We start from the raw sequence: 56040 nt of genomic DNA on the forward strand, positions 1-56040 counted from the left end.
GAATAGAAACGAGACCTGACAATCATCATGACTTGAATGAAAATCAAGTACAGGATTTCGCCTGTCGGCCATTCGAGTGAGTAATTTCCGGAACCAAGCATGTACTCCAGCATATGTGGCCTTACCCGCCTCCGAGGCAACCGCAGTCACAAATGGGTTCCAAACAATGAGTAAGTAGGGCAGTCCAATCCGGATCAACTCTTGTAATGATTCAGCTGCATTGAGGGACAGTTCAGCACGATCGACCTTAATAGGTGAGTCAATCGTCACCTCATCCACCCAGCCTCCATCCACCTTTCTTGAATCTGTCGCAATCTCGATCCACACATCGTCCGGTAAGTTGGGAAGTTTTAGGGGGGACGAAGCGGGTATGCCAACGTCTAAACCCAAATCAAAAAACCTCAAAACCTGGCCCCCAGCATAGAATCCAATTACTGCGGCGACAAATTTCCGGCCGTTGCCATTTTCGAATAGTGCGCCTTCCAGTAGTTGCCCTTTTGGACGACCGGGATCATGATTCTCAAGAAGAGTAAATGGATTACTGTTCACCTTGTCAACCAGCCTTTCTGGATCGACGTCCACCAGCAACTTACCATTTATATCGCATTCATCTGTCCAGATCACTGCGCGAACAATTTTCCCGAACTTCCCCCCTTGGTGTCGTTGCTCCACCTCTTCAACCCACTTAAGTGCAGCAGGTGTTTCTTGAATAAAATCAGACATATGCTTCGTCCCTTCTGATGCAATATGCAAAAAGCCAGATAAACCATATTATAATCGGCCACACCTTCGAGCCCTTCGCTTTGGGATCTGAGAGTTCCGCGCATCATGAGGCAATCACAGCAGACCAACGCAAAAGACAGATAACTGCCGCAAACCCACTCCAGATATAGGGTAACAGATGCTCAGTAGCGTACGAAGTTTTGATACAGAGTTTAATGAGCGAGAGCCATACACACAGACAAATCAGCCAATACGGACAATCACGATCAATCTGGTAAGTTCCAGTGGTTGCAACTCCACCGTCCTTCTCATTTGTTACCACACAGTAAGCATGGATTACCAACACATCTTTCATACCTCTGATGTACCTACGCTTCTCGGATGGATCAGTGAAGCGCTTGCATTCTGAGGTTTCAATTACGCACTTGCCTACCCCACACTTTAAAGCAGAAATGATAGCTCCCTTGCCACGTTCAAACACCTCTTTTTTAATCGACTGCCTATTAAGCCACAGCATAATATTGCGCAAATAACCGACATAATATCCCTTATACTCTTTCAAGCCCGAATATGACACATCCGGCTGCTGCTGATAAAACCTCAACAATAAATATGCGTTAATTGCAAAAGCGACAAACCAAATGTGCTCGGTATTCCTTCTGAACTCAATTTGGGTGCCTAACACTGACAAGGCTTTTAGGTCCGCCCCAAAAAACCATAGAGCAATGAGCAGGGACGAGAAAGCAAGTAACCAACCGCGAGCTTTTGGGAAAGAGCCTTCATCGAAATCAGAACTCACAGCAACACTCCAGACAGGTTATTAATTATCGCAGTTAGCTCGACGTCTGCCGGGAGCAATCTAGCCGAATACTGGAGAGCTTACAACTGGTCAAGGCGAATACAAAATGGCAACCAAGTTTTTACATTACCCAGCCGACTACACAGCCCGGACGCCAAGTTTAACCGGCGCTTGGATGATCTTATCTAGCCACGCCCATCCCTTATATCGATCACCTCGCCCCCGCAAATGGGTATAACGGCGTAGCGAGTTCCAATCGCGATGCCCGGATACGCTCGACACCCTCGGGATATCCCAATCCATTTCAAACAACCGGCTCACTCCTTCATGGCGAAGGTCATGAAAATGGAGCCCACCTATCGCTACCACCTTACAAGCTCTTGCCCAAGACATGCCGACTGAGTCGGTGTTAAACGGGAAAATCTCAGGACACTGGCGCGGCATGCTTTGCAAAATCTGCCATGCCTCATCCGGCAAATGACACCAGACATCAATTGCCGATCTTTTGGCCAGGGTTCTTCATATCCCGCACCTTTACCGCCTGCCGATGTTCGTCCAAATCCTCCCAGCGGATTCTGGTGATTTCATCCATCCTCCGTGTTGAGAAGATCGCGAACGCCATCACCTTGGGCATATGAATAGCAGTGGGCCTACGCTTCAGCATCTCGAAGAAATGCTCAAGAACCTTGTCGAGCTCATCCAGTGTCGGACGTCGATCCCGCTCGCGGCTGCGCATGTTATATCCGAATTGCTTGAGGACAAGACGAGCATCAGGCATAGCCCGCGCGTCAATCTCGTAACCCCACGCAGCCCTGGCCAGCGACAGAACCGACCCAAGGTGCGCCAAGTCATTACCTGCCGTCTGCGGTTTGACTCCACCACCCTCGGGACTCATTCGCCACAAAGCGTAGTCGACCAGCACCTGCTGGGTGATATTGGAGTCGACAACTTCCGCGAGGTAGGTTTTCTGGATGGCTCTGAGTGTCTGTCGCTTGGTCACACCTAGCGGCCGGGCTTTCTCCGCTTCTACCAGGTACCGGTCAATCATCGCGGTAATCGGACGCCCCACACGGTTCGCCCGCTCGATTGCGCCCGGCACCGACAATTCGGTCTCGCGTCGCTTCGCCCATGCCACAGCCGCCTGTTTGCGGGCGAACGTCTGGCTCTCTTGGTAGACTGTCACCTTGTCGCGGTTGATGCGGATCTGAGCTGTGTAGCTGATGGTGCCGTCGGCCTTCTTACGGGGTCTGATCGTTGCCATGAGAATTGGTACACGTCCTATTTCGCTTGGTACATTGCACCAAGCGCTCGGTAAAAACGCCTCCCCCCCCCGAAAATCGGTACGAAACACGTTGAAAGAAAACACAGCAAAACTAGGCTCCAACCCACAAACCACGCGCCCTGAACCCTCCCGCCGGTTCAGCGTTGCCCCCATGATGGACTGGACCGACCGCCACTGCCGGTACTTCCTGCGCCTGCTCTCCCAACGCGCCCTGCTCTACACCGAAATGGTCACCACCGGCGCCCTGCTCCACGGCGATGCGGCGCGTTTCCTGCGCCATGACGAGTCCGAGCACCCGCTGGCCCTGCAGTTGGGCGGCAGCAATCCGGCTGAGCTCGCCGCCTGCGCGCGTCTGGCGCAGGAAGCGGGCTACGATGAGGTCAACCTCAACGTCGGCTGCCCCAGCGACCGGGTGCAGAACAATATGATCGGCGCCTGCCTGATGGGCCACCCGGCGCTCGTGGCCGACTGCGTCAAGGCGATGCTCGACGCGGTCGAGATTCCGGTGACGGTCAAGCACCGCATCGGCATCAATGGCCGCGACAGCTATGCCGAGCTGTGCGACTTTGTCGGCCAGGTGCGCGACGCGGGTTGTCGCAGCTTCACCGTGCATGCACGGATCGCGATCCTTGAGGGCCTGTCGCCAAAGGAGAACCGCGAGGTGCCACCGCTGCGCTACGAAGTGGCGGCGCAGTTGAAACAGGACTTCCCGGACCTTGAGCTGGTGCTCAACGGCGGGATCAAGACCCTCGATGAATGCCGCACGCACCTGCAGACCTTCGACGGCGTGATGCTGGGGCGCGAGGCCTACCACAATCCGTACCTGCTGGCCGAGGTGGATCAACAACTGTTCGCCAGCGACGCGCCCGTCGTGACGCGCAGCGAGGCGATGGCGCGGCTGATGCCGTATCTGGTGGCGCATGTGGAGAGTGGCGGGGCCATTCATCACATCACCCGGCATATCCTCGGCCTGGGCCAGGGCTTCCCGGGGGCGCGGCGGTTCCGCCAGTTGCTGTCGGCAGACATTCACAAGGCGGCCGAGCCGCTGAAGGTGGTCGAGCAAGCGGCAGAGTTGCTGGCCGGACGCTAGGGGAACCCTGGGCGGGGGCTGGACTCGAAGGGGGAGTCGATGCCCCATCCAGGGGCTGCCATGTGGCCATCGCGGGGCCAGCCCGCGCCCCCCATGACGCAGGATAGCCTTAGCCGGTGTTTGGCCTTGAGTGGCCGCCAGGGCTCGGGTAATGTCAAGACACTCACAGGACAGAGCATCAGGACAGAGCACGCCCATGACCTCAAAGCTGGAACAACTCAAGCAGTTCACCACCGTGGTCGCCGACACTGGGGACCTGGATGCCATCACCCGCCTCAAGCCGGTCGATGCCACCACCAACCCGTCGCTGCTGCTCAAGGCCGCGGCCATCTCGGGTTACGCCGACCTGCTCAAACAGGTCAAGGCTGATGCCAAGGGCAACGTCGACCTGGCCTGCGACAAATTCGCGGTGGCCGTGGGCGCGGGCATTCTCAAGGTCATCCCCGGGCGCATCTCCACCGAAGTGGATGCACGCCTGTCGTTCGATGAGCCGGCGTTGCTGAACAAGGCACTCCAGCTGATCGCCCTATACGAAGCTGCCGGTATTTCCAAGGATCGCGTGCTGATCAAGCTGGCCTCCACCTGGGAAGGCATCCGCGCCGCCGAGAAGCTGGAAAAGGAAGGCATCCAGACCAACCTCACGCTGCTGTTCTCCTTCGCCCAGGCCCAGGCCTGTGCCGATGCCGGGGTGTTCCTGATCTCGCCGTTCGTGGGCCGCATCTACGACTGGTACAAGAAGACCACCGGCAAAGAGTACGTCGGCGCCGAGGATCCAGGCGTGCAGTCGGTGACACGCATCTACGATTACTACAAGACCAACGGCTACGACACCGTGGTCATGGGCGCGAGCTTCCGCAACGTCGGGCAGATCGAGCAACTGGCCGGGTGCGATCGCCTGACCATCAGCCCGGAGCTGCTGCAACAGTTGAGCGACGACCAAGGCGAGCTGCCGCGCATCCTCAAGCCGGGCAATACTGGCGAAGCCAAGCAAGTGCTGAACGAGAGCCAGTTCCGCTGGGCGATGAACGAGGATGCCATGGCCACCGAGAAGCTGGCCGAAGGCATTCGCCAGTTTGCACGCGACCAGGAGAAGCTCGAGGCGTTGATGGCCGACAAAGGCTGACACATATCCGAGTTGTGGAACGGGCGGGAAGTACTGAGTATTTCCCGCCCGTTTGCGTTTGTGTATTCGAAAAAGAAGCTGCCGGCCCATCGCGGTAAAAGCCCGCTCCCACAGAAGCATGTGCCCTGCCACGGAATAGGTGCTGCTGTAGGAGCGGGCTTGTCCCGCGATGGGGCCGGCAGCCTCCCAACAGATGGAAGCAATGACCACCACCCTCCCCCTCATCCTAGCCGGCCCCGTGCTGCGCCGCCTGGAACCGCAACGCCTGGCCATCTGGCTGGTCGCTTCACGACCACTGAACCCCAAGTTCGTGCTGGACTGCCCGCACGTCGGCAGCCAACTGGAGTGCCAAGTCGTCGCCATCGGCGAACATGCTCATGTACACCTGCTGAACCTGCACTTCGACCAGCCCTTGCCCGAAGATGTGCTGCTGGAGTACGACCTGCACCTGGACAATGATCAGAGCATCGCCGACTGGGCGCCGCACCTGCTGTACCCAGGTGCCAGTCGTCCGAGCTTCGTGTTGCGCAAGCGTATCGATCCATTGCTGCACGGCTCGTGCCGCAAACCCCATCACCCCGCCGCCGACGGCCTGCTCTGCGCCGACCGCCTGCTGCTCGACAACCCACCCCCTGAACAACGCCCGGCGCTGCTGATGATGACCGGCGACCAGGTGTATGCCGACGATGTGGCCGGCCCCACCCTCAAGGCCATCCACGGCTTGATCGAACGCCTGAAGCTGTTCGACGAGCCTCTCGACGGCGCGCTGGTCGACAGCGGCCAGGCGCTCTATCGTCATCCCGCCTGCTACTACCATCGCGCCGACCTGCTGCCAGCCCAGCAGGGCAATGAGCCGCTGCGCCGGCGTTTCTTCCGGGGCAAGCGCAAGCCGATCTTCTCGTCGAGCAATGCCGACAATCATCTGGTGACCTTCGCCGAGGTCATGGCCATGTACCTGCTGGTCTGGTCGCCCACACCCTGGACACTGGTGGGGCTGGAGGCGCCCGAAGGGCTCTCTGTCACGCGCCAGCAGCGCTACCAGGACGAACTGCCGCTGATCGAGGCGTTCCGCGACGGCCTGGGCCAAGTGGCGCGCGTCATGGCGCACCTACCCTGCCTGATGATCTTCGACGACCACGACATCACCGATGACTGGAACCTGTCGGCGCAATGGGAGCAGACCGCCTATGGCCACCCCTTCTCGCGCCGGATCATCGGCAACGCCCTGCTCGGCTACCTGCTGTGCCAAGGCTGGGGCAACGACCCCAAGGGCTGCACAACGCTGGTCGAGGGATTGCAGGCACTGACTGCAAATGCAGCGCAGGGCGCATTGGACGGTGAGGCCCTGGATACACTGATCGGTGATCTGCTGCGTTTCCAAGGTTGGCAGTACGACCTGCCCAGCGACCCACCACTACGCGTACTGGACACCCGCACCCGACGCTGGCGCAGCGAAAGCAAGCTGGGCAAGCCGTCCGGGCTGCTTGACTGGGAAGCGCTGTGCGAACTGCAGCAGGCCCTGCTCGATCATCCGTCGGCGATCATCGTGTCACCGGCGCCGATTTTCGGGGTCAAGCTGATCGAGACGGTGCAGCGGGTGTTCACTGCGCTGGGCTACCCGCTGCTGGTGGATGCCGAGAACTGGATGGCCCATCGCGGCGCCGCTCAGGTGATCCTGAATATCTTCCGCCATTCCCGCACGCCGGGACACTACGTGATCCTGTCCGGGGACGTGCATTATTCATTCGTCTACGAAGTGCTGATCCGCCACCGCCAACGCAGTCCACACCTGTGGCAGGTCACCAGCAGCGGGATCAAGAACACCTTTCCAGTGCGCCTGCTGGATGTGCTCGACCGTCTGAACCGCTGGCTGTACTCACCGCGCTCGCCGCTCAACTGGTTCACCCAGCGCCGATCGATGGAGGTGGTGCCGCGCGTGCCAAGCCGAAGCAAGGTCGGGGAGCGGCTGTGGAATGGTGCGGGCCTGGGGCAGGTATTCTTCGACGAGCAGGGGCGGCCGGCGCGGGTTGTCCAGCTGAGTGCCGAGGGCGATGAAGCGACGGAGTTCGTGCGGTGTGGTGAGAGGGACCGCTAGCGGATCCCGGGGCGCCATTGGTGCCGAATCAGGAACGCTCCAGCGCACTCACCAGATCACGAAACGCTTCGCGGTTGGAGTCGTTCAGGCCCATGAGGATCTTGTGCGCCTCCAGCACCTTGGAGCGCACCACTTCTTCGTTCTGATCCTGCGATGGCAAGTCGCTCAGGCAATCCGGGCATGGCAGCGGACGGTCGACGATGTTGAATACCTGGTCGAATCCCATCGACTGCAATAGCCGGGAAATGTCCGGGTTGGTGGTGACCACGGTCGGCAGCAGGCCGACCTTCTGCCGCGACAGGATCGACAGCTTGGCCAGCAGGCCCAAGGTGGTGCTGTCGATGCTTTCGGTTTCGGTCAGGTCGATGACGATGGCCGAGAAATTCAGTGCGGTGAAGATCTTCTCGATCGTCGCATCCAGCGCCGAACACAGGGTCAGGCGCACTTCACCGACGAATTTCAGCACGAAGGTACCGCTCTGCTCGGCGAACTGGATTCTACCGGTACTCATTGAAGGTTCCTGCTCAACACCAATAGGGCGATATCATCCGGCATCTCCCCAAGCGTAGCCAATCCGAATCGTTGGCGCAGCCCGTCCAGGCTGCCCCCCGCGGTCTTGACGATTTCCGGCAAGGCCGCTTCCTTATCTTTGAGTGTATCCCCAGGTAAAAGGTCCAGGATGCCATCGGACATGAGCGTGAGACTGAAGCGCGGCGGCAGCTCGAGCACATGGTCCTGGTAGGTGGCTTCATCGAACAGCCCCACCGGCAGGCCACGGCCTTCCAGATAGCGGGCCTGCCCCGGGGTGTAGAGCACAGGCAGCGGCAGGTGGCCGCCGACGCTGTAGGTCATCAGGCCGGTGTCTTCGTCGATCACCCCGCCGACCATGGTCACATGCTTGCCCAGCTTGCAGTTGATCAGGCCACGGTTGATGTGCGCCAACACCTGCGACGGCTTGAACTCGCGCATCTTGCCGTTGCGCTTGAATTCGAACAGCAGGCGGGTGGTCATGAACTTGAGCAGCACGGTGACGAAGGCCGAAGACGCGCCATGGCCGGACACGTCGGCCAGGTAGAAGGCGATGCGGCGCTCGTCGACGCGGAAATAATCGGTGAAATCGCCGGAGAGGTAGAGCGAGGGAATGATCTGGTGGTCGAACGACAGATCGCCCGCAGTCCACGGCTTTTCCGGCAGCATGTTCATCTGCACCTGGCGACCGGCGGTCTGGTCTTCCTGCAGCAGGTGCAGACTGGCTTCCAGCTCCCGGTTGGCAGCTTCGAGCTTGTCGCGGTAGCGCTGGTTCTCGAGCACCAGGCGCGAACGGTCGAGCGCACGGCGCACCGAGTGCTCGAGCACGGCAAGGTCTTCCAACGGCTTGATCAGGTAGTCGGCCGCGCCCAGGCGCAGGGCCTCGACCGCATCGCTCATGACGCCGGCACCGGATACCACGATCACGGGCAACTGCGGAGCGTGCTCGGTGATCCGGCGGATCAATTCGAGGCCGCCCATCTGCGGCATGCGCAGATCGCAGATCACGAGGTCGGGCTGGTGTTCTTCGAAGACCTGGAGCCCCTGCTGGCCATTACCGGCCTGGAGGACGCTGAAGCCACTGTCTTCCAGATAGGCGGCGAGGCTTGCACGGACCACGTCGTCGTCATCGATGATCAGCAGCGTTGCACTGGTTTTCTGCATGTGGGCGAACGGCGCCGATTGGTTGGCGTAGCGGACATCGGCAAGGGCGACGGACGGCTACTGGAATACTCTGTGACCACTTCTCTTTGAGGTGTAGGACAAGAAAACCTGTCCGGCAAATCGCAGTGGTGCCCTGTAAGGCGCAGACGGTACTCCCATCCGCGGGGCGTTTCAAGCATACGAGGGTCGAGTTCGCTGTGCTAATCACCAGCGGTTATTTGACAGGGCCGTTTGGCATACGGTTGGGTATAGAAAAGCCCTTGAGCGGCCAGACAATTACAGGATGTAAATGCCTGAGGCTACTCGCGGGCAGGTCTGGAAAAGATCAGGTTTCAGCGACGACCGATGTGCGACGACACACTCCACAGGTCGACGCCACCGTCTGTGGCATGACGGTCGATGGCGGCCAGCTCGTCAGGGGTGAACTGCAGATTGCCCACCGCATCGAGGGAGTCGTCGAGCTGCGCCAGCGTACGTGCGCCGATCAGCGTCGAGGACACCCGCGAATCACGCAGCACCCAGGCGATCGCCATCTGCGCCAGGGTCTGGCCGCGGGCCTGGGCGATGTCGTTGAGGCCGCGGATTCGCGCCAGGTTGTCATCGCCGAGCATGCGCGACGGCAGCGAACCACCCCGGGTGGCGCGCGATTCGCTTGGCACGCCCTGCAGATACTTGTCGGTGAGCATGCCCTGGGCCAACGGCGAGAAGGCAATGCAGCCGACTCCCAGATCGTCGAGCGTGCCGAGCAAGCCCTGCTCGATATCGCGGTTGAGCATCGAGTAGTTGGGCTGGTGGATCAGCAGCGGCACGCCTTCAGAAGCCAGGATTGCTGAAGCTTCGCGGGTCAACTCCGGCGAATAGGAGGAGATGCCCACGTACAGGGCCTTGCCCTGGCGGTGCAACTGCGCCAGGGCGCCCATGGTCTCTTCCAGCGGTGTGTCGGCATCGACCCGGTGCGAATAGAAAATGTCGACATAATCCAGGCCCATGCGTCGCAGGCTCTGCTCGCAACTGGCGATCAGGTGCTTGCGCGAGCCGGTCGGGCCGCCGTAAGGGCCCGGCCACATGTGCCAGCCGGCCTTGGTGGAGATCACCAGCTCATCGCGGTAAGCGGCAAAATCCTGGGCCATCCAGCGCCCGAAGTGTTCTTCGGCGGAGCCGGCAGGCGGGCCGTAGTTGTTGGCCAGGTCGAAGTGCGTGACACCACGGTCGAAGGCACGGCGCAGCAGGCTACGGCCGGTCTCGAACTGATCCACGCCGCCGAAGTTCTGCCACAGGCCCAGGGAAATGGCCGGCAGTACCAGGCCGCTGCGCCCAACACGACGATAGGGCATGGCGCCCTCATAGCGACCGGGATCGGCAAAGTAAGTCATCAAGTCCACCTCTTGGTCTGGTTACATGCGAGGCAGTACGCAGCCTGTCGGCGCGACCACCGCTGAATCCATTCAACCAGCAAACGTGCGAATTTCAGACAGAAAAGAACTCAGCGCCATGCTGAACCATTTTCATCAGTGGGCCTGACCTGGCTCATGAAAGGCCCTGATCGGCTCGAATCAACTCGATCAGCTGACGCAGGGCGGGTGGCGTCTGGCGGCGGCTGGGGTAGTACATCACCAGCGGCTCGTCGCTGGAGGCCCATTGCGGCATCACCACTTCCAGCGCACCGCTGCGCAGCTCTTCGCGTACGCGCATTTCCAGGCAGTACGCCAGGCCCAAACCCGCAACTGCGGTGCCAATGGCCATGTCGCTGGCGTTCAAGCGCAGCGGCCCTGGCCCTTCGATGCGCACCTGCCGTTCTCCGTCACCCAGCTCCCAGGGGTAGACCGAATCGTCGCCGATACGCATCTGGATGCAGCGATGCTGCATGAGCTCGGCGGGCGATGTGGGTCGGCCGTGCTTGTCCAGGTATGCCGGCGCGCCAACCACAACCCAGCGCAACACGCCGGTCAGCGGGATGGCGATCATGTCCTGGGGCACGGTTGCACCGAAGCGGATGCCGGCGTCGAAGCCTTCGGCAACGATGTCGAGCATGCGGTCGTCCATCACCAGGTCGAGGTGTACCTGGGGAAAGCGCGACAGGAACCGATCAAGCACCGGCAGGATCAGCAGGCGCCCCGCGTCATGGGGAATGTTCAGGCGCAGACGACCGACGGGCGCCTTGCGGTGGTCTTCGAGGGCATTGAGGCCGTGGCCGATGGCTTCGAAGCCCTGGGCCAGGGACTGCATGAGGTCGCTGCCGGCGGCCGTCAGCGCGACCGAGCGGTTGGTGCGATTGAGCAGGCGGACTTCGAGGCGATCTTCGAGCTTCTTCATCGTATGACTCAACGCCGAGGCGGTCAGCCCGAGCTCGTTGGCGGCATCGACGAAACTGCCGCGACGTGCAATGGTGAAAAATACGTTCAGGTCCGCCAGATCGGAGCGCTTGAATGCCGCCATGGGGCCAGCCACCCTTGAGAATGAGAACGACGGCCATTGTGCCGTCAATCAGGAAGAAGCTGAACGCACAGGTGCATCACTTTCACACTGCGCCAAAACGAAGAAGGCGACCCTTGCGGTCGCCTTCTTCTGCTTGCCTGACTCAGAAATCGTCTTCGACTTCCCCGTCCTTGACCTTGAACTCGCGGTTCTGCAGGTAGGCGTTGCGGATGAAGATGTACTTGTCGCCCTGCATCAGCTTCTCTGCCGACAGCAGGCTGGCGCGGGTGTCGATCACGTCCAGGGCGAAGATCGAGTTGCGGGTCGGTACATGATCGATATAGCGGTAGGGTTCGGTGAAGGAGTCCGGGTACTTGGACAGGCCGTCACGCACAGTGCTCGGCCCCAGCAGCGGAATGACCACGTATGGCCCGCTGGGCACGCCCCAGTAGCCGAGGGTCTGGCCGAAATCTTCGTCGTTGCGCTGCAGCCCCATGCGAGTGCCGACGTCGATGAAGCCACCCAGACCGAACGTGGTGTTGACGATCAGCCGCGCCGTGTCGATGCCTGCGGCGCGAGGCTTGAGCTGCAGGACATTGTTGGCCAGGTTGCCGACGTCGCCCAGATTCCGGAAGACATTGTGAATGCCGTCCTCGAGGAACTGCGGGGTGATCGCCTGATAGCCCTGGGCCAACGGCTTTAGGGCGTAGGTATCAATGGTGTCGTTGAACCTGAAGATCGGTCGATTGACCACTTCCCAGGGATCTTCCTCGGTCGCCGCCTGGGTGGCGGCCACAGGCGCCAGCAACAGACTGGCACAGACACAGGCCTGGGTGATTCGCTCGATCACACCGGCACCGATCCTCTGCATAGATGTTTCTCCATCGGATTTCACGGTGGCAGCCGCCTGAAGGCGCTGCTGGATAGTGCGCCAGTATAAAGGCAATCTGGCAGGCAGCCAGCATTACACACCTTTGTTCAACATTTTGTGAACAAAGATTTTCATCTTCCAACTGTCATCCGACCGTCATGAAGGGCGTTTAGCCTGCGGTGTATTTCAGGGATGTTGCCATGCACGAAGCGCCCGCCCCCACTGCTGTGCTGTTCGGTCTGCGCGGCTGCCTGGTCCAGGCCGCGAACGGCAGCCCCCTGCCCGCCCCAGGCGCCCTGGACACCCTCGAACAGCTGCGGCGCCAGCAAGTACCCTGCATCTGGCTGGACGACCTGAGCAACCATCAGGGCGAGCGCCTGGCCAGCGTGCTCCCCGACTGGCTACCCGGCCAGGTCGCCAACGGTTCGCCCTGGCCTTCACCGAACGCTTGCTGGCATGCCTTGATGTCATTGAACAGCGATCGCCTCGACGGCTGCGTGCTGGTCAGTGGCGAGCCGCGCCTGTTGCAGTCGGGCCTTAATGCCGGATTGTGGACGGTCGGCCTCGCCGCCTGCAGCCCATCGTGCGACCTGACATCGAGTCTGTGGCAAGCCATGAGCACGCAGGAGCAGGAGTTGGCCCGCGGCAAGGCTACCCTCGAGCTGTTCGGCCTGGGCGTGCACTCGGTGATCGACCACCTGGAATCACTGGAAACCTGCCTCGCGGACATCGCCCAGCGCCGACGCAAGGGTGAAAAACCCTGACACAGCGTCGTTGATGCCGGTCATGCAAAGCGTCAGCAAGTGGATTACGCTTGAAGTCAGGCCAGAACCTTTGCCGCTTCGCCGAGGTCCATGGCTTGCCAAGTCATTGATGGAGAACAGCCAATGCCCGCCCGCGAATTGCAAGAGCGCCTGAACAGCCTGCGCGAGCAACTGGATCGAAACGTACCGCTGACCGACGAGGAACTGGCCAGCCTGCGCGAGGAAGCCCGACAGATTGAAGCGCAGATGAAGCTTGAAGAGGCTTCCCCGGACAACAACCTGGTAGATGGCGTCAACCTTGCGGTCGAGCGTTTCGAGGTCGACCACCCGGAGCTGACTGCAACCTTGCGAGACATCATCACCCGGTTGCACAGCATGGGTATCTGATTCGACGATAAAGGGTCGCCCTGCGGCCCCATCTCGGCACGAGACCGCTCCCGCACGCATGCGGGAGCGGTCTCGTGCCGTTTTGACCGTCAGTTACTGGCGAACCAGGCGCGCGTTGCGCGGGCTGATCGCGCCTTTGCTGCGGTACGGATTGATATCCAGCCCACCCCGGCGCACATAACGCGCATACACCGTCAGATGCTCCGGCTGCAGCAGGCGCAGCAGGTCCAGGTAGATCCGCTCGACGCACTGCTCGTGGAAGTCGGCATGCTGGCGGAAGCTCACCAGATAGGTCAGCAGGCTGGCATGATCCAGCGCGCAGCCCTTGTACTCGACCACCACACTCCCCCAGTCAGGCTGGCCGGTAACCGGGCAATTGGACTTGAGCAGGTGGCTGTGCAGGGTCTCCTCGACGATACGTTGCGAGTCGCAGCGCAGCAGTTCGGGCTGCGGTTGCTCGTAGTTGCTGATGCTCACGTCCAGCCCATCGATGCACTGGCCCGGCAAGGCCACCACACCCTGCTGCTCGACCTCACCCAGCGTTCGAACCTGAACCTTCACAGGCTTGCCTGCAGCAGCGGACAAGTCCTTCTCCAGGCACGCCTGCAGCTCGCCGGTCGATGCGAACACCGTCTGGTTCAACGAGTTGAGGTAGAGCTTGAACGACTTGGACTCGATGATGTTAGGCGAGTCGGCCGGAATGGCGAACTCGCCGATGGCCACCACCGGCTTGCCGGAGGGCAGCAACCACGACAGCTCGAAGCAGTTCCAGTAGTCCACGCCCTGCCACGGCAGGGTCTGTGCGGTCACACCCAGCTCGGCCCATTTGGCCGTGCGTGGGATCGGAAACAGCAGCGACGGGGTGTAAGTGGCGATGTATTCGCTGGACTTGCCCAGCGGGGAGTGTTCGGCGGCGGGATGCATGTATCTGACCTGAAAGCGCGGGAATGGCGCCATTCTACCGGTTTTGCACCCCGCCTTGGGGATGATGTCACTCGATGGTCAACTGACCGACCATCCCCGCCTGATAGTGGCCCGGTACATTGCAGGCGAACTCGATGGGCGCCGACTTGCGGAAGGTCCAGGTCAGCTCGGCGCGCTGCCCGGGCTGGACCAGCACAGTGTTGCCCTGATCATGCCCGTTGCCGCCATGGCCCATCTGGCTGTGGTCCATCCCGGCCATGTTGCCATGGTCCATGCCTGCCATGGCCGCCATCTCCTTCTGGTGCTCGACGTGCATGGCTTTGTCACCCAGGTTGAACTCATGAGCCAGCTTGCCTTCGTTGATCACCACGAAGCGCACCGTCTCGCCGGCCTTGACCTGCAGGCTCTTGGGCTCGAAGGCGATATCCTTGAGCACCACATCGACGGTACGGGTGGCCTTGGAGGCCGGCGCCGGCTCGCCGAAGCCGAAGGTCTTGGCGCCATCGGCGAAGACCGGCAGGCTGGCCACGGCAAGGGTGGCGGCGAGGATCAGGTGTTTCATGGCAACTCCGGTTTGTGCGCTAGAGATGGAGCCACTCTAGGGTCATGGGACTGGCGGCTAGCTGACAGGCAGATTACAAGTTTGTCAGCTTGGGCGCGCTTGCCGATCGTCACGTATCATTTGAGCCAATGCTGCGGCACGACACTCCGGGCTGTTCTATGAAAACTGGAGTGCTTATGCGCTTACCTTTTTGACAATGGACAGTACATGAAACTGCTGATCGTCGAGGACCAGGCCAGGACCGGCCAATACCTCCGCCAAGGCCTGAGCGAGGCCGGTTTTGCCACGGAACTGGCCGGTGACGGTGAAACGGGGCAATTCCTCGCGCTCACCGGCGACCACGACCTGCTGATCCTGGATGTCATGCTGCCGGGCCGGGATGGCTGGCAGATCCTTCAGGCGGTGCGCCAGGCGGGGCTGGACACGCCGGTATTGTTCCTTACCGCGCGTGACGCTGTCGAAGACCGCGTTCATGGCCTGGAGCTGGGGGCCGACGATTATCTGGTCAAACCCTTTGCCTTCTCCGAGCTGCTGGCCCGGGTACGTAGCCTGCTGCGCCGCGGTGCCAGCCCTTCTCAGGACACCATCCTGGCCCTGGCCGACCTGCGCCTGGACCTGATCCGTCGCCGCGCCGAGCGCGCCGGCAGCCGCATCGACCTGACCGCCAAGGAATTCGCCCTGCTCGAGCTGCTGCTGCGGCGCCAGGGCGAGGTGCTGCCCAAATCGCTGATCGCTTCGCAGGTGTGGGACATGAATTTCGACAGCGACACCAATGTGATCGAGGTCGCGATCCGTCGCCTGCGCCTGAAGATCGACGACAACCACCCCAACAAGCTGATCCATACCGTGCGCGGCATGGGCTACGTGCTCGAGGAGCGCCACGACTGATGCCCCGACTCTCCCTCAGCGGGCGCCTGGCCCTGCTGTTCGCGGCCTGCACCGCCGCTGTGTCGCTGAGCGCCGGGTTGTTGTTCAGCCATGCCAGTGAACGTCACTTCGTCGAGCTCGACCAGCAGTTGCTCAGCGCCCGCCTCTCGCAATTGCGCACGCACCTGGCCGATGTCGACTCCCGCGCCGCGTTGGACGACCACCTGCCGACGCTGCGCAGCGAGCTCAGCCACCAGTCGGACCTGGCCCTGCGTATCCGCGGCAACGACGGTACGCTGTGGTTCGACAGCCGCGCAGGCTTGCCGCAGGAGCCCCGTCAGCCGGGCCTGGCCACCCTGCACAGTGACGGCATGGACTACCGCAGCCTGTGCCAGGCGTTGCCAAACGCTCAGGTCACCTTGTTTCTCGACATCACCCACCACCAGCACTTTCTGCAACGCATGCAGCAGTTGATCTGGCTGACCGTCGGGCTCTGCGCGCTGGCCACAGCCCTACTCGGCGCCTGGGCTGCGCGCCGCGGATTGCAACCGTTGCGCCAGATGGGCGCGGTGGCCGCCAGCGTCAATGCGCGCTCGCTGACCACGCGCCTGCCAGTGGCACAACTGCCTGAAGAACTCGCCGAGCTCGGCCACACCGTCAACGCCATGCTGCAACGCCTGGACGATGCTTTTCAGCGCCTCTCGGCCTTTTCCGCCGACATCGCCCATGAACTGCGCACGCCGCTGTCAAATCTGCTCACCCACACCCAGGTCACCCTCACCCGCCCCCGCAGCCTGGAGGAGTACCGCGAAGCCCTTCACGGCAACCTCGAGGAACTGCAACACATGGCGCAGATGGTCAACGACATGCTGTTCCTGGCCAAGGCCGACCATGGTCTGCTGATGCCCAGCCGACAGGCTTTGGACCTGGCGACCGAGACCGATGCTCTGCTGGAGTACTACGCGCCGCTGGCCGAAGATGCCGGCATCATCCTGCAACGCCGCGGTGAGGCGCAGACAGAGGGCGACCGGCACATGCTGCGCCGGGCCATGTCCAACCTGCTGGACAACGCACTGCGCTTCACTCCACCTGGCGGGACCATCGAAGTGACGCTGTCACCGGGGCTGCACATAGAGATCGCCAATACCGGCCCCGCGATTGCAGCGCAGGCCCTGCCACGCCTGTTCGACCGGTTCTATCGAGAGGATCCGACACGCCATGAAGGCAGCAGCGAACATGCGGGGCTGGGGCTTGCGATCACCCGGTCCATCGTGCAGGCCCATGGCGGGGGAATTCACGCCCACTGTGAAGGGGGATGGACGCGCTTTGTGATCGACCTACCCCAGACAGGCTGAGGCAGGCTGGCACGGGCTTTGCCCAAGCTCGCGCCCACGCAGGGATCGCGCCCACCTCCAGGCGCAGACCACGACGTCACTCGTAACGCAAGGCCATCGCAGGCTCGATCTGCGATGCGCGATACGCCGGGTACAACGTGGCCAGGAAACTCATCACCAGGCCGGCGATACAGATGATCGCGACATCACCCCACTGCAACTGCGATGGCAGGCTGCTGATGAAGTACATGTCGGAGGTGAAGATATGCTGGCCGCTGGTGCGTTCCAGCCAACCGACAATGGCGCTGACGTTGAGCGCACCGATCACGCCCAACACCCCGCCAATCAGGGTGCCGACGATACCGATCAGGCTGCCCTGGACCATGAAGGTCCCCATGATCTGCGCCGGCGTCGCACCGATGGTGCGTAGAATCGCGATGTCGGCACCCTTGTCGTTCACCACCATCACCAGGGTGGCGATGATGTTGAAGGCCGCCACGGCAATGATCATCAGCAACAGCAGACCGATCATGGTCTTTTCCATCTTCATCGCGCTGAACAAGCTGCCCTGGGTGTGCGACCAGTCATCGGCGCGGTAGGCATCGCCCAGGCCCGAAGCGATCGCCTTGGACACCTGCGGCGCAGCGTACAGGTCGTGCAGCTTCAGGCGTACGCCCTGCACCTGGCCCGGTGCCCAGCGTTGCATCTCGCCGGCATCGGACATGTGGATGTAGGCCTGCGAACCGTCCAGCTCGGCGCCGACCTTGAAGATGCCGACCACGGTCAGGCGCTGCATGCGTGGGGTAATACCACCGGGCGCACTGCTCACTTCCGGCACGATCAGGGTGACCTTGTCGCCGGTGTTCAGGCGAAAACGGCGCGCCGTCAGCTCCCCGAGCACCACGCCATACTCACCGGGCTGCAGCGCTTGCAGGGCACCCTGAACGATATGCTGGCCGACAATGGAGACCTTGCCCTCCTGCGCCGGATCGATACCGCTGACCTGTATCGGCTGCATCGCGCCCTTGTAGGAGAGCATGCCTTCCATTTCCGTCAGGGGCGCCGCGGCGATCACCGCCGGGTTCTTCAGCGCGGCCTCGGCAACGCTCTGCCAGTTATCCAGCGGCTGTACGCCAAGGATGCTGGCATGCGGCACCAACCCCAGCACGCGCGAGCTCATTTCACGCTGGAAACCGTTCATCACCGACAACACCACGATCATCGCCAGCACGCCCAAAGAGAGGCCGATCATCGAGGTCATGGAGATGAACGAGATGAAGTGATTGCGGCGCTTGGCACGGGTGTAACGGGCACCGATGAACAAGGGCAAGGGTCTGAACATGTACGCGAACACCCAGTTGAACAGTAGATTGGGGCCGCGCAGGCGGCCCCATGCAATCAGATCGAGATCAGACGACCGTCTTCCAGGCTCAGCACACGGTCCATCTTGCGTGCCAGGCTCAGGTCGTGGGTCACCACCAGGAACGCCGTGCGCGACGCCGTCGACAGTTCCTGCATCAGCTCCTGGATACCCAGGGCGGTATGGTGGTCAAGGTTGCCGGTGGGCTCGTCGAGCATCACCAGGCCCGGCTGGTTGACCAGCGCACGGGCAATCGCCACGCGCTGGCGCTCGCCGCCAGACAGTTCGGCAGGCTTGTGATTCAGGCGATGGCTGAGGCCTACACGCTTGAGCAGCGCCTCTGCGCGCTGGCGCGCCTCCGGGATGGGTGTACGACCGATCAGCAGCGGCATGCAGACGTTTTCCAGGGCCGTGAATTCTGCCAGCAGGTGGTGGAACTGGTAGACGAAGCCCAGGGCGCGGTTGCGCAGCAAGCCGCGATCACGTTCGCCGAGCGCCGAAAGCTCCTCCCCGGCCAGCCAGACGCTGCCCTGGGTTGGCGTGTCGAGGCCGCCAAGCAAGTTGAGCAGCGTGCTCTTGCCCGAGCCGGAGCTACCGACGATGGCCACCCGCTCACCCGGGTGCAGCTCCAGGCTCAGGCCAGACAGCACCTGCACCGACTCCGGCCCCTCGTCATAGGACTTGCCCAGGTTGCGGCAACTCAGTACGGCTTTATCACTCATGCGCGACTCACTCATAACGTAGCGCCTCTGCAGGCTGGGTGCGCGCGGCACGCCAGGCCGGATACAGGGTGGCGAGGAAACTCAGGACCAGTGCCGCACCGCAGACCATCCACACGTCCTGGGCGATGATCTGCGACGGCAGGTAATCGATGAAGTACACATCGGCATTGAGGAACTTGTGCCCGATCAAGGTCTCGACACCCGCGATCGCCGCACTGACGTTGAGCGCGGCGATGATCCCGACCACTGCGCCGATCAGCGTGCCAACCACGCCGATCACCGTGCCCTGGACCATGAAGATCGCCATGATCTGCCGGGGCGTGGCGCCAAGCGTACGCAGGATGGCGATGTCGCCGCGCTTGTCGTTGACCACCATCACCAGGGTGGAAATGATGTTGAACGCGGCCACCGCGACGATCAGCAGCAGGAGCAGGCCGATGATCGACTTCTCCATGCGGATCGCCTGGTACAGGTTGCCTTGGGTGCGGGTCCAGTCGCGGGCGTAGTACTGGTGCTCGCCCAACTGCTGGACGATGCTCCAGGCCTCGCGCGGCGCCTTGAACAGGTCGTCGAACTTCAGGCGCAGGCCTTGCACCTGGTCGGCCTTCCAGCGGTGCAGGCGCGAAAGGTCGGAGAGGTTGGTCAGCCCCAGGAAGCCATCGATCTCGCCAGCGCCGACGTGAAAGGTGCCGACCACGGTAAAGCGCTTCATGCGCGGGAACATCCCGGCCGGGGTGATGCTCACCTCGGGGGCGACGAACGTGACCTTGTCACCGACCTTGACGCCCAGCTTGGTGGCGGCCTTGTCACCGATGAGGATGCCCCACTCGCCGGGCGCCAGTTGGTCGAGGCTGCCCTGCTGCAGGAAGTTGTCGATGATCGACACCTCGCGCTCGCGGTCCGGCTGGATGCCGTTGAGCAGCATCTTCTGCACCTTGCCGTCATGGGTAAGCAGCCCCTGCATCTGCGTGAAGGGCGCGACCGCCTGCACGTGCGGATTCTGCTTTACTTGTTGAGCAAGGGCCTGCCAGTCGCCGATGGGCTGGTCGCCCTCGATGGTGGCGTGGGGGACCATGCCAAGGACGCGGGTGCGCATCTCGTGATCGAAGCCATTCATCACCGACAGCACCACGATCATCACCACCACGCCCAGGGCGAGGCCGATCATCGAGGTCAGGGAAATGAACGAGACGAAATGGTTGCGTCGCTTGGCACGGGTGTAACGCGTACCGATGAATACGAAGAGAGGTCTGAACATGTCGGGGCTTGTTCGGATGAAAGGGAACGTCCTGGTGGCGAGGCGCCTACGGCGGCTTTACACTCGGACCACCGCCGCAACCATGGGTTCGCCATGACGACATTAGACGAAGAAGATCGCCGGGAATACTACCGCATCGAAGACAGGATCGCACTGGAAATCAGCCCCCTGAGCGCGGCCGAAGCCCTTGAGCCAGAACTGTTGCAGGATGATTCACCACTGTTCAACCTGCTCAGCGAGCTGCACCTGTCGGACTTCGAATCCCAGCACCTGTTGCGCCAGCTCAGCGACAAGGACCGCACCCTGGCCGCCTTCCTGCGCGCCCAGAACAAACGCCTCGACCTGCTCAGCGCGGTGGTCGCACAAACGCTGATCGGCGAGATCGGCCAGCCGCAGCGGGTGATCATCTCCGAAGGCGGTGTCGAATTCGCCCAGACGCAGCAGATCGCGCCCGGCACCCGGGTCAAGGTGAAGATGGTACTGATGCCTCGCGCCCACGGCCTGTTGCTGCGTGGCCGCGTCACCCACTGCGACCCACGTCCCGAAGGCGACTTCGAAGTTGGCACCGAATTCATCGACATGACCGATGCCCAGCGCCAGCTCCTGGCCCGCTATATCCTGCAGCGTCAGCAACAACAGCGGCGCCAGCAACTCGAACACGACGACCCGGCATCCTGAGCCTTTTCCCTTTAGACCTGAAGGAACGAACGTGACCCTGATCTACGGCCATCGCGGCGCCAAGGGCGAAGCGCCCGAGAACACCCTGACCAGCTTCCGCCAGTGCCTGTCGCACGGCGTCGACCGTTGCGAGCTGGACCTGCACCTGTCGGCCGATAACGAGCTGATGGTGATCCATGACCCGACCCTCAAGCGCACCACCGGTCGACGCGGCAAGGTCGTCGAACACCCGGCAGCAGACCTGGTTACCTACGACGCGCGCAAGGGCGGCCCCGGACATGTGCAGCCCTGCCCTATCCCGCGCCTTGAAGAACTGTTCGAGAAATGCGCCTTTGCCCACTGGCAACTGGAGGTCAAGAGTGCTTCGCGCACCCGCGCAGCAAGCACGGTGCTGGCCATCCGCGAACTGGCCCAACAGTACGGCCTGCTCGACAAGGTGACCATCACCTCGAGCTCGCGGGAAGTGCTGGGGGCAGCACAGGAACTGGTGCCCGACATCACGCGTGGGCTGGTTGCCGAATACGCCTGGCTCGACCCACTGAAAGTGGCTCAGAACTACGGCTGCGAGATGCTCGCGCTGAACTGGACACTGTGCACCCCCGAACGCCTGCTCAAGGCGCAGAAGCAGGGTTTGCATGTGTCGGTGTGGACGGTCAACGAGCCGGCGCTGATGCGCCGACTCGCCGATTTTGGCGTGGACAGCCTGATTACAGACTTTCCCGGTTTGGCCAAGACCACCCTCGGGTAGGGCTGAAATCGGTCTCCCCGACCGGCTCAGGCCACCGGTCGGAGCCGCTCAAAAAAGCCGGTTCAGACCGTCGTAGGCAGCTACCCGATAGGCTTCGGCCATGGTCGGGTAGTTGAAGGTGGTGTTGACGAAGTACTTGAGATTGTTCAGCTCACCCGGCTGGTTCATGATCGCCTGGCCGATGTGGACAATCTCCGAAGCCTGGTAGCCGAAGCAGTGCACGCCAAGGATTTCCAGGGTTTCGCGGTGGAACAGGATCTTCAGCATGCCCTGAGGCTCGCCGGCGATCTGCGCACGGGCCATGCTCTTGAAGAACGCCTTGCCCACTTCGTACGGCACCTTGGCCTGGGTCAGCTCCTGCTCGTTCTTGCCGATCGAGCTGATCTCCGGAATGGTGTAGATGCCGGTCGGCACGTCGTTGACGAAGCGCCAGCTGCCGTTGTCGACGATGCTGCCAGCCGCAGAACGGCCCTGGTCGTGGGCGGCGCTGGCCAGGCTCGGCCAACCGATCACGTCACCGGCACCGTAGATGTTCGGCACACTGGTGCTGTAGTTCTCGTCGACCTCGATCTGGCCGCGGCTGTTGACCTTGATGCCGATGTTCTCAAGGCCCAGCTTGTCGGTGTTGCCGGTACGGCCGTTGCACCACAGCAAGGCGTCGGCCTTGATCTTCTTGCCGGACTTCAGGTGCAGGATCACCCCGTTGTCCAGACCCTCGACACGCTCGTACTCCTCGTTATGGCGTACGGTGATGTTGTTGTTGCTGAAGTGGTAGCTCAGCGCCTGGGAGATTTCCGAATCCAGGAAGCTCAGCAATTGGCCACGGTTGTCGACCAATTCGACCAGCACGCCCAGGCCACTGAAGATCGAGGCGTATTCGCAACCGATCACCCCGGCACCATAGACGATCAGCTTGCGCGGCGTGTGGCTCAGGCTGAGGATGGTGTCGCTGTCGTAGACGCGCGGGTGGTGGAAGTCGATGTCGGCCGGGCGATAAGGGCGCGAGCCGGTGGCGATGATGATGTGCTTGGCGTTGAGCTTCTCGACCACACCGTTGGGGCAGACCACTTCGACGGTCTGCTCGTCGGCGAAGCTGCCGGTGCCGACGAACACGTCGACGCGGTTGCGCGCGTAGTAGCCGGTGCGCGAGGCAACCTGCTTGGAAATCACCTTCTCGGCGCTCTTGAGCACGTCGGGGAAGGAGAACCAGCGCGGCTCACCAATGGCACGGAACATCGGGTTGGTGTTGAACTGCATGATCTGCCGCACCGAGTGACGCAGTGCCTTGGACGGGATGGTGCCCAAGTGGGTGCAGTTGCCGCCGACCTGGCGACGGCTGTCGACCATCGCGACCTTGCGCCCCGCTTTGGCGGCGTTCATTGCCGCGCCTTCTCCGGCCGGGCCGGAACCCAGCACCACTACGTCGTAGTTGTAGACAGCCATGCGTACTCCTTCAGAACTGGCCCGCCGGCCGGCTGGCCGCGGGGCTCATCATGTCGCCGGGGCGCCATGAAAAAATTCGGGTGCAGTCTAATCAAGCGTGAACGCCGCGCACATTAACCCTTGGTCGCGTCGTAGGCCATCTTTGCCTGCACTACATGTCATTTCGCCGCTTCCCTGGCCGCGATCATCCGTGCCCTGCCTTTCACCCGCCTTTCAACACCCGCTGGAAACCTGGTGTGGAACGGGAGACGAAACCACCCTCGACCCGGGTCACCAGTACGGCAGCGATGCCGTGGGCCACGGCAAAATCCCAGCCGCGCTCGGGCCCGAGAATCAGCAGCAACGTCGAGTAACCGTCAGCGATCAGTGCCGAGCGGTCAAGCACGGTGACCGCAGCCAGACCGTGGGCGACCGGACGCCCCAGACGGGCATCGAAGGTGTGCGAATAGCGCCGGCCATTGTCCTCGAAATAGTTGCGGTAGTCACCCGAGGTCGACACCGACAGGCCATCGATGGCAATCACCTGGCGGGCGATCTGGCGATCCTCGCGCGGCAGCTCCAGTGCAATGCGCCAGGGGCTGCCATCAGGCTTGCGGCCTGCGGCCTGCAATTCCCCGGTGGCTTCGGCGACAAAGCTGTCGATACCCATCGCCCGCAGGCGCTCGGCGATCAGGTCGACGGCGTGACCGGCAGCGATGCTGTTGAAGTCCAGCTCCAGCGCGACATCCTTGCACAGGCGCTCGCCATCGATGTGCAGGTGACGATAACCTACGCGCTGACGGGCCAAGGCCAGGGCCTGAGGATCGGGCACCTGCTCCTGACGCGCCTGCGGGCCGAAACCCCACAGGTTGAGCAGTGGCTCGACACTGAGGTCGAACGCCCCCTCGCTCACATCCGCCAGGTGCTGGCCGAAGGTGACCAGCTCGAGCATGTCCTGCGGGATGGCCAGGCATTGATTGGCCGGCAACTGGTTGAAGCGACTGACGACAGAGTCGTCACGGTAGGTGGAATACGACGCGTCAATTTCATGCAGGATGGTTTCGACAGCCTCGCGCACCTGGTCCGGCGCCGGGCCGCCGGGGTTGCGAACATACTGGATGCTGTAGCTGCTGCCCATGGTCGGACCGCCAAGGCGCTCCAGCGTGGGTTGCTGGTCACAGGCCGATAGTAGCATCAGGATAAGCAGTAAGGCTTTGCGCAAGATTCAGACTCTCGGTTGCCTGTGCCGCGTCTACCGTGGGACCAGCGTTTACCGTGGCAGTGCCGGCACAGACACGACATAAAAAAACGGGAACCCGAAGGTTCCCGTTTTTTCATGGCCTTACAAGCCTATCAGCGTGGAAACGCTGGCGGGTTCACACCGGCCATCTCTTCCATCACGCGAACGACCTGGCAGCTGTAACCGAATTCGTTGTCGTACCAGACGTACAGGACAACACGATTATCGTTGCAGATGGTCGCTTCGGCATCGACCACACCGGCGTGGCGCGAGCCGACGAAGTCGGTCGAAACCACTTCCTGGGAGCTGACGTAGTCGATCTGCTTGTGCAGTTCCGAGTGCATGGCGGTCTGGCGCAGGTACTCGTTGAGCTCCTCGCGGTTGGTCGCCTTTTCCAGGTTCAGGTTCAGGATGGCCATCGACACGTTCGGCGTCGGTACGCGAATGGCGTTGCCGGTCAGCTTGCCCTTGAGCACTGGCAGTGCCTTGGCAGCGGCAGTGGCGGCGCCGGTTTCGGTGATGACCATGTTCAGCGGCGCGGCACGACCGCGACGGCTGCCCTTGTGGAAGTTGTCGATCAGGTTCTGGTCGTTGGTGAACGAGTGAACGGTTTCGACGTGGCCGTTGACGATGCCGTACTGATCGTTGATGGCCTTGAGCACCGGCACGATGGCGTTGGTGGTGCAGGATGCCGCGGAGATGATCTTGTCATCGGCAGCGATATCGCCATGGTTGATGCCGTGCACGATGTTCTTCAGCGCGCCCTTGCCAGGTGCGGTGAGGATCACACGGGCAGCGCCCGGGCAGGCCAGGTGCTGGCCCAGGCCGTCGGCATCGCGCCAGACGCCGGTGTTGTCGACGATCAGTGCGTTGTCGATGCCGTACTGGGTGTAGTCGACTTCGCTCGGGCTCTTGGCGTAGATGACCTGGATCAGGTTGCCGTTGGCAGTGATGGTGTTGTTGGCTTCATCGATGGTGATGGTGCCATCGAACGGGCCGTGAACCGAGTCGCGGCGCAGCAGGCTGGCGCGCTTGACCAGGTCGTTTTCGGCGCCCTTGCGCACGACGATGGCGCGCAGGCGCAGGCCGTCGCCACCACCGGTCTTCTCGATCAGGATGCGCGCCAGCAGGCGGCCGATGCGGCCGAAGCCGTACAGGACGACGTCGGTGCCCTTGCGCGCCGAAGCGTTCTGCTGGCCAACCACCTCAGCCAGCTCTTCACGGACGAACTGCTCGGCAGTGCGACCGTTGCCTTCCTGCTTGAACTTGTTGGCCAGCTTGCCCAGGTCGACCGAAGCGGCGCCCAGTTTCAGCTCGCTCATGGCTTTGAGCAGGGGGAATGTCTCGTGTACGGACAGTTCGGTCTCGTCGGTCTGACGGTGACGTGCAAAGCGATGGGCTTTGAGGATCGAGATAACCGAACGGTTGATCAGGCTGCGGCCATAGATCGAGCTCACCACGTTGTTGTTGCGGTAGAGCTGACCGATAAGCGGGATCATCGCTTCAGCCAGGGCTTCACGATCGATCCACTCACCAAGACACTGGTCGGGCTTCTGAGTCACGGGAACCTTCCACATGTAGGGACAGAAAAAAGGGGCTACATTATGACGCCCCGATGCGTATCGGGCAATGAGCGCCTGTCGCTACCCGCAAAGCCAGCCGTCATGCCCTTTCGAGCCTGACAGCGAGCAGCGTCGCCGGTACACTTGACCTCTTTGCCGCAACGCTTGGAGTCGGATCTTCCGTGTCAGTTCTGCGCCTTCCGCAACTGTCGGCCACGGCCGGCAAACAAACCTGGGGCAACCTGCCAGGTGCCGCCCTCAGTCTCGCCATCGCCGAGGCCGCCAGCAGCGCCGGGCGCTTCACCCTGCTGCTGACTGCCGATAGCCAGGCCGCCGATCGCCTGGAACAGGAGCTGCGTTTCTTCGCCCCGCAGCTCCCGGTGCTGCCGTTCCCCGACTGGGAAACCCTGCCCTACGACCTGTTCTCGCCGCACCAGGACATCATCTCCCAGCGCATTGCCAGCCTCTACCGACTGCCAGAGCTGGACCACGGTATTCTCGTGGTGCCGATCACCACCGCCCTGCACCGCCTGGCCCCGACCCGCTTCCTGCTGGGCAGCAGCCTGGTGCTGGACGTGGGCCAGAAGATCGACGTCGAGCAGATGCGCACCCGCCTGGAAGCCAGCGGCTACCGCTGCGTCGACACGGTCTACGAGCATGGTGAATTCGCCGTGCGCGGCGCGCTGATCGATTTGTTCCCCATGGGCAGCAAGGCGCCGTATCGCATCGACCTGTTCGACGACGAGATCGAGACCCTGCGCACCTTCGACCCGGAGACCCAGCGCTCGATCGACAAGGTCGACTCGATCCGCCTGCTGCCGGCCCGCGAATTCCCCATGCACAAGGATGAGGTGACACGCTTCAAGGCCCGCTTCCGAGAGCGCTTCGACGTCGACTTCCGGCGCAGCGCGATCTTCCAGGACCTGACCAGCGGCATCATTCCGGCCGGCATCGAATACTACCTGCCGCTGTTCTTCGAAGAGACCGCGACACTCTTCGACTACCTGCCGGCAGACACCCAGGTATTCTCCCTGCCCGGCGTCGAGCAGGCCGCCGAACACTTCTGGAACGACGTACGCGGGCGCTACGAAGAGCGCCGCGGCGACCTCAGCCGCCCCTTGCTGCCACCGGCCGAGTTGTTCATGCCGGTCGAGGACTGCTTCGCCCGCCTCAAGCAATGGCCGCGCGTGGTGGTCAGCGCCGACGAAATCGAACAGGGCGCAGGCCGCGAGCGCTTCCCGGCCCGCGCCTTGCCCAACCTGGCCATCGAGGCCAAGGCCAACCAGCCGCTGGCAGAGCTGTCGAACTTCCTCGACCAGTTCCCCGGCCGGGTGCTGTTCACCGCCGAATCGGCAGGCCGCCGCGAAGTGCTGCTGGAGCTGCTCGAACGCCTGAAGCTGCGCCCGCACACCGTCGAAGGCTGGGCCGATTTCATCACGGGCAGCGAGCGCCTGGCGATCACCATCGCCCCGCTCGATGACGGCCTGCTGCTGGATGACCCGAGCCTGGCCCTTGTGGCCGAAAGCCCGCTGTTCGGCCAGCGCGTGATGCAGCGCCGACGTCGCGACAAGCGCGGCGAAGCGGCCAACGATGCAGTCATCAAGAACCTCACCGAGCTGCGCGAAGGCGCCCCTGTAGTGCACATCGATCACGGCGTGGGCCGCTACCTGGGCCTGGCCACCCTGGAAATCGACGGCCAGGCCGCCGAGTTCCTCACCCTTGAATACGCCGAGGGCGCCAAGCTCTATGTGCCGGTGGCCAACCTGCACCTGATCGCCCGCTACACCGGCAGCGACGACGCCCTGGCGCCGCTGCACCGACTCGGCTCCGAAGCCTGGCAGAAGGCCAAGCGCAAGGCCGCCGAACAGGTGCGCGACGTGGCCGCCGAGCTGCTCGACATCTATGCCCGCCGTGCTGCGCGCAAGGGCTACGCCTTCGCCGACCCGGCCGCTGACTACGCCACCTTCAGCGCCGGCTTCCCCTTCGAAGAGACGCCCGATCAGCAGGCTGCCATCGAGGCCGTGCGCCTCGACATGCTCGCCGCCAAGCCCATGGATCGGCTGGTGTGTGGCGATGTCGGCTTCGGCAAGACCGAAGTGGCCATGCGCGCAGCCTTCATCGCGGTGCACAGCGGCCGCCAGGTCGCGGTCCTGGTACCTACCACCCTGCTCGCCCAGCAGCACTACAACAGCTTCCGTGATCGCTTTGCCGACTGGCCCGTGACGGTCGAGGTGATGAGCCGCTTCAAGTCCGCCAAGGAAGTGGCCGCCGCCGCCGCAGACCTTGCCGAAGGCAAGATCGACATCCTCATCGGCACCCACAAGCTGCTGCAGGACGATGTGCGCTTCAAGGACCTGGGCCTGGCGATCATCGACGAAGAGCACCGTTTCGGCGTACGCCAGAAAGAACAGCTCAAGGCGCTACGCAGCGAGGTGGACATCCTCACCCTCACCGCCACGCCAATCCCGCGCACCCTGAACATGGCCGTGGCCGGCATGCGCGACCTGTCGATCATCGCCACCCCGCCGGCTCGACGCCTGTCGGTGCGCACCTTCGTCATGGAGCAGAACAAGAGCACGGTCAAGGAAGCACTGCTGCGCGAGCTGCTGCGTGGCGGCCAGGTCTATTACCTGCACAACGATGTGAAGACCATCGAGAAATGCGCCGCCGACCTCGCCGAGCTGGTGCCCGAAGCGCGCATCGGCATTGGCCACGGGCAGATGCGCGAGCGCGAGCTCGAACAGGTGATGAGCGACTTCTACCACAAGCGCTTCAACGTGCTGATTGCCTCGACCATCATCGAGACCGGCATCGACGTGCCCAGCGCCAACACCATCGTCATCGAACGTGCCGACAAGTTCGGCCTGGCCCAGTTGCACCAGTTGCGCGGCCGGGTCGGACGCAGCCACCACCAGGCCTACGCCTACCTGCTCACCCCGCCACGCCAACAGATCAGCGGCGATGCCGAGAAACGCCTGGAGGCGATCGCCAACACCCAGGACCTGGGCGCAGGCTTCGTGCTGGCCACCAACGACCTGGAGATCCGCGGCGCCGGCGAGCTGCTCGGCGAAGGCCAGAGCGGGCAGATCCAGGCAGTGGGTTTCACCCTCTACATGGAGATGCTCGAACGTGCGGTCAAGGCGATCCGCAAGGGCACCCAACCCAATCTCGAGCAACCACTGGGCGGCGGCCCGGAGATCAACCTGCGCCTGCCGGCGCTGATCCCCGAGGACTACCTGCCCGATGTGCACGCCCGCCTGATCCTGTACAAACGCATCGCTTCGGCGGCCGACGAAGAAGGCCTCAAGGACCTGCAGGTGGAGATGATCGACCGCTTCGGCCTGCTGCCCGAGCCGACCAAGAACCTCATGCGCCTGACGCTGCTCAAGCTGCAGGCCGAGAAGCTTGGCATCAAGAAGGTCGATGCCGGCCCCAATGGCGGCAAGCTCGAGTTCGAGGCCGAAACGCCGGTCGATCCACTGACCCTGATCAAGCTGATCCAGGGCCAGCCCAAGCGCTACAAGTTCGAAGGCGCGACCCAGTTCCGCTTCCTGGTGCCGATGGAACGCCCGGAAGAACGCTTCAACACTCTCGAGGCGCTGTTCGAGCGCCTGGCCCCACAGTCAAATTAAGGAAGCTCCATGCGTGCCATTCGTTGCCTGACCTTGTTGCTGTCGCTCATCGCGCCAGTGACGGCCTTCGCCGAAGGCCCTTATCAGGTGGAAATCCTCCTCCTGCGGCAGAATGCCGTGCCTGCCGTGACCAGCCCGTTCGCCCCCGAGAACTGGAGCGCCGGCGCCCCACGCCTGGCCAAGGACGCCGAACGCCCACTGGCACTGGTCGACGAAGCCACCCGCCTGCAAGCCACTGCCGACTTCACTGTGCTGCTGCACAAGGCTTGGCAGCAGCAGGTGGGCAGCGAGCCCAGCCGCATCGCCGTGGGCGCCGGTGACGAGCAGTTCGGGCACTTCCCCATCGAGGGCAACCTGAGCATCGCCGAGGGCCGCTTCACCCGCATCGAGGCCAACTTCTGGGTCAACGACCTGGACGGCAACGGCAGCGTGCTGCGCAGCGAGCAATTCAAGCAAAGCAACAGCAATGTGAAAAACGGCCAGCTGACCTTCCTCGACGGGGGCCACCTGGCGCTGCTGATCAGGGTCGCACCGGCTGGCATGCGCAAGCTGCCAACGATGGACCCGGAGATGATGGAGCAGTGACACGTGAGTGACGTGCAGAAGCAGGTTGCGGAAAACCCGAGCTGGAAGCGCGAATTCAACGCCGGCGCTCTGCAGCGCGGTGAGCGCTATGCCGAGCAAGGGAGGGTAGAGATTCTCTCCCACGGCGACGCACGTATCGAGGCAACCTGCAGCGGCAACGGCGACAACCGTTATCGTCAGCGGATTACCATCACCTTCAACTCCGCCGGACACTGTCATGTTCGCGGCCAGTGCACCTGCCCGGTCGGCGAGAACTGCAAGCACTGCGCCGCCGTGCTCTACACGCTCGCCCACCGCCATACGGCACAACCGGCGGCCAGCGATCACCTGCCGCACAACCTGCAACACTGGCTGCAGGGCCTTGAGCAACGCGCCTCCTCCCACAGGCCTGAAGAAGACAAGCGCGGACGCATGGTCTGCTACCAGCTCATGCTGCTGGGCGATCAAGGCTGCGCCCTGCGCGTGCGCAAGGGCACTCGCAACGATGGCGACATACGCTACAGCCGGGTGCAATCGCTGTATGAACTGCTCTACGAGCCGCCCAAGTTCGTCAAGGAAGAAGACCTGCGCATCCTGCGCCAGTTGTCCGCACAGAACGCCCCCTACGGCCAGGAGCGCGGCTACGTGCTAAAAGGCCAGGAAGGCGGCGAGCTACTGCAACGGGTGCTGGAAACCGGACGCCTGATGTTCATGGAAGAGTTGCCGCTGCTGCGCCGCGGCCAGGAGCGCCAGGCGGAATTTCGCTGGGTGCGCCTGGACAGCGGCGAATACCGCGGCATGTGGTACAACGCCGACAAACCGCTGCTTTGCGTCCTGCCGCTGGTGCCGTTGTTTTACTTCGACGTCATGACCAGTGAAGTCGGTACCGTCGCCCACAGTCTCGACCCTCACACCGCCATCCAGCTCTCGCTCGCACCCGATGTACCGGAACACCTGATCGTGCCACTCAGCCACAAGCTCAACGCCCTGAACCACCAACTGCCGACCCCGACAACCGTCAAGCAGGAACTGCTCGACAACATCGAGCCCACAGCACACCTCACTCTTGGCAGCCTGGAATTCAGCGCCTACACGCCCAAGACCGGACGCATGCAGCGTCAGTTGCAGCATCGCGCCGCGCTGTCGTTCGACTACGACGGGCTGCGCGCCAGCGGCCCCGACGACAAGCCGCTGAGCCGCCTGGTGGGCAGCACCAGCCAGCATATTCGCCGCCAGCCACAGCATGAAAAACGTCTGCGCGACACCCTGCACAAGCTCGGTTTCAAGCCTGCCACACGTCAGAGCAAGGCCCTGCCCGACAGCGCCGGCGAAATGTTCCAACTGCCCGACGACGAGACCTGGCTGCGCTTCGCCCGCGAAGACCTGCTGCGACTGCGCGAGGCAGGTTGGAAGGTGGACGTCCACCGTGACTTCGCCTTCAACCTCCACGACGTGGAAGACTGGTACGCCAACATTCAGGAAGCCCCCGGCCACGAATGGTTCGATCTGGAGCTGGGCATCGTGGTCGACGGCCAGCGCCACAGCCTGCTGCCGATCGTCCTGCAGTTGCTGCGCAGCAGCCCCGAACTGCTGCGCCCCAGCGAACTTGCGCGGCGCGGCGACGATGAACACCTGTTGATCGACCTCAACCGCGGTCGCCTGGACAGCCCGGCCATGCGGGTCGCCCTGCCCTACGGCCGGATCAAGGCAGTGATGGGCACCCTCGGCGAGCTGTATCTGCACGAGGATGCCAGCGGACCGACGCTGCGCATGGAGCGCGCCGATGCGGCACGCCTGAACGATATCGAGCACCTGCCCCTGCAATGGGAAGGTGGCGAACAACTGCGCGATCTCGGCCGGCGCCTGCGCGATGCGCGTGACCTGGAAGTCGAGCCACCCAAGGGGCTGGCCGCAACCTTGCGCCCCTACCAGCAGCAGGGCCTGAACTGGCTGCAAGCCCTGCGCGAGATGGGCACCGGTGGCATCCTCGGCGACGACATGGGTCTGGGCAAGACCCTGCAGACCCTTGCCCATCTGCTGCTGGAAAAAGAAGCCGGGCGCCTGAACCATCCAGCCCTGGCAGTGATGCCCACCAGCCTTGTGCCCAACTGGCTGGACGAAGCACAGCGCTTCGCACCCAATCTGCGTGTCCTGGCCCTGCACGGCCCCGGACGCACCCGGTTCTTTGGTGCACTGCACGAATACGACCTGATCCTGACCACATACGCCCTGCTGCCACGCGACCTCGAGCCATTGCAGGCCCAACCCTGGCACGTGCTGGTGCTGGACGAAGCACAGAACATCAAGAGCAGCACCAGCAAGGCCGCCCAGGCCGCCCGGGAGCTGCAGGCCAACCAGCGCCTTTGCCTGACCGGCACACCCATGGAGAACAACCTGGGTGAGCTATGGTCGATCTTCCACTTCCTGATGCCCGGCTGGCTGGGCGATCAGAAACGCTTCAACCAGGATTACCGCACCCCCATCGAACGTCATGGCGACCGCGAGCGGCTGGCCCACCTGGCCAGCCGAGTACGCCCTTTCCTGCTGCGCCGCAGCAAGGAGCAGGTTGCCCGAGAGCTGCCGGCCAAGAGCGAGATGGTTCACTGGGTGGACCTCAGCGACGCACAGCGCGACACCTACGAAACGGTGCGCGTGGCCATGGACAAGAAGGTGCGCGATGAAATCGCCCGCAATGGCGCCTCACGCAGCCAGATCGTCATCCTCGATGCCTTGCTCAAGCTGCGCCAGGTGTGCTGTGACCTGCGTCTGGTCAAGGGTGTGGAAGCCAAGGGCAATCAAGCCGACAAGGGCAAGCTGGGCAGCTTGATGGAAATGCTCGAGGAACTGCTCAGCGAAGGTCGCCGAGTGCTGCTGTTCTCCCAGTTCACTTCGATGCTCGCACTGATCGAGCAGGAACTGGAAAAGCGCAACATTCGCTACAGCCTGCTGACCGGCGAAACCCGCGATCGCCGCGCGCCGGTTCAACAGTTCCAGAACGGCGACAGCGAAGTATTCCTGATCAGCCTCAAGGCCGGTGGTACAGGCCTGAACCTGACCGCTGCCGATACGGTGATTCACTACGACCCCTGGTGGAACCCGGCCAGTGAGAACCAGGCCACCGACCGCGCGTACCGTATCGGTCAGGACAAGCCGGTGTTCGTCTACAAGCTGATCACCCGCGGCACGGTGGAAGAGAAGATCCAGCAGTTGCAGCAAGAGAAAGCCGCCTTGGCGGCCGGTCTGCTCGATGGCGGGCAGGCCGGTCAGTGGCGGCTGGGGGATGAAGAAATCGAGGCACTGTTCGCCCCGCTGCCGGGCAAGCGAGGGCGCTGAATCCGGGGCGTCCCCTTCGCGTCCCGACTTGTCCGCGAAGGGAACACCACGGTCAATCCACCAGCTGCGCGTCCTTCAACGCCCCCAGCGCCTCAAGCCAGCGCGGCTGCTGGCGATAGTCGGTGCGTGCGAAACCTTGCCCACGCATGCCGGCGATGCGCGGCGACGGCCGCACCTTCAAGCGCTGCGCCGCACTCAGCGCGAGTTCCGCCGCAGCTCGGTCATTGCACACCAGCCCCATGTCGCAACCGGCACTCAGCGCTGCCTCGATGCGACTGGCGGCATCGCCCACCACATGCGCGCCAGCCATGGACAAGTCGTCACTGAAGATCACCCCCTCAAAGCCCAGCTCGCCGCGCAGGATGTCCTGCAGCCAGCGCCGCGAAAAGCCCGCCGGCTGGTTGTCGACCTGCGGATAGATCACATGCGCCGGCATCACCGCTGCCAGTTGGCCGCTGAGACGAGTGAACGGTACCAGGTCAGCCTGGCGTAGCTGCTCCAGGCTGCGCTCATCGGTGGGGATCGCCACGTGCGAATCGGCTTCCGCCCAGCCATGTCCGGGGAAGTGCTTGCCGCAGGCCGCCATGCCAGCCGTGTTCATGCCACGAATGAAGGCACCGGCCAGTTGCGTGGCACGCTGCGGATCCCCTTCGAAGGCACGGCTGCCAACGACCGCGCTGCGCTGGTGATCAAGGTCCAGTACCGGTGCGAAACTCAGGTCAAGGCCGACCGCCAGAACTTCGGTGGCCATCAGCCAACCGCATTGTTCGGCCAGGTAATCGGCGTTGGCATTGTCGGCAATGGCACGCATGGCCGGCAAACGCACGAAGCCCTGACGCAGACGCTGGACCCGACCACCTTCCTGATCGACCGCCAGGATCAGGTCAGGACGAATAGCACGGATCGAGGCGCACAGCTCGCGCACCTGGCGTGGGCTGTCGATGTTACGGGCAAAGATGATCAGACCGGCCACTTCGGGCTGGCGCAGGAGGTGACGATCCTCGGCGGTCAACCATTGACCGGCGATATCCACCATCAGGGAGCCTTGCAGGCTGGCAGTCATAGGGTGTCCTTCATTGAATATCCAGAGAGGCCCATTGCGGGCAGGCAGCCTCGCTTATGCGCACCGGGCAATGGACCGGCACGTGCTCGAACAGGTCCAACAGCTCGCGGTTGCGCAGGCGCACGCAGCCATGGGACAACGGCACGCCCAGCGGTTCGCTGTCCGGCGTGCCGTGCAGATAAATGTAGCGACGAAAGGTATCGACCCGTCCCAGGCGGTTGATGCCTGGCTCACAGCCACTGAGCCAGAGGATGCGGGTGAGGATCCAGTCACGGCCTGGAGATTGCGCGTGCAAGGCGGGCGACCAGACTTCACCGGTCCAGCGTCGGCTGCTGAGCACAGCCCCTTGCGGCAATCCGGCGCCGATCTTCGCCCTGACCTGATGCAGGCCACGCGGCGTGCAGCCAGAACCATTGAGTTCACCCGCCCCCAGACGTGCAGTGGAAACGTCCAGGCGCACGCACAACATCCCCCGGGAAAATCCGTAAAGGCGTTGGTCAGCGAGGGAGATATGCAGGAAATCAAGGTCGGGCATGGGCGCTAGCTTAGCCGAAGCGCCCTGCCCCGCCCAGTGTTCAAGCCTTGGCTGGCGCGCCGGTGGCTGCGCTCTTGCTGCGTGGCCGCAGTTGCGCGGCCGCCATGGCCTCGTCGGTTACCCCGCTATCGGCACGCATGCCGGCGGCGAGGAACGGCACCATCAAGCGCATGACCTGCTCGATCGAAGTGTTGATGCCGAAATCGGTTTCAGCGATGGCGCGCAGCGCCTTGATACCGGACATGCTGAACGCGGCGGCACCCAGCATGAAATGCACGCGCCAGAACAGCTCGATGGGGGGAATACGCGGTGCCGCTTCGTTGACCAACAGCATGTAGCGCCGGAACACCTTGCCGTACATGTCTTCAAGATAGCGGCGCAGGTGGCCCTGACTCTGACTGAAGGCCAAGCCCAGCAGGCGCATGAAGATCGACAGGTCGTTGTTGCTGCGCGGCTGCACGGCCAAGGCCTGCTCCACCAGCATCTCCAGCAGTTCTTCGAGCGTCGGCTTCTGCTCAGGGCGCGCCTGACGGCGCTCGAGTTCACGCTCCAGGCTGGCACAGAACGGACCGAGGAAGCGCGAGAAGACCGCCTGGATAAGCGCCTTTTTGGAGCCGAAATGGTAGTTCACCGCCGCCAGGTTGACCCCGGCCTTGCTAGTGATCAAACGCAACGAAGTTTCCGCGAAACCTCTTTCCGCGAACAGCTGCTCGGCAGCATCGAGAATGCGTTCAACGGTTTCCGATTGGGCCATGACTTATCCGCCTGACAAACAGTTGTTTGAAACATACGTTTCAAGCACGCGCATGTCAAGGTTCGGTGACCCGACGGTCGCCCTTTTTAAAGCGCCGAAGCTCAAGCTGCAAGCCACAAATATCAAGGGCTGGGCACAACGCTTGGAAGACCGCGGCGATTTTCTTCAAGCGTGGTGCTTGCAGCAGGCCTTGTACTGTATATAATCCCAGTCACTGTATAAAAAGACAGAGCCACTCGCCATGCTGAAACTGACGCCACGCCAAGCCGAGATCCTGGCCTTCATCAAACGTTGCCTTGAAGACAACGGCTTCCCGCCTACCCGCGCAGAAATCGCACAAGAGCTAGGGTTCAAATCGCCCAATGCCGCCGAAGAGCACCTCAAGGCCTTGGCGCGCAAGGGCGCCATCGAGATGACGCCAGGCGCCTCCCGCGGCATTCGCATCCCGGGTCTCGAAGCCAAGCCTGACGACAGCGGCCTGCCGATCATCGGCCGTGTTGCAGCAGGTGCCCCGATCCTCGCCGAGCAGCACATCGAGGAATCCTGCAATATCAATCCAGCCTTCTTCCATCCTCGCGCCGACTACCTGTTGCGCGTTCACGGCATGAGCATGAAGGATATCGGCATCGTCGACGGCGACCTGCTCGCCGTGCACACCTGCCGCGAAGCCCGCAACGGCCAGATCGTGGTCGCCCGCATCGGTGACGAAGTGACCGTCAAGCGCTTCAAGCGCGAGGGCAGCAAAGTTTGGCTGATTGCCGAAAACCCCGAATTCGCCCCCATCGAAGTCGACCTGAAAGATCAGGAACTGGTGATCGAGGGCTTGAGCGTCGGCGTCATTCGCCGCTGATCCAGGAGGCGTCATGCAGCAGTCCGCCCATTTATCGCAGCCCGCACAATTGCCATTGTTCGAAGCCTTTCTCGCACAGCCGGTACTGCCAGGCCTGAAAAGTCGCGAGCAGTCGCGCAAGCCCGGCCAACCAGAACTGTTCAGTGAACTGTCCCTGCGCGGCGCGCCAGGGCACTGCCAAAGCCTGTTGGCCCCTATCCTGCGCGAGCTGAGCGAAGAAGATGACGCACGCTGGCTGACACTGATCGCACCGCCGGCGAGTCTCACACAAACCTGGCTGCGTGACGCCGGCCTGAATCGCGAACGCATCCTGCTGCTGCAACCCGGAAGCAACCAGAGCGCCCTGCAACTGGCCTGCGAAGCGCTACGTCTGGGTCATAGCCACACGGTGGTCAGCTGGTTCGGCAACGTCAATGCCAGCATCCGCCAACAGCTCGTTCGTGCCGCCACCTGCGGAAATGCACAAAGCCTGAACATCCGCCTCGGCTGATGTCCAGGCTTTGCCTGTGACGCACTGCAGTGATGGCCCAACTGGCGTGTTCAGTGCAGAACCCGCGGCCCTTCATCTCGCTCGAAGTCACCTTCGACCAGCTTACCTGCCATCTGCACACCAACGCTGAGCATGGCTTTGGCCACTTCTACATGCTGCCCCTGAAGAAATGCCTTGGCATCTTCGGAGAAATCCAGGGTAACCAGCGAACCCTCGTCCTCGGCACGGCGCAGTTCGATCCGGCCATCAGGCAATTCGACAATTTCTAGAAAGGACGTTGACATAAAGGGCCTGCTGTTCACGAAAGGCGAGTAGTGTACCAGCCGCGCCGACTGTCAGCACTCACTCAACGCTTCTCGGAAACGTCTTACAAGCCCTTTTAGGTCCTGCCGCCAGCGCTCCAACTCCGCCCGAGACAGCACGACATCCTCGACTTCATCGAGATTGACAGCCTGGATCAATGGCTGGGTGACATCTGTCTTGGCGACTTTCTTCGCGACCGGTGGTTGGAACAAATCGGCATAAGCCTTGATCAACTGCGCCAGCCAGGTCTGCGGTTGGCGTGCCAGCTCAAGCATCTCGGCCATTTCCGGAATGGCGACGGTCTTCAGCGTGTCATCGTTAAGCAACAGCTCTGCACGCGCGGCGTTCGCCTGGGGCAGACGATAGAAGCCGGCAATCTCATGGCACAGCCCGAGCAACGCCCCATACAAATGGAACACCGCCGCCTCGCGCTCAGCCTGGATCAGCCCCTGGGCATTCATGGCCTGGCTCTGCTCGGCCTTGGCCATGGACTCAAGAGCCAGGCCTGCAAAGAACAGTTTCTGGTTGGTGCGGGTGTAGAGTTCCTGGGCCATTTCGGATGACCTCCCATGGGCAGCAAGGCGAATAGCTGCATCATAAATGATTGGGGCCGCAAAGCGGCCCCAATTGCAACACCGACGAATCAGCGCTTGTCTTCGACCTTCCACGCCTTGCCGTCGTAGAACGCCTTCCAGCCTGTCGGCTTGCCATCGACCTCGGATTGCACGTACTGCTCCTTGGTCTTGCGGCTGTAGCGAATCACCGCCGGACGACCGTCCGGATCCTTCTGCGGTGCGTCGCAGAGGAAGTGATACTTCGGATCGATCTCATGCTTGTGCGGGATGATTTCCAGCACCAGCGGCGCACGGGTCTCGCGATTTTTCGGGAACTGGCTGGCCGCCAGGAACAACCCCGAAGCGCCGTCACGCAGCACGTAGGTGTCGTCGACCTTCTCGCACTTGAGCTCCGGCATGTCCACCTTGTCCATCTTCGGTGGCGCAGCCTCGCCGCTCTTGAGCAACTTGCGGGTGTTCTTGCACGCCGGGTTGGTGCAACCGAAGAACTTGCCGAAACGGCCAGTCTTGAGCTGCATCTCGCTGCCGCACTTGTCGCACTCCAGGCTCGGCCCTTCGTAGCCCTTGATGCGGTAGCTACCCTCTTCGATCTCGTAGCCAGGGCAATCCGGGTTGTTACCACAGATATGCAGCTTGTGCTTTTCGTCGAGCAGGTAGGCGTCCATCGCCGTCGAGCAGATCGGGCAGCGGTGCTTGCCACGCAGCACCAGCGACTCGGATTCACCCTCGTCGTCAGCTGCGATCTCGTCACCCGGCACCAGATTGACGGTGGCCTTGCAGCGCTCCTTCGGCGGCAGGCTGTAACCCGAGCAACCCAGGAACACCCCGGTCGAGGCGGTACGGATCATCATCGGCCGACCGCATTCCTTGCAGGCAATGTTGGTCAAGGTCGGCTGATTGGCTCGCATGCCGTTTTCGCTGGACTCTGCTGTCTGCAGCTTCTTGCTGAAATCACCGTAGAACTCGTCGAGCACGTTTTTCCAGTCACGCTCGCCCTGGGCCACGTCATCGAGATTCTCTTCCATGCCGGCGGTGAAGCCGTAGTCCATCAGGTTGGAGAAGCTTTCGGACAAGCGCTCGGTCACGATGTCGCCCATCTTCTCGGAATAGAAGCGGCGGTTGTGCAGGGTCACATAGCCGCGATCCTGGATGGTGGAAATGATCGCTGCATAGGTCGACGGACGACCGATACCACGTTTTTCCATTTCCTTGACCAGGCTCGCCTCGGTGAAACGCGCCGGCGGCTTGGTGAAGTGCTGGCTTGGGTCGAGCTGGATCAACTTGAGCGTCTCGCCCTGCCCCATTTCCGGCAGCACGTCGTCCTCGCCCGGCTTGGCCTGTTGCGGCAACACACGGGTGTAACCGTCGAACTTGAGAATACGGCCCTTGGCACGCAACTCGAAATCGCCAGCCGCCACGGTGACGCTCGTGGACAGGTACTGCGCCGGTGGCATCTGGCAGGCCAGGAACTGGCGCCAGATCAGCTCGTACAGGCGCTCGGCATCACGCTCCATGCCACTGAGCTTGCTCGGGTGGGTGTTGACGTCGGAGGGACGAATCGCTTCGTGCGCCTCCTGTGCGCCTTCCTTGCTGCCGTAGACGACCGGAGCGGCCGGCAAGTACTGCTTGCCGAACTCGCTTTCGATGTAGCTGCGCGCCATTTCAACGGCATCAGTCGACAGGTTGGTCGAGTCGGTACGCATGTAAGTGATGTAGCCAGCTTCATACAGACGCTGGGCCATCATCATGGTCTTCTTCACCCCGAAGCCCAGGCGGTTACTTGCCGCCTGCTGCAAGGTCGAGGTGATGAAGGGCGCCGATGGCTTGCTGCTGGTCGGGCGATCTTCACGCTTGATCACGCTGTAGCTGGAAGCCTTGAGCTTCTCCAGCGCCGCCATGGCCTGCGCTTCGTTCAACGGCTTGAAGGCTTCGCCGTTCTCGCGCGCCACTTCGAAGCGCACCTTGGCGTTCTTCGCCGTGCCCAGGTCAGCATGGACCTCCCAGTATTCTTCGGGATTGAACGCACGGATCTCGCGCTCACGCTCGACCACCAGCTTCACAGCCACCGATTGCACACGGCCGGCGGACAGGCCACGGGCGATCTTGGACCAAAGCAGCGGCGAAACCATGTAGCCCACCACGCGGTCGAGGAAGCGCCGCGCCTGCTGGGCATTGACCCGGGCGATATCCAGGTCACCAGGCTGCGAAAACGCCTCCTGAATGGCCTTCTTGGTGATTTCGTTGAACACCACGCGCTTGTAGCGGCTGTCGTCTCCCCCGATGGCTTCGCGCAGGTGCCAGGCAATGGCTTCCCCCTCGCGATCCAAGTCGGTTGCGAGATAGATGGTGTCGGCATCCTTGGCCAAACGACGCAACTCGTCGATCACCTTCTCCTTGCCGGGAAGGATCTCGTACTTGGCCTTCCAGCCGGCCTCTGGGTCGACACCCATGCGCGCCACCAGTTGGCGCCGGGCTTTCTCCTTCGGCGTCAGCGCCGGAGCCTCACTCACGGTCTTGCCGCGCTTGGCCGCCGGTTCCTTGGCCGTACTGGCCGAACCGCTGGTGGGGAGGTCTCGGATGTGGCCGATACTCGACTTCACCACGTACTGGCTGCCCAGGTACTTGTTGATGGTCTTGGCCTTGGCCGGGGATTCCACAATGACCAGCGATTTGCCCATGGATCGGAGTATTCCTGAATCTGAAGATGAAAAACGCGTCAGGTGCCGGACGCGGCACCGCTATATATAGTGGCAAAAGAGTGAGGTCAAGCGCGGTCGTTCACTCGCGAGGCTTCCCGGCCAGTGCCGCAAGCCCCTCTTCGGCCTTGACCAAAGCAAAGCGTGGCACCTGCTCGCCGTCAACCTCGACCGACTCCTGGAACATCGAAAGTGGCCGCACCCAAAACCCATAGTCACCATACAGGCATTGGTAGAACACCATCCACTCTTCGCTCTCCGAGTGCCGCGCAACGCTGAAGACACGGTACTCAGGCCCTTTGTAATGCCGGTATACGCCTGGTTGTATCTGCATGCTGCTCACCCTCTTGAACAAATCCTGTAAAAAACAAAAACCGGGGCACAAGGCCCCGGCTGCTGTCCTGCGAAGCGATCAGACGCGTTCGAAGACAGTGGTGATACCCTGACCCAGACCGACACACATGGTCGCAACACCCAGCGTACCGCCATTCTGCTTCATGACGTTGAGCAGAGTGCCGGAAATCCGCGCACCGGAGCAACCGAACGGGTGACCCAGGGCGATGGCGCCGCCGTGCAGGTTAACCTTCTCATCCATCTTGTCGAGCACTTTCAGATCCTTCAGCACTGGCAGGGCCTGTGCGGCGAAGGCTTCGTTGAGCTCGAAGAAATCGATGTCGGCGATGGTCAGACCCGCGCGCTTGAGGGCTTTCTGAGTCGAAGGCACCGGCCCATAACCCATGATCGCCGGATCCACACCGGCTACTGCCATCGAACGAATCACGGCCAATGGCTGGATGCCGAGGTCCATGGCACGCTGGCCGGACATGACGATCATGCACGAGGCACCGTCGGTAATCTGCGACGAGGTGCCAGCGGTGACAGTGCCACCCTTGGGGTTGAACGCCGGCTTGAGCGCAGCGAGGCCCTCGAGGGTGGTCTCGGGGCGAATGGTTTCGTCGTAGTCAAAGACCTTGAGGAAGCCGTTCTCGTCGTAGCCCTGCATCGGGATGATCTCATCCTTGAACTTGCCTTCGACCGTGGCCTTGTGGGCCAACTGGTGCGAACGCAGGCCGAACAGGTCCTGCTGCTCACGGGTGATGCCGTGCATCTTGCCGAGCATCTCCGCAGTCAGGCCCATCATCCCGGAAGCCTTGGCAGCGTGCAAGGACAGGTGCGGGTTCGGGTCGACGCCGTGCATCATGCTGACGTGCCCCATGTGCTCGACACCACCGATCACGAATACATCGCCGTTGCCGGTCATGATCGCCTGGGCAGCGGTGTGCAGCGCGCTCATCGACGAGCCGCACAGGCGGCTGACGGTCTGCGCAGCGGAAGTGTGCGGGATCGGGGTCATCAGCGACGCCATGCGCGCGATGTTCCACCCCTGCTCCAGGGTCTGGTTGACGCAGCCCCAGATCACATCCTCGACCTCTTTCGGATCGACCTTGTCGTTGCGCTCCAGCAGCTTGCTGATCAGGTGCGCCGACATGTCCTCGGCACGGGTGTTGCGGTGCATGCCACCCTTGGAACGGCCCATCGGCGTGCGACCGAAGTCGACAATCACCACGTCTCTTGGATTCAGGCTCATATCAATAATCTCGCTCTAGCTCGTGGCCGTTCAGTTGAAGAAGCGCTGGCCGTTTTTGGCCATTTCACGCAGCTTCGCAGTCGGGTGGTACAGCGGACCCAGATCGGCGTACTTGTCGGCCAGGGCAACGAACTCGGCGACACCGATCGAATCGATGTAGCGCAGCGCACCACCGCGGAAGGGAGGGAAACCGATGCCGTAGACCAGGCCCATGTCCGCCTCGGCTGCAGTTTCGACGATGCCATCTTCCAGGCAACGCACGGTCTCCAGGCACAGCGGCACCATCATCCAGTTGATGATGTCCTCGTCACTGACTTCACGCTGCTCGAAGATCACCGGCTTGAGCACGTCCAGCACGGACGCATCGGCGACTTTCTTCGGCTTGCCGCGCTTGTCGGTCTCGTAGGCATAGAAGCCCTTGCCGTTCTTCTGACCCAGGCGATTGGCTTCGTACAGGGCGTCGACGGCGGAGCGGCGGTCGTCCTTCATGCGGTCCGGGAAGCCTTCTGCCATCACGTCGCGACCATGGTGGCCGGTGTCGATGCCGACCACGTCCATCAAGTAGGCCGGGCCCATCGGCCAGCCGAACTTTTCCATGACCTTGTCGATACGCACGAAATCGACGCCTGCGCTGACCAGCTTGGCGAAGCCACCGAAGTACGGGAACAGTACGCGGTTGACCAGGAAGCCCGGGCAGTCGTTGACCACGATCGGATTCTTGCCCATTTTCTTGGCGTAGGCCACGGTGGTGGCGACAGCCACTTCACTGGACTTCTCGCCACGAATGACTTCGACCAGCGGCATCATGTGCACCGGGTTGAAGAAGTGCATGCCAACGAAGTTTTCCGGACGCTTGAGCGCCTTGGCCAGCAAGTTGATCGAAATGGTCGAGGTGTTCGACGCCAGAATCGCGTCTTCCTTGACCTGCCCTTCCACCTCGGCCAGCACCGCCTGCTTGACCTTCGGGTTCTCGACCACAGCCTCGACGACGATGTCGACGTTGGCGAAATCGCCATACGACAGGGTCGGGCGAATGGCGTTGAGAGCTTCGGCCATCTTCGCCGGGGTCAGGCGGCCTTTCTCGACGCGCTTGCCAAGCAGCTTGGACGCTTCGTTCAGGCCCAGCTGGATAGCTTCCTCGCGGATATCCTTCATCAGGATCGGCGTGCCCTTGACCGCCGACTGGTAGGCGATACCGCCGCCCATGATGCCGGCGCCGAGTACGGCGGCCTGTTTCACGTCACGAGCGATCTCGTCGTGGGCCTTGGCTTTGCGCTTGAGCTCCTGATCGTTCAGGAACAGGCCGATCAGGCTCTCGGCGACCGAGGTTTTGGCCAACTTGGCAAAACCGGCAGCTTCGACTTCCAATGCCTTGTCACGGCCAAAGTTGGCGGCCTTCTGGATGGTCTTGATGGCTTCGACCGGGGCCGGGTAGTTCGGGCCGGCTTGACCGGCGACAAAACCCTTGGCGGTTTCGAAGGCCATCATCTGCTCGATGGCATTGAGTTTGAGTTTCTCGAGCTTGGGCTGACGCTTGGACTTGTAGTCCAGCTCACCGGCGATGGCGCGCTTGATCAGGTCCAGAGCACCGGCCTGCAGCAGTTCAGGCGCGACCACGGCATCGACGGCACCCACTTTCAGGGCGTCTTCGGCGCGGTTTTCCTTGCCCGAGGCGATCCACTCGATGGCATTGTCCGAGCCGATCAGACGCGGCAGGCGAACGGTGCCGCCAAAGCCCGGGTAGATGCCCAGCTTGACTTCCGGCAGGCCGATCTTGGCGCTGCTGGACATGACGCGGTAATCCGCCGCCAGGCACATTTCCAGGCCGCCGCCCAGGGCGATGCCGTTGATGGCCACGACGGTCGGCACCGCGAGGTCTTCGAAGTCGCTGAAGATACGGTTGGCTTCCAGGTTGCCGGCCACCAGCTCGGCCTCGGGCAGCTTGAAATTGTCGACGAATTCGGTGATGTCGGCACCGACGATGAACACGTCCTTGCCGCTGCTGACGATCACACCCTTGATGGAAGCGTCGGCCTTGATGGTATCCACGGCCTGACGCAGCTCGTTCAGGGTAAGGCGGTTGAATTTGTTGACGGACTCACCCTTGAGGTCGAACTTCAGTTCGACGATGCCGCTTTCAAGAGCCTTAACCGTGATGGCTTTACCTTCGTAAATCATCAACTGATCTCCACGATATGGAAGCTGAACTGTACACGCCGATCACTGGCAGGAAGGCCATCTTCAAGCCCTCCCCCAGGCACACCCGTCAGCGCGCTAGTCGGGATTCTGTACGAGCGATGTGAACATACAAACGCTCAATTCATACGCCCGTTTGATTTGGGTACGCACACATTCTCCGAAAAGGTCCGCGTTGTCAAATGCTCGAAAGCACCCGGAAAACGCGACTTTCCAGTCATTTTGTAACACCAGGGGATAAAACATGATGACAGTGATTGTCGATCATTCATGTCGACAATCGACTAACGGGTTGGGGGGCTACTTGAGCTGTCAGCCTGCTGATTTTTCATGCGCACATTCGAGACAAGGGTCTACACTGCCCTCGAATCGAATGTTTTCCCGGCCTGCCTGGCCAGCTTCACCACTGTGGGATCAGGGTTGCCCTGCTCCCACTTTTTTTGCGCATGCCTCAGGCGAGGGTTTCGAGGGTGTGGGCAATATCCTGCAATACTGATTTTTCGCCGCGCTCGCTCCAGTACAAGGCGATCATGCGGGTATCGGCCTCCACCTTGTAGACATTGGCCGGCAACCGCGCAAAACACTCCGCCAGACGCGGCTCCTCGCAGGGTTCACGCCATTTGTTCCACCACACCCCCGGGCTGACCTGCCAATAGCACCAGCTATCCTCACGCCCCTTGCGCCGCCCTCGGTGATACTGCGGACATGGGCTTGGGGGCTCGCTTTCCAGCCAGTGCGGCCACTGCTGGGGCGCCAGTTGCATGGCCAGACCCATGCGTCGCCCCTCCAGGCGCAGGCTCATCTGTTCGCTCTGCTTGCGCGACGGTCGCAACCAGGCCAAAGGGCTGAGAATCAGCGCAAGGATTGACACCACCAGCCATACCGTCATATCTGTAGTTCCCATAAAGCGTTGCAAATGAGCGGGTTAGTCTTTTTCACGCAAGACCTGCCAGAAAGCGACCATACTTTCACTATTGCGATTGTCAGGAGTGCCGCTCATGTCCTACGAACATCTTCTGGTTGCCGTCGACCTGACCGAGGAATGCGACCCGGTGATCAAGCGTGCCATGAAGCTCGCCGAACCCACCGGAGCCAAGGTTTCCCTGGTGCATATCGTCGAGCCGATGGCCATGGCATTTGGTGGCGACGTGCCGATGGACCTGTCGCAACTGCAGCAACAGCAGTTCGACCAGGCCAAGGAACGCATGGATCGCCTGTTCAACAAATATCCAGACATCCAGCGCGGCGATTCGCACCTGACCTACGGCCAGCCGCGCCAGGAAATCCACCAACTGGCCAAGGACCAGAAGTGCGACCTGATCGTGGTCGGCAGCCATGGCCGCCATGGTCTGGCGCTGCTACTGGGTTCTACGGCCAATGACGTGCTGCATGGGGCACCGTGCGATGTACTGGCGGTGCGCTTGCAGAAGAAAGAATGATATAGCCCGAGCCGGCCCTATCGCTGGGACTTGTCCCGCGATAGGGCCGGCTCGATCGACTCAACCTTCCAGCTCGGCCCAGCGCTCGACCAGCACATCCAACTCAGCCTGCAACTTCTCGAGCTTGGCCAGCACGTCCGACGTTTCGCCAATCGGCCGCTGATAGAAGCCAGGCGCGTTCACCTCTTCCTGCAGCACCGCCATCTTCTGCTCCAGCGCATCGATCTGCCCAGGCAGCATCTCCAGCTCACGCTGCAGTTTGTAGCTCAGCTTTTTCTTGCTGCTGTCGGCCACCACAGGCGCCACGGGCTCCGGGGCGACCTCGACCGCAACCTTCTCGACCACGGCACTGTTGAGCTCGGACTTGCCGCCCTTGCTCTCGGTCACGCCCAACAGCTTCGGCGAGCCCCCCTGGCGGATCCAGTCTTCATAGCCACCCACGTACTCACGCACCTTGCCCTCACCCTCGAACACCAGGGTGCTGGTGACCACGTTGTCGAGGAAGGCCCGGTCGTGGCTGACCATCAGTACCGTGCCCTTGAAGTTGGACAGCACTTCCTCGAGCAGCTCGAGCGTCTCGACGTCCAGGTCGTTGGTCGGCTCGTCCAGCACCAGCAAGTTGGCCGGTTTGCTGAACAGCTTGGCCAGCAACAGACGCGCACGCTCACCACCAGACAGCGCCTTGACCGGCGTGCGTGCACGCTGGGGGCTGAACAGGAAGTCACCGAGGTAGCTCAGCACGTGGCGATTCTGACCATCGATCTCGATGAAGTCGCGACCTTCGGCGAGGTTGTCGATCACCGTCTTCTCGAGGTCGAGCTGGTGACGCATCTGGTCGAAGTAGGCCACCTCCAGCTTGGTGCCGCGATCGACCTTGCCGGCGGTCGGCTCCAGGTCACCCAGCATGAGCTTGAGCAAGGTGGTCTTGCCGGTGCCGTTGGCGCCGAGCAGGCCGATGCGGTCCTGGCGCTGCAGGACCATGGAGAAATCCTTGACCAGCTTCGGCCCCTGAGGGTGCGCGAAGCTTACGTTTTCCAGCACCATCACCTGCTTGCCGGACTTGTCGGCGACCTCGATCTGGATGTTCGCCCTGCCCTGGCGCTCGCGACGCTCGCTGCGCTCCACGCGCAGGGCCTTGAGGGCACGCACACGGCCTTCGTTACGGGTACGCCGGGCCTTGATGCCCTGGCGGATCCAGACCTCTTCCTGGGCCAGGCGCTTGTCGAACAGCGCATTGGCGGTTTCCTCGGCGGCCAGCGCAGCCTCCTTGTGCACCAGGAAGCTGGCGTAGTCGCCGTTCCAGTCAATCAGCCCGCCGCGGTCCAGCTCGAGGATTCGCGTGGCCAGGTTCTGCAGGAACGAGCGGTCGTGAGTGATGAACAACACGGCGCCGTTGAAGCCGCTCAGGGCCTCTTCGAGCCAGGCGATGGCACCGATGTCCAGGTGGTTGGTCGGTTCGTCGAGCAGCAGCAGGTCAGGCTCGGACACCAGCGCCTGGGCCAGCAGCACGCGACGGCGCCAGCCGCCGGACAGCTCGGCGAGGGTCTTGTCGGCCGGCAGCTGCAGGCGGCTCAGGGTGCTCTCCACGACCTGCTGCAGACGCCAGCCGTCGCGGGCCTCCAGCTCATGCTGGACATGCATCAGCTTGTCCAGGTCAGCATCATTCTGGATGTTCTGGCTCAGGTGGTGATATTCGGCGAGCAGCGCACCGACGCCGTCGAGGCCCTCGGCGACCACATCGAACACGCTGCGATCGTCGGCCACCGGCAATTCCTGCGGAAGCTCACCGATCTTCAGTGCCGGCGCACGCCAGATTTCCCCTTCGTCGGGTTTCTGCTCACCCTTGACCAGGCGCAACATGCTCGACTTGCCGGTGCCGTTACGGCCGATAATGCACACCCGCTCGCCACGGGCGATCTGCCAGGACACTTTGTCCAGCAGCGGCATGGCGCCGAACGCGAGGGACACATCGCTGAATTTGAGCAGGGTCATGATCATCTCCAAAAACCGGGCGCGCATTCTACCTGACTTTCGCGGCTACTTCGCCCCTGCGTGACATTCCGGGTGCGATGGCAGCGAGCGCTTGGCGACGCGTTGTCGGTGTTAACGATTCGATACAAGCACAGTGCTTTCATCCATCGCCGGCAAACGGCTAAGCTAAGGAAACTAGATTTCAACAGTGCTGGCTTCGCCGTCACTTTTCATGGTTCAACTGCCCGGACGTATCATGCGCAGCCGCCTGTTCCAATTCGTTTCCTGCCTGGTGCTCACCGCTACGACCGCGAGTGCTGCACAGGCCATCGACATCACCCAGCAGCGCCAGTACTACGACGAGGCCAAGCGTGCCCTCGCCAAAGGTGACAAGGGTCCCTACCTGCGCTATGCCCAAGCGCTCAGCGACTATCCGCTCACACCCTACCTGGCCTACGACGAACTCACCGCGCGGCTGAAGACTGCCAGCAACGAGGAAGTCGAAGGCTTCCTCGCCAAACACGGTGACCTGCCCCAGGCCAACTGGATGAAACTGCGCTGGTTGCGCTGGCAGGCCGAACGCGGCGACTGGAAGACCTTCGCCAAATACTACGACCCGAAGCTGAACTTCACCGAACTGGATTGCCTCAACGGCCAGTACCAGTTGACCAACGGCCTGCGCGCCGAAGGTTTCGCGACTGCCGAAAAACTGTGGAACGTCGGCAAGTCGCAACCTGCGGCCTGCGACACCTTGTTCGGCCTGTGGGCCGCAGAAGGCCAGCTCACCGAGGCCCGCCGCTGGCAGCGTGCGAAACTGGCGGCCGAGGCGCGCAACTACAGCCTGGCCAACAACCTGGTGCAAACGCTCACCACACTCGGCCCGCAAGGCAAGCTGCTGGTCGATGTGGCGCAGAAACCCGAGCTGCTCAAGCAGCCTTCGCGCTTCATGCCGGTCAACGAAGCGATGTCCGATGTGGTCAGCCTCGGCCTGCGCCGCCTGGCTCGGCAAGATCCCGAGCAAGCCATGGCACTGCTCGACGACTACGCCCAGCGCATGCATTTTTCCCGCGACGAGAAGGTCGCCATCGCCCGCGAAATCGGCCTCACGCTGGCACGGCGCTACGATCCGCGTGCCCTCGACCTGATGACCCGCTACGACCCTGAACTGCGCGACAACACCGTCAGCGAATGGCGCATGCGCCTACTGCTGCGTCTCGGGCGCTGGGAAGAAGCCTACGAACTGAGCCGCCGCCTGCCCCAGGATCTGGCCGACAGCAGCCGCTGGCGCTACTGGCAGGCACGCAGCCTGGAGCTGGCACAACCCAACAATCCGCAGATTCCGCTGCTCTACAAGAACGTCTCGCGTGAGCGCGACTTCTATGGTTTTCTTGCTGCCGATCGCGCACAAACACCGTACCAGCTCAACAACAAGCCCCTGGTACTGAGCCAGCAGTTGATCAACAAGGTGCGTAACACCCCCGGCGTGCGCCGCGCTCTGGAGTTCCACGCCCGCGGCCAGATCGTCGAGGGGCGCCGCGAGTGGTACCACGTCAGCCGCCACTTCAACCGTGACGAAATGGTCGCCCAGGCCCGCCTGGCCTACGACCTGCGCTGGTACTTCCCGGCTATCCGCACCATCAGCCAGGCCAAGTACTGGGACGACCTGGACATCCGCTTCCCGATGGCCCACCGCGACACCCTGGTGCGCGAAGCCAAAGTCCGCGGCCTGCACTCGAGCTGGGTATTCGCCATCACCCGTCAGGAAAGTGCCTTCATGGACGATGCCCGCTCGCCAGTAGGCGCCAGCGGCCTGATGCAACTGATGCCAGGAACCGCCAAGGAGACCGCGCGCAAGTTCAGCATTCCGCTGGCCTCGCCTGCGCAGGTGCTCGATCCGGACAAGAACATCCAGCTCGGCGCCGCCTACCTGAGCCAGGTGCACGGCCAGTTCAACGGCAACCGCGTGCTGGCGTCGGCCGCCTACAACGCAGGCCCCGGTCGCGTACGTCAGTGGCTCAAGGGCGCCAAGCACCTGAGCTTCGATGTCTGGGTCGAGTCGATCCCGTTCGATGAGACACGTCAGTATGTGCAGAACGTGCTGTCGTACTCGGTGATCTATGGCCAGAAACTGAACGCACCCCAACCGTTGGTGGACTGGCACGAACGCTACTTCGACGACATGTGATCCGGCCCAGGCCCTGTCGGAGCAACCGACAGGGCCTCATGTCGGACCGGGTTAACTTTCGGTTAATCAGTCTGCTCCAGCATGGTGCACTCAATGCACTGCCAAGGCGTCGACATGCGTGTTCTCCTGCTCTTCCTGACATTCCTGCTCGCCGGCCCGCTCCAGGCCAATCCCTTCGCTCCCAAGTCGGATTTCCTGCCGGTGAATCAGGCTTTCGTCCTGAGCCAGGACCGCTTGCCTTCCGGGCAGATGCGCCTGTATTTCCAGATCAAGGATGGCTACTACCTCTACCAGAAGCGCCTGAAGTTCGACGGCATTCCCGTCGATCAGCAACCGCAACTGCCTGCGGCTCTCAACCATCATGACGAGTTCTTCGGCGACAGCGCCGTCTATCGCACCGAACTCGAGTTGCTGCTGCCCGCCAACGCCACTGGCGAACTGCGACTGGGCTGGCAGGGCTGCGCCGATGCCGGGCTATGCTATCCACCGCAAACCACCGTGATCGACCTGGGCGGCCAGCCGGCTTCTGCTGCGCCAGCGGCACCGGATGGCGGACAAGCCAGCGACCAGGCCCTGGCCAGCGGCCTTCAGCACAGCAGCCTGGCCTGGAGCCTGCTGGCGTTCTTCGGCCTGGGTCTGCTGCTGGCCTTCACCCCCTGCTCGCTACCGATGCTGCCCATCCTCGCCGGGTTGGTCATGGGCAATGGTGCCAGTGCACGACGTGGCTGGATTCTGGCCGGCGTCTACGTTCTGAGCATGGCCTTGGTGTACGCCGCACTGGGTGTGGTCGCCGCGCTGCTCGGCGCCAGCCTGCAGGCCTGGCTACAGCAACCTTGGCTGCTGGGCAGCCTGGCCGGCCTGTTCGTGATCCTCGCCCTGCCGATGTTCGGGGCCTTCGAACTGCAACTGCCCGCCGCCGTGCGTGACCGCCTCGATCGTGCAGGCCAGGGAGCGCGTGGCGGCAACCTGTATGGCGCAGCGTTGCTTGGCGCGCTCTCGGGCCTGCTGATGGGGCCGTGCATGACCGCGCCACTGGCCGGTGCGCTGCTCTATATCGCGCAGAGCGGCGATGTGGTTCAGGGTGCGCTGGTGCTGTTCAGCCTGGGGCTGGGCATGGGCGTACCACTGCTGTTGCTGGTCACCCTGGGCAACCGCTACCTGCCACGCCCTGGAGCCTGGATGAACCTGGTCAAGGGCGTGTTCGGCTTCGTCTTCCTGGCAATGGCGCTGTACACCCTGCGCAGCCTGCTGCCAGAACCACTGCTGCTGGCACTGGTCGGCGCCTGGCTGATTGCCCTGGCCTGGGCTGCATGGCCTGCCCTGCAGCGTCTGCCGGCACTACGAGCCCTGCCGTTGCTGGGTGCGCTCTGGGGTGGCCTGTTGCTGGTCGGCGCTGCCGCGGGTGGCAGCGATCTGTGGCAACCGCTGCAGCCATTCACCGGTGGTGGCGCCGCGCCGATGAGCAGCGCCCATGACCAGCGGGTCATCACCATCGACAACCCGCAGGACCTGCAGCGCGAACTGGATGCCGCCAAGGCGCGCAACCAATGGGTGTTAGTCGACTACTACGCCGACTGGTGCGTATCGTGCAAAGTGATGGAGAAACAGGTATTTGCCCGCAGCGACGTGCAGGCCAGCCTCGACGGCGTGCAATTGCTGCGCCTGGATGTCACTGCCGACACCCCCGCCAGCCGCGCATTGCTGCAGCGCTACCAGGTTCCAGGCCCGCCCAGCCTGATCTGGATCGGCCCGGAAGGTGACGAGCGCCGTGCCCGGCGCATCACCGGCGAAATCGACGCGGCAGCGTTCCTGCAACACTGGGCCCAGACCAGGAGTCAAGGTTGATGCTGACGGTAACCCTGGGGCCATTGACCATGGCCCTGAACCACCTGCTGCTGCTCAGTGCATTGGGCATCGCTTGCCTGGTCGGCTGGTGGGTGGCCCGCCGTGGCGGCGAAAGCCCCGAGTCGGCACTGTTCAATCTGTTTCTGGTCGGAGTCCTCAGCGCCCGTGCAGGCTTCGTCCTGGAGTACTGGGCGATGTACCACGACGAGCCACTGCAGATCATCGACATTCGCGATGGCGGCTTCCAACTCTGGAGCGGCCTGGCGGGCATCGTCGCTGCTGCCTTGTGGCAAGGTCGACGCCGTCCGGGCCTGCGCCGGCCACTGGGCTGGGCACTGTTCAGCGGCGCCCTGTTCTGGGGGCTGGCAAGCCTGGGCAGCCACCTGTACAGCAAAGGCACCGAACTGCCCGATCTGAGCCTGCGCAACGCCAGCGGCGAGTCAGTGGCCCTGCACAGCTACCGCGGCACACCCCTGGTCATCAACATCTGGGCCACCTGGTGCCCACCGTGCCGACGGGAGATGCCCGTGCTGCAGCAGGCCCAGAGCGACTACCCCGACGTGACCTTCCTGTTCGTCAACCAAGGCGAAACACCCGAAAGCGTCAGTACCTTCCTCGCCACGACCGGCCTGAGCCTGAACCACGTGCTGTTCGACGGCAGTGGGCAACTGGCGCAACGGGTCGGCTCCATGGCCCTGCCCACCACTTTGTTCTACAACGCCGAGGGCCGCCTGGTCGGCAGCCATCTCGGCGAGCTGTCCCGCGCCAGCCTGCACAACGCCCTGGAACCTTTGAAGCGGGCCGTGGCGCCCGCCCCCGCCGTACAAGGAAAATGACATGCGACTGACTGCTCTCCTGCCCCTCTCCCTGGCCCTGCTCGTCGCGCCCCTGGCCCAAGCAGAGCCCTGGCCCAAGCCGATCCAGCAGATGGAGGCCAAGGGCGCGGTGATCAAGGGCACGTTCGACGCGCCCAATGGCCTGCGCGGCTATGCCGCCGAGTACCATAGCAACGGCATCGCCCTGTATTTGACCCCCGACGGCAAGCACGTACTGGTTGGCAGCCTGTTCGATGAACAAGGCCAGGACCTGAGCGCCGAGCCATTGGACAAGCTGGTCTACACACCGATGAGCAAGGAAATCTGGGCGAAGATGGAAAAGACCGCCTGGATCCAGGACGGCAAGGCCGATGCGCCACGCATCGTCTACCTGTTCAGCGACCCCAACTGCCCGTACTGCAACATGTTCTGGCAACAGGCGCGGCCTTGGGTCGACTCGGGCAAGGTGCAATTGCGGCATATCATGGTCGGCATCATCCGTCCGGACAGCCCGGGCAAGTCCGCCGCGCTGTTGTCGGCGAAAGACCCTGCCAAGGCACTGCAAGACCACGAAAGCGCTGGCAAGGCCAGCACGCTCAAGGCACTGGACACCATTCCCGAACCCACACAGAAGCAACTCGCAGCCAACCAGGCGTTGATGGAAGAAATGGGGCTGGGCGCAACGCCTGCGATCTTCTACCAGGATGAACAGGGACAACTGCAAAGCCAACAAGGCGCGCCACGCCCGGAAATGCTCGGCAAGATTCTGGGCAAGCGCTGACCTGATAAATCTGTCAGGTGCGAGACCGACGCAGTCTCCCTAGACTCCTCTTATCGCACCCTCGCGGCCACGCGATCGGTGCGCAGGATGCGATGAGAAGAGGGATCGCCGATGCCTGCCACCAAGGCTGCACGCTACCATGCCGAAACACCGGACGTGACGGTGCTGTCCGGTGCAGCAGGCGCTATGGTGACGCTGCGCCTGCTGCGCTCCCCGCAGGATGGAGCAGACATACCCGCAGCAAAACTGCTGCGTAACCGCATCCATGCAGATGCACTGACCCGCACCGTCCGCCAGTTCGGTGCCCGAGCATTGCAGGTATCGGCAGGCACAACGACGCTGGCCGATGCCACGACGGTCGCCAGCCTCGGCGGCCGGCAGTTGAAGCTGCACACCACCGACGGCGATACCTCACTGTCGCTTGATGATGCCACTGGTCGACCGCTGTGGACCTGCAACGCCCAGGGTACCCACCACACGCACACCTATGAAACCCCAGATCAAGGCGGGCGCAAAAGCGCGGTTTTCGAGCAACCGGCCGCCGGCATCGCACGTATGCGCGAGCGCCTGGTGTATGCACCAGCCACTGCTGCCGACCGCCAGCGCAACCTGGCAGGTGCCACGCTCAAGCATTTCGACAACGCAGGCCTGACCCACACAGCCTTGCTATCGCTGACCAGCAAACCTCTCGAAACCCGGCAACAGCTGTTGCAGCCTCACGCCGAACAACCCGATTGGGCTGGCAGCAGTGAGGGTGATCTGGAAGAGAACATACTGATCACCGTTAACCGATACAACGCAGTGGGCGATGTGCTGGTACGCACCAACGCAGCCGGGGTCACGAGCTCTAAGACACTGGACGTCAGTGGCGCAGTACGCCAGATACATTTGCGCCAGGGTGCCAAGGAGGCCATGGCGCTCGCGGCAGTCACGCGCAGGGCCGATGGCATGGTCACGGCGCAGACGTCTGGCAATGGCGTGGTCGACCTCTATGGCTACTCGCCCACCAGTCAGCGCCTGATTCAACATCGTACGCAGCGCCCAATTGATCATGCGCTGGGCTATCTGCTGATCAGCGACCTGCACTATGGCTACGATCCCGCAGGCAACATCCTCGCCCTCGATGACCAAGGTGCCGACCCTCAGTGGCATGACAACCAACAGTCCGACGGCCTGCGCGAATACGCCTACGACACCCTCTACCGCCTGGTCGAGGCCAGCGGGCGCGAGCGCAGCCCGGTCGGTGCCTACTGGTCGTCCTCCTTCGGAACGTCCGACCGCAAGGGCGGCATGGTCTGGACACCTTACAGCGAACGCTACGAATACGACGACGGTGACAACCTGATCACCTTGAGTCACAACGGTGGTGCCGGCAAGCGCACACAGCACCTGTGTGTGTCGACCCAGAGCAACCGCGCAATGCCCGAGGGCCAGGGGCTGACACCAGACAACGGCTTCCTGCCTGGCGGCCTGCAGAAACAACTGGTCGATGGCCGGGCACTGGCTTGGTTGGCCGATCACCAGCTGGCTCAGGTGTCGCTGATCAAACGCGCCAACGGAGCGGCGGATGATATCGAGCAGTACCGCTACGCCAATGGCGGCACCCGCCGTCGCAAAATCAGTACGGTGCGCATGGCCAACGCAATCCAGACCACCCTGACGACCTATATCGATGACTGCGAGGTACGCCTGCGCACGCTCGAAGGCCAGCCCCAGGCGCTCAAGCAGGTGGTGATCAGCGAAGTCGAGCAGGTGCGTTGGATTGAAAATCGCCTGAGTACCGAGGTTCACCTGCGCTATGGATTTAGCGATCATCTGGGCAGCAGTGCGGGAGAAACGGACGAGGCGGGAAACATCGTCTCGCGTGAGGAATACAGCCCCTATGGCGAAACAGTTGGCCTGGATGAGCAGGCAGCGGAAGTCGACGGATTAACCCAACGTACGTCGCGCCAGGCCGGCAAGGAGCTCGATGCCAGCGGTCTTTACTACTACGGCTGGCGATACTATCAGACGGGGTTGGGCCGATGGCTGAGTGCCGATCCCGGTGGGCTTGTTGATGGCCCGAATCTGTATCGGATGAATAGAAATAATCCTCTGCGCTTTCGTGACGCTATGGGGATGTCTCCAGAAGACGATCCGAGCAACCCGAATATAACAATAGACGTCATAAAAATTATCGCAGCCGCACTTACTCTTTTTCTTTCGTACACGCCACTTGGTTATCAGGTAGCCGCTAACTGGGTGAAAGGCATACCCGTGGTAGCCACCTTATTGCAGCACCTTCGATCATTCGACGGCTTAACACTCGCAGGCGTCAATATTAGCAGGGTAGCCACCATCGCTCTTGTCTCAGAGCTACTTTACTACGACTATCACGGCATCGATGATAGCCGCACGACATGGTTACGCGAGACGACTAACATTTCATCTACCGTATCCGTTCTTGCTCCACTTGTTCGAACGCATATCAAGGATCACCTGAAGGGGATAAATGATCTAAGAGAGGG

At 62.3% G+C, this 56040-nt stretch carries 46 protein-coding genes and 1 pseudogene; 20 read left to right on the top strand and 27 right to left on the bottom strand.

The features are described 5' to 3' along the window. The 3 genes and pseudogenes from APH44_RS29830 to APH44_RS21405 all read right to left on the bottom strand — a co-directional run. Positions 1-723, bottom strand: a 723-nt coding sequence (locus APH44_RS29830; RefSeq protein ID WP_156343777.1) for a hypothetical protein, incomplete at its 3' end; no start/stop codon positions are given. A 103-nt stretch (positions 724-826) separates the two neighbouring features. Continuing rightward, a complete protein-coding gene (locus tag APH44_RS29835) occupies positions 827-1522 on the bottom strand; it encodes a hypothetical protein (RefSeq protein WP_156343778.1) in 696 nt (231 codons plus the stop codon). Between the two features lie 138 nt (positions 1523-1660). Further along, positions 1661-2783: pseudogene (locus tag APH44_RS21405) on the bottom strand (tyrosine-type recombinase/integrase). A 91-nt stretch (positions 2784-2874) separates the two neighbouring features. On the opposite strand from APH44_RS21405, the gene dusA reads away from it, so the two are divergent. From dusA to APH44_RS21420, 3 genes are all read left to right on the top strand, one after another. Beyond that, positions 2875-3894 carry a tRNA dihydrouridine(20/20a) synthase DusA gene (gene dusA, locus APH44_RS21410; RefSeq protein WP_054894419.1) on the top strand — a complete coding sequence of 340 codons (1020 nt, stop codon included), beginning with the start codon at positions 2875-2877 and terminating at the stop codon, positions 3892-3894. Between the two features lie 196 nt (positions 3895-4090). Continuing rightward, on the top strand, positions 4091-5017 hold the full coding sequence (tal, locus tag APH44_RS21415) for a transaldolase (RefSeq protein ID WP_054894420.1): 927 nt from the start codon (positions 4091-4093) through the stop codon (positions 5015-5017). A gap of 202 nt (positions 5018-5219) precedes the next feature. Beyond that, positions 5220-7112, top strand: a complete 1893-nt coding sequence (locus APH44_RS21420) for an alkaline phosphatase D family protein (RefSeq protein WP_054894421.1) — start codon at positions 5220-5222, stop codon at positions 7110-7112. A gap of 28 nt (positions 7113-7140) precedes the next feature. Here APH44_RS21420 and rssC read toward each other — a convergent pair whose 3' ends face one another. The 5 genes from rssC to APH44_RS21445 all read right to left on the bottom strand — a co-directional run bounded on the left by rssC (position 7141) and on the right by APH44_RS21445 (position 12090). Next, the gene (gene rssC / locus APH44_RS21425; RefSeq protein ID WP_054894422.1) at positions 7141-7623 is read right to left on the bottom strand and encodes an anti-sigma factor antagonist RssC; all 483 of its coding nucleotides are present in this window, start codon (positions 7621-7623) and stop codon (positions 7141-7143) included. Beyond that, the gene (gene rssB / locus APH44_RS21430; protein ID WP_054894423.1) at positions 7620-8804 is read right to left on the bottom strand and encodes a two-component system response regulator RssB; all 1185 of its coding nucleotides are present in this window, start codon (positions 8802-8804) and stop codon (positions 7620-7622) included. Before rssB ends, rssC begins: the two co-directional genes overlap by 4 nt. Positions 8805-9136: 332 nt before the next feature. Further along, positions 9137-10177, bottom strand: a complete 1041-nt coding sequence (mgrA, locus tag APH44_RS21435; RefSeq protein ID WP_054894424.1) for an L-glyceraldehyde 3-phosphate reductase — start codon at positions 10175-10177, stop codon at positions 9137-9139. A gap of 154 nt (positions 10178-10331) precedes the next feature. Beyond that, positions 10332-11240 (bottom strand): LysR family transcriptional regulator, encoded by a 909-nt coding sequence (locus APH44_RS21440; protein ID WP_054894425.1) that lies wholly within the window; start codon positions 11238-11240, stop codon positions 10332-10334. Between the two features lie 142 nt (positions 11241-11382). Then, entirely contained in the window at positions 11383-12090 is a 708-nt protein-coding gene (locus APH44_RS21445) for a VacJ family lipoprotein (protein WP_054894426.1), read from the bottom strand. A gap of 200 nt (positions 12091-12290) precedes the next feature. Here APH44_RS21445 and APH44_RS21450 point away from each other — a divergent pair, with 200 nt between their 5' ends. Continuing rightward, the gene (locus APH44_RS21450; protein ID WP_054894427.1) at positions 12291-12854 is read left to right on the top strand and encodes a phosphonoacetaldehyde phosphohydrolase-related protein; all 564 of its coding nucleotides are present in this window, start codon (positions 12291-12293) and stop codon (positions 12852-12854) included. 123 nt (positions 12855-12977) lie between these two features. Further along, the gene (locus APH44_RS21455) at positions 12978-13241 is read left to right on the top strand and encodes a DUF4404 family protein (RefSeq protein ID WP_054894428.1); all 264 of its coding nucleotides are present in this window, start codon (positions 12978-12980) and stop codon (positions 13239-13241) included. A gap of 93 nt (positions 13242-13334) precedes the next feature. Here the strand turns inward: APH44_RS21455 and queF are convergent, their stop codons facing one another. Together queF and APH44_RS21465 are read right to left on the bottom strand one after the other, a co-directional pair. Further along, positions 13335-14165 (bottom strand): NADPH-dependent 7-cyano-7-deazaguanine reductase QueF, encoded by an 831-nt coding sequence (queF, locus tag APH44_RS21460; protein ID WP_054894429.1) that lies wholly within the window; start codon positions 14163-14165, stop codon positions 13335-13337. 67 nt (positions 14166-14232) lie between these two features. After that, positions 14233-14727 carry a plastocyanin/azurin family copper-binding protein gene (locus tag APH44_RS21465; RefSeq protein ID WP_054894430.1) on the bottom strand — a complete coding sequence of 165 codons (495 nt, stop codon included), beginning with the start codon at positions 14725-14727 and terminating at the stop codon, positions 14233-14235. A gap of 207 nt (positions 14728-14934) precedes the next feature. Here APH44_RS21465 and cinR point away from each other — a divergent pair, with 207 nt between their 5' ends. After that, positions 14935-15615, top strand: a complete 681-nt coding sequence (gene cinR / locus APH44_RS21470; RefSeq protein ID WP_054894431.1) for a two-component system response regulator CinR — start codon at positions 14935-14937, stop codon at positions 15613-15615. Continuing rightward, entirely contained in the window at positions 15612-16949 is a 1338-nt protein-coding gene (locus APH44_RS21475; protein WP_054894459.1) for a heavy metal sensor histidine kinase, read from the top strand. The genes cinR and APH44_RS21475 overlap by 4 nt, the downstream gene beginning before the upstream one ends. A gap of 76 nt (positions 16950-17025) precedes the next feature. Here APH44_RS21475 and APH44_RS21480 read toward each other — a convergent pair whose 3' ends face one another. Genes APH44_RS21480 through APH44_RS21490 form a run of 3 tightly spaced genes read right to left on the bottom strand, consistent with a single transcriptional unit; the run spans position 17026 to position 20268 of the window. Next, positions 17026-18270, bottom strand: a complete 1245-nt coding sequence (locus APH44_RS21480) for a lipoprotein-releasing ABC transporter permease subunit (protein WP_054894432.1) — start codon at positions 18268-18270, stop codon at positions 17026-17028. Between the two features lie 56 nt (positions 18271-18326). Further along, positions 18327-19010 carry a lipoprotein-releasing ABC transporter ATP-binding protein LolD gene (lolD, locus tag APH44_RS21485; RefSeq protein WP_172964760.1) on the bottom strand — a complete coding sequence of 228 codons (684 nt, stop codon included), beginning with the start codon at positions 19008-19010 and terminating at the stop codon, positions 18327-18329. A 7-nt stretch (positions 19011-19017) separates the two neighbouring features. Then, positions 19018-20268, bottom strand: coding sequence for a lipoprotein-releasing ABC transporter permease subunit (locus APH44_RS21490; protein WP_054894434.1), 1251 nt, complete (start codon positions 20266-20268; stop codon positions 19018-19020). 93 nt (positions 20269-20361) lie between these two features. On the opposite strand from APH44_RS21490, the gene APH44_RS21495 reads away from it, so the two are divergent. Beyond that, a complete protein-coding gene (locus APH44_RS21495) occupies positions 20362-20946 on the top strand; it encodes a PilZ domain-containing protein (RefSeq protein ID WP_054894435.1) in 585 nt (194 codons plus the stop codon). 31 nt (positions 20947-20977) lie between these two features. Further along, positions 20978-21694: a glycerophosphodiester phosphodiesterase gene (locus APH44_RS21500; RefSeq protein WP_054894436.1), complete on the top strand. Its 717-nt coding sequence runs from the start codon at positions 20978-20980 to the stop codon at positions 21692-21694. A gap of 48 nt (positions 21695-21742) precedes the next feature. Here APH44_RS21500 and sthA read toward each other — a convergent pair whose 3' ends face one another. The 3 genes from sthA to APH44_RS21515 form a co-directional block, all read right to left on the bottom strand. Next, positions 21743-23137 (bottom strand): Si-specific NAD(P)(+) transhydrogenase, encoded by a 1395-nt coding sequence (gene sthA, locus APH44_RS21505; protein WP_054894437.1) that lies wholly within the window; start codon positions 23135-23137, stop codon positions 21743-21745. A 202-nt stretch (positions 23138-23339) separates the two neighbouring features. Further along, on the bottom strand, positions 23340-24338 hold the full coding sequence (locus APH44_RS21510; RefSeq protein WP_054894438.1) for an FAD:protein FMN transferase: 999 nt from the start codon (positions 24336-24338) through the stop codon (positions 23340-23342). A 131-nt stretch (positions 24339-24469) separates the two neighbouring features. After that, positions 24470-25933 (bottom strand): glyceraldehyde-3-phosphate dehydrogenase, encoded by a 1464-nt coding sequence (locus APH44_RS21515; protein ID WP_054894439.1) that lies wholly within the window; start codon positions 25931-25933, stop codon positions 24470-24472. A gap of 167 nt (positions 25934-26100) precedes the next feature. Here APH44_RS21515 and mfd point away from each other — a divergent pair, with 167 nt between their 5' ends. The 3 genes from mfd to APH44_RS29370 all read left to right on the top strand — a co-directional run bounded on the left by mfd (position 26101) and on the right by APH44_RS29370 (position 33447). Beyond that, positions 26101-29550 carry a transcription-repair coupling factor gene (gene mfd, locus APH44_RS21520; protein WP_054894440.1) on the top strand — a complete coding sequence of 1150 codons (3450 nt, stop codon included), beginning with the start codon at positions 26101-26103 and terminating at the stop codon, positions 29548-29550. 9 nt (positions 29551-29559) lie between these two features. Then, positions 29560-30135 carry a CsiV family protein gene (locus tag APH44_RS21525; RefSeq protein WP_054894441.1) on the top strand — a complete coding sequence of 192 codons (576 nt, stop codon included), beginning with the start codon at positions 29560-29562 and terminating at the stop codon, positions 30133-30135. Between the two features lie 411 nt (positions 30136-30546). Beyond that, positions 30547-33447 carry a DEAD/DEAH box helicase gene (locus tag APH44_RS29370; RefSeq protein ID WP_371105599.1) on the top strand — a complete coding sequence of 967 codons (2901 nt, stop codon included), beginning with the start codon at positions 30547-30549 and terminating at the stop codon, positions 33445-33447. Between the two features lie 52 nt (positions 33448-33499). On the opposite strand, the gene nagZ is transcribed toward APH44_RS29370, so the two are convergent. From nagZ to APH44_RS21545, 3 genes are read right to left on the bottom strand one after another with little or no spacing between them, the layout of a single operon-like run. Further along, complete coding sequence (nagZ, locus tag APH44_RS21535) at positions 33500-34498, bottom strand: beta-N-acetylhexosaminidase (RefSeq protein WP_176717864.1); 999 nt, start codon at positions 34496-34498, stop codon at positions 33500-33502. Between the two features lie 22 nt (positions 34499-34520). Continuing rightward, positions 34521-35045: a L,D-transpeptidase gene (locus APH44_RS21540; protein ID WP_054894443.1), complete on the bottom strand. Its 525-nt coding sequence runs from the start codon at positions 35043-35045 to the stop codon at positions 34521-34523. A 40-nt stretch (positions 35046-35085) separates the two neighbouring features. Beyond that, positions 35086-35799: a TetR/AcrR family transcriptional regulator gene (locus APH44_RS21545; RefSeq protein ID WP_054894444.1), complete on the bottom strand. Its 714-nt coding sequence runs from the start codon at positions 35797-35799 to the stop codon at positions 35086-35088. 241 nt (positions 35800-36040) lie between these two features. On the opposite strand from APH44_RS21545, the gene lexA reads away from it, so the two are divergent. Both lexA and sulA read left to right on the top strand, forming a co-directional pair. Beyond that, on the top strand, positions 36041-36649 hold the full coding sequence (gene lexA, locus APH44_RS21550) for a transcriptional repressor LexA (protein WP_054894445.1): 609 nt from the start codon (positions 36041-36043) through the stop codon (positions 36647-36649). Positions 36650-36662: 13 nt separating this feature from the next. Further along, positions 36663-37139, top strand: coding sequence for an SOS-induced cell division inhibitor SulA (gene sulA, locus APH44_RS21555; protein WP_054894446.1), 477 nt, complete (start codon positions 36663-36665; stop codon positions 37137-37139). 50 nt (positions 37140-37189) lie between these two features. On the opposite strand, the gene APH44_RS29375 is transcribed toward sulA, so the two are convergent. The 7 genes from APH44_RS29375 to APH44_RS21590 all read right to left on the bottom strand — a co-directional run bounded on the left by APH44_RS29375 (position 37190) and on the right by APH44_RS21590 (position 45386). Then, on the bottom strand, positions 37190-37423 hold the full coding sequence (locus tag APH44_RS29375) for a hypothetical protein (RefSeq protein ID WP_011534820.1): 234 nt from the start codon (positions 37421-37423) through the stop codon (positions 37190-37192). Positions 37424-37474: 51 nt separating this feature from the next. Beyond that, on the bottom strand, positions 37475-37996 hold the full coding sequence (locus tag APH44_RS21565) for a DUF6586 family protein (protein ID WP_054894447.1): 522 nt from the start codon (positions 37994-37996) through the stop codon (positions 37475-37477). Between the two features lie 89 nt (positions 37997-38085). After that, a complete protein-coding gene (topA, locus tag APH44_RS21570) occupies positions 38086-40695 on the bottom strand; it encodes a type I DNA topoisomerase (protein WP_054894448.1) in 2610 nt (869 codons plus the stop codon). 100 nt (positions 40696-40795) lie between these two features. Further along, a complete protein-coding gene (locus tag APH44_RS21575; protein WP_054894449.1) occupies positions 40796-41047 on the bottom strand; it encodes a DUF1653 domain-containing protein in 252 nt (83 codons plus the stop codon). A 78-nt stretch (positions 41048-41125) separates the two neighbouring features. Further along, the gene (gene fadA, locus APH44_RS21580) at positions 41126-42301 is read right to left on the bottom strand and encodes an acetyl-CoA C-acyltransferase FadA (protein ID WP_054894450.1); all 1176 of its coding nucleotides are present in this window, start codon (positions 42299-42301) and stop codon (positions 41126-41128) included. Positions 42302-42331: 30 nt separating this feature from the next. Next, complete coding sequence (gene fadB / locus APH44_RS21585) at positions 42332-44479, bottom strand: fatty acid oxidation complex subunit alpha FadB (protein WP_054894451.1); 2148 nt, start codon at positions 44477-44479, stop codon at positions 42332-42334. Between the two features lie 469 nt (positions 44480-44948). After that, positions 44949-45386 carry a hypothetical protein gene (locus APH44_RS21590; protein ID WP_054894452.1) on the bottom strand — a complete coding sequence of 146 codons (438 nt, stop codon included), beginning with the start codon at positions 45384-45386 and terminating at the stop codon, positions 44949-44951. Positions 45387-45495: 109 nt separating this feature from the next. On the opposite strand from APH44_RS21590, the gene APH44_RS21595 reads away from it, so the two are divergent. Beyond that, a complete protein-coding gene (locus APH44_RS21595; RefSeq protein ID WP_054894453.1) occupies positions 45496-45936 on the top strand; it encodes a universal stress protein in 441 nt (146 codons plus the stop codon). A gap of 60 nt (positions 45937-45996) precedes the next feature. Here APH44_RS21595 and APH44_RS21600 read toward each other — a convergent pair whose 3' ends face one another. Continuing rightward, positions 45997-47928, bottom strand: a complete 1932-nt coding sequence (locus APH44_RS21600) for an ATP-binding cassette domain-containing protein (protein WP_054894454.1) — start codon at positions 47926-47928, stop codon at positions 45997-45999. 235 nt (positions 47929-48163) lie between these two features. Between APH44_RS21600 and APH44_RS21605 the strand changes: the two genes are divergently transcribed. From APH44_RS21605 to APH44_RS21625, 5 genes are all read left to right on the top strand, one after another. Beyond that, positions 48164-50092, top strand: a complete 1929-nt coding sequence (locus APH44_RS21605) for a transglycosylase SLT domain-containing protein (protein WP_054894455.1) — start codon at positions 48164-48166, stop codon at positions 50090-50092. Between the two features lie 114 nt (positions 50093-50206). Then, complete coding sequence (gene dsbD / locus APH44_RS21610; RefSeq protein WP_054894462.1) at positions 50207-51937, top strand: protein-disulfide reductase DsbD; 1731 nt, start codon at positions 50207-50209, stop codon at positions 51935-51937. After that, entirely contained in the window at positions 51937-52773 is an 837-nt protein-coding gene (locus APH44_RS21615; RefSeq protein WP_054894456.1) for a TlpA disulfide reductase family protein, read from the top strand. The genes dsbD and APH44_RS21615 overlap by 1 nt, the downstream gene beginning before the upstream one ends. Position 52774: 1 nt before the next feature. Then, entirely contained in the window at positions 52775-53533 is a 759-nt protein-coding gene (dsbG, locus tag APH44_RS21620) for a thiol:disulfide interchange protein DsbG (RefSeq protein WP_054894457.1), read from the top strand. 111 nt (positions 53534-53644) lie between these two features. After that, positions 53645-56040 (top strand): RHS repeat-associated core domain-containing protein (locus APH44_RS21625; protein ID WP_054894458.1); only part of this gene is annotated, 2396 nt, incomplete at its 3' end.

Source organism: Pseudomonas sp. NBRC 111143 (assembly GCF_001320965.1).
Taxonomy (GTDB): domain Bacteria; phylum Pseudomonadota; class Gammaproteobacteria; order Pseudomonadales; family Pseudomonadaceae; genus Aquipseudomonas; species Aquipseudomonas machongensis.

Coding starts and splice junctions, on each gene's coding strand:
- tal (WP_054894420.1), top strand. CDS start 4,091: ATGACCTCAAAGCTGGAACAACTCAAGCAGTTCACCACCGTGGTCGCC.
- APH44_RS21420 (WP_054894421.1), top strand. CDS start 5,220: ATGACCACCACCCTCCCCCTCATCCTAGCCGGCCCCGTGCTGCGCCGC.
- rssC (WP_054894422.1), bottom strand. CDS start 7,623: ATGAGTACCGGTAGAATCCAGTTCGCCGAGCAGAGCGGTACCTTCGTG.
- rssB (WP_054894423.1), bottom strand. CDS start 8,804: ATGCAGAAAACCAGTGCAACGCTGCTGATCATCGATGACGACGACGTG.
- mgrA (WP_054894424.1), bottom strand. CDS start 10,177: ATGACTTACTTTGCCGATCCCGGTCGCTATGAGGGCGCCATGCCCTAT.
- APH44_RS21440 (WP_054894425.1), bottom strand. CDS start 11,240: ATGGCGGCATTCAAGCGCTCCGATCTGGCGGACCTGAACGTATTTTTC.
- APH44_RS21445 (WP_054894426.1), bottom strand. CDS start 12,090: ATGCAGAGGATCGGTGCCGGTGTGATCGAGCGAATCACCCAGGCCTGT.
- APH44_RS21450 (WP_054894427.1), top strand. CDS start 12,291: ATGCACGAAGCGCCCGCCCCCACTGCTGTGCTGTTCGGTCTGCGCGGC.
- APH44_RS21455 (WP_054894428.1), top strand. CDS start 12,978: ATGCCCGCCCGCGAATTGCAAGAGCGCCTGAACAGCCTGCGCGAGCAA.
- queF (WP_054894429.1), bottom strand. CDS start 14,165: ATGCATCCCGCCGCCGAACACTCCCCGCTGGGCAAGTCCAGCGAATAC.
- APH44_RS21465 (WP_054894430.1), bottom strand. CDS start 14,727: ATGAAACACCTGATCCTCGCCGCCACCCTTGCCGTGGCCAGCCTGCCG.
- cinR (WP_054894431.1), top strand. CDS start 14,935: ATGAAACTGCTGATCGTCGAGGACCAGGCCAGGACCGGCCAATACCTC.
- APH44_RS21480 (WP_054894432.1), bottom strand. CDS start 18,270: ATGTTCAGACCCTTGCCCTTGTTCATCGGTGCCCGTTACACCCGTGCC.
- lolD (WP_172964760.1), bottom strand. CDS start 19,010: ATGAGTGATAAAGCCGTACTGAGTTGCCGCAACCTGGGCAAGTCCTAT.
- APH44_RS21490 (WP_054894434.1), bottom strand. CDS start 20,268: ATGTTCAGACCTCTCTTCGTATTCATCGGTACGCGTTACACCCGTGCC.
- APH44_RS21495 (WP_054894435.1), top strand. CDS start 20,362: ATGACGACATTAGACGAAGAAGATCGCCGGGAATACTACCGCATCGAA.
- sthA (WP_054894437.1), bottom strand. CDS start 23,137: ATGGCTGTCTACAACTACGACGTAGTGGTGCTGGGTTCCGGCCCGGCC.
- APH44_RS21515 (WP_054894439.1), bottom strand. CDS start 25,933: ATGTGGAAGGTTCCCGTGACTCAGAAGCCCGACCAGTGTCTTGGTGAG.
- APH44_RS21525 (WP_054894441.1), top strand. CDS start 29,560: ATGCGTGCCATTCGTTGCCTGACCTTGTTGCTGTCGCTCATCGCGCCA.
- APH44_RS29370 (WP_371105599.1), top strand. CDS start 30,547: ATGGTCTGCTACCAGCTCATGCTGCTGGGCGATCAAGGCTGCGCCCTG.
- APH44_RS21540 (WP_054894443.1), bottom strand. CDS start 35,045: ATGCCCGACCTTGATTTCCTGCATATCTCCCTCGCTGACCAACGCCTT.
- APH44_RS21545 (WP_054894444.1), bottom strand. CDS start 35,799: ATGGCCCAATCGGAAACCGTTGAACGCATTCTCGATGCTGCCGAGCAG.
- lexA (WP_054894445.1), top strand. CDS start 36,041: ATGCTGAAACTGACGCCACGCCAAGCCGAGATCCTGGCCTTCATCAAA.
- sulA (WP_054894446.1), top strand. CDS start 36,663: ATGCAGCAGTCCGCCCATTTATCGCAGCCCGCACAATTGCCATTGTTC.
- APH44_RS29375 (WP_011534820.1), bottom strand. CDS start 37,423: ATGTCAACGTCCTTTCTAGAAATTGTCGAATTGCCTGATGGCCGGATC.
- APH44_RS21565 (WP_054894447.1), bottom strand. CDS start 37,996: ATGGCCCAGGAACTCTACACCCGCACCAACCAGAAACTGTTCTTTGCA.
- topA (WP_054894448.1), bottom strand. CDS start 40,695: ATGGGCAAATCGCTGGTCATTGTGGAATCCCCGGCCAAGGCCAAGACC.
- APH44_RS21575 (WP_054894449.1), bottom strand. CDS start 41,047: ATGCAGATACAACCAGGCGTATACCGGCATTACAAAGGGCCTGAGTAC.
- fadA (WP_054894450.1), bottom strand. CDS start 42,301: ATGAGCCTGAATCCAAGAGACGTGGTGATTGTCGACTTCGGTCGCACG.
- fadB (WP_054894451.1), bottom strand. CDS start 44,479: ATGATTTACGAAGGTAAAGCCATCACGGTTAAGGCTCTTGAAAGCGGC.
- APH44_RS21590 (WP_054894452.1), bottom strand. CDS start 45,386: ATGACGGTATGGCTGGTGGTGTCAATCCTTGCGCTGATTCTCAGCCCT.
- APH44_RS21595 (WP_054894453.1), top strand. CDS start 45,496: ATGTCCTACGAACATCTTCTGGTTGCCGTCGACCTGACCGAGGAATGC.
- APH44_RS21600 (WP_054894454.1), bottom strand. CDS start 47,928: ATGACCCTGCTCAAATTCAGCGATGTGTCCCTCGCGTTCGGCGCCATG.
- APH44_RS21605 (WP_054894455.1), top strand. CDS start 48,164: ATGCGCAGCCGCCTGTTCCAATTCGTTTCCTGCCTGGTGCTCACCGCT.
- dsbD (WP_054894462.1), top strand. CDS start 50,207: ATGCGTGTTCTCCTGCTCTTCCTGACATTCCTGCTCGCCGGCCCGCTC.
- APH44_RS21615 (WP_054894456.1), top strand. CDS start 51,937: ATGCTGACGGTAACCCTGGGGCCATTGACCATGGCCCTGAACCACCTG.
- dsbG (WP_054894457.1), top strand. CDS start 52,775: ATGCGACTGACTGCTCTCCTGCCCCTCTCCCTGGCCCTGCTCGTCGCG.